The following is a 57,671-nucleotide window of genomic DNA, read 5'->3' as shown; positions in this document are numbered from 1 at the left end:
AGTCTGACGACAGGCGTAAACATCACTATGATCACCAAAAATGTTTAATGCATGTGATGATACTGTACGTGCAGATACATCGAATACACAAGGTAACTGCTCACCAGCGATTTTATACATATTAGGGATCATAAGAAGAAGACCCTGTGAAGCTGTAAATGTAGTTGTAAGTGCACCTGCTGCAAGTGAACCATGAACTGTACCTGCGGCACCTGCCTCAGACTCCATCTCTACAACTTTGACTGTGTTTCCAAAAATATTCTTCTGTCCTGCTGCTGACCACTGATCAACTGAATCAGCCATAGGGCTTGAAGGTGTGATAGGATAGATACCAGCTACTTCTGTGTAAGCATATGCTACATGAGCTGCGGCTGTATTACCATCCATTGACTGTTTAGCTCTAGCCATCTTTATAATTTCCTCCTTATTATTAAATTCTTCTCATTATCTTAACACTAATGATAAAAAAAGTAAAGAATCGAAGTCGAATTTTCGAGGTAAAAAGTCGAAATTTTGTCGGATGTATTGTACGATTTCTACATATTTGTAAGTTTGTCGTAACTAACTTTATGCATCTTTAACACTTTTTACCTAATATTTATAAAACACATACATTCTTTAACACTCCGCCTCTTATTGAGAATTTTATCCCACATTCCTTTTTCTACCTATAAATATATTGCTATTGTCTGCATGAACACTTGACTAATGCTTCATTATTGCCTAAAATAAAGACTTGTTGTGTATAAAATCTTATTTTGTTTATACTTTTATACAGCATTGAGAAAATTTGTAAAAAATTTAATTACGCCGAAAACGGCAGAATGGAGGAAAAACAATGGGCGTTACCTATGTTAGAGAAGTCATTTCACCTGAGGAGCTTTTTGAAAGATATCCTCTTCCTGAAGCTCACAAAAAATTAAAAGCAGAAAAAGATAAGGAGATTGCCAAAGTCTTTACAGGAGAGTCCGACAAATTTCTGGTTATCGTTGGCCCTTGTTCTGCCGACAACGAGGATGCAGTATGTGATTACACTACACGACTTGCAAAAGTCCAGGAAAAGGTTGCAGATAAACTAATCATTATCCCTCGTATATATACAAACAAACCAAGAACAACAGGCGAAGGCTACAAGGGAATCGTGCACCAGCCGGATCCGGAAAAAGCACCCGATCTTCACGAAGGTCTTATTGCAATGAGAAAAATGCATCTTCGCTCTATTGCTGAGACACATATGTTCTCAGCTGATGAAATGCTCTACCCTGAAAACTGGCCTTATCTCTCAGATATATTATCATATGTTGCCGTAGGCGCACGTTCTGTTGAGGATCAGCAGCACAGACTTACAATAAGCGGAATTGATATTCCTTGTGGTATGAAAAATCCTACAAGCGGTACTTTGAGCATCATGCTTAACTCATGTATAGCAGCCCAGGGAAGCCACACATTTATGTATCGCGGATGGGAAGTCAAATCTGATGGAAACCCTCTTGCACATACAATCTTAAGAGGTGCCGTAAATAAACATGACCAATCACTTCCTAACTATCATTATGAAGACCTTACATTATTAAATGAAATGTATCATAAGCTTGAACTTAAAAATCCTGCATGTATTGTTGATGCAAACCATGCTAACTCAAACAAGTGCTTTTACGAACAGCCTCGTATTGTATCTGAGGTTCTTCACAGCCGAAGCGTTTCAAAAGATATTGAAAAGCTTGTCAAAGGTGTTATGATTGAAAGCTATATCGAAGAAGGAAATCAAAAAATTGGTGAAGGCATTTATGGAAAATCTATCACCGACCCTTGTCTTGGATGGAATGATACAGAAAAACTTATTTATGAAATTGCAGATAGAATTTAATAATTTCGTTCACTAAAAAATTGGGATATACATTTGTTACTACAGCAAATGTATATCCCTTTTTTTATAAATATTCTTTTTTAGATATTTAGATATTCAGCTATCAATTTTGTACATATGAAATGTATTATTTTCGTTTATACTGATAAAAATAATATTCGAGGTCATAATATGTCCATTCGTCTGAATCATGAGTCATAATCCATTCATCCGATTTTTCAAGATTTTCAAGATAAGCATCTGCTTCATACTCATAATCGACTTTTGTTATATAGGCACGGCTGCAATATGGCATAAATTCCTTATAAACTTTTTCTCCGCCTATGACAAATATGTCTTCGTCATCATACTTTTTTAATTCTTCAAGTGCTTCATCAATACTGTGGACTATCACTGCATTTCCATAAGTATATTTTTTATCGGATGTGAGAATTATGTTTGTTCTTCCACCGAGTGTAGTTCCTCCCGGAATTGCCTCCATAGTTTTTCTGCCGCCTATGACAACTTTTCCGTCAGTAAGTTCCTTGAAAAGTTTTTTGTCAGAAGGAATTGATACAAGCAGTTCACCTTTATTTCCAATTGCCCAGTTTTTGTCAACACATGCTATCAGATTCATTCTTCCCACGCTTCTTTCTTCTTTTTTTCTTCAACGAAAAGATACATATACTCTCTCGGTATAAGTGCCTTTATATAAATCCCTTCATTCCTATACTCTTCTTCCATAACCTGTCCGTATTTTCTTACGTTTGACACAGCACCCGCTTCGTCATATCCGAACACCTTATCAAGCAGTTGTTTTCCCTCTGCTATGACTTCGCTTATGGCAGAGAGCATCTGTTCTATCCCCTGTCCTGTCTTTGCAGATATTCTGACTGTCCTGTCAGCTGCAAGGTCTTTCAATGTTTCTTCTCTGTCACATACATCAATCTTGTTAAACGCAGTTATAATCTTTTTATCTCCTACCTCAAGCTTTTTAAGTGTCTCATAAACTGTATACATTTGGGAATCCATGTCTTCATTTGAACAGTCTACAACATGAAGTATCAGATCTGCATATTTTGCTTCTTCAAGTGTACTTCTGAATGCCTGAATAAGATGGTGAGGCAGTTTTCTTATAAAGCCTACCGTATCGGTAAACAAAATTTCCTCACCGTTCTCCCTCACAAGTTTTCTTGTTGTCGGGTCAAGCGTCGCAAAAAGTTTGTCCTCAGATAAAACTCCCGCACCCGTCAGATGATTTAAAAGAGTTGACTTTCCTGCGTTTGTATAACCTACAATAGCAACTACCGGTATCGGATTTTCCTGTCTCTTTTTTCTTGTGAGTTCTCTCGTTCTCTTTACCTGTTCAAGTTCTTTTCTTACCTGAGTTATTCTTTCCTTGATAAGACGTCTGTCCATCTCAAGCTTCTGTTCTCCGGGACCTCTTGTTCCGATTCCTCCACCAAGTCTTGAAAGCTCACTTCGTCCACCGATAAGGTGTGACGCCCTGTATCTTAACTGTGCAAGTTCTACCTGCAGTTTTCCCTCACTTGTGGATGCTCTCTTGGTAAAGATATCAAGAATCATAACCGTTCTGTCAACAACTTTGACATCAAGCATCTGAGAAAGATTATTAAACTGTGCCGGTGTAAGTTCATCATCACATACAACTGTATCCGCCTTATGCTTTATGACAAGTTCTCTTACTTCCTCTATCTTTCCTTTTCCTATATATGTTCCGGGATGAACTTTTTCCCTGTTCTGAATAACCTTCGCAACAGTCTCTACACCCGCTGTCTGACCAAGTTCGATAAGCTCATCCAATGATTTGTCGGTATCATCATTTTCTGATGTAGCTACACCAACTACAATTATTCTTTCTTTCTGTTCTGATGTATCATACAACTTTTCTTCCACTACTTTACCTCCACTTATCTTTACTCAGCTTTTTGTTGTCTGCCGTTTTTATATCCTTGTCCTGATAAATGTTAACTCTCTTTTCATTTTCTTATCATCCGGATACAATTTTACATACTTTCCTGCAACACTGTACGCTTTTTTATACAGTCCCATTTTTTCATATATTATAACATTATTTTTCAACAACGACTTTTGAACCGACGTTTCTCCGAGGTCAAGACCTTTTTGAACATAAGTAAGTGCCTGCTCATAGTCCTCAACTTCAATAAGGCAATTTGAAATCTGGACATATGCATCTATATTTTTTGTCAAATCCTCTTTTGAGATATATTCCTTAAATAATTTTTTTGCAGAATTATAATCTGACTTTGCTACATATATCATTCCTTCAAAGTACAACGCATCTTGTTCGCCATTTTTAACCGCTTTCTTAAAAGCTGCCAGTGCATTGTCATACTCTCCAAGATAATAATATGCCTTTCCTGAAGCTATATCATGTTTCTTGTCATCGCTGTCCATGTCAATCAGCTTGTTTAGAATGCTCTTTGCAGACTCCTCATCTTTCTGAAGATTATATACATTATACAATCCAAAATATGCATCGTCACATTCTTCATCTGTGTCCATTGCTTTTGTATAATCTTTTGCAGCAGACTCATAATCTTTCACCTCTACAAATAAAGATGCTCTTGCAATGTAGGCTTTTGTATTTTTCTTGTCCGACTTTATAATCGAATCATATATTTTTTGTGCCTCAGTATAATTATCAACTGCCTGATACGACGCTGCAAGCAAGAGATTTATTTTTTCATCAAGACTGTCAACCTGTTTTATGTTTAATGCTTTTTTGCAATCCTCAATCGCCTCATCATATTTTGCAAGACCATACTTTGATATTGCATCTCCGTAATAAAGCTGTTTATTATTTGTATTTGAAATCGTATTCTCCGACTCCTGAAATGCATGTGAAAATTTCTCTACAGCCTCATCATATCTGCCCAGATAGTTATATGCCATGCCTGCACCGATATAATATTCTGCTTTGTCGGCATTCTCACTTATAGCCTCCTCAAAGCATTTTAATGCTTTCCCATAATCTTCACTTTCAATATACTCCATCCCTTTATCATATGATTTGTCAGCCTTTCCGCATCCTGTAAATAGAAACGCAGCCGTACATATAATTGCAATCTGTTTTAAAATATATTTTTTCTGTCTCATCAAAATCCTCATTTCATTTTTAAAGCAGACTACATACAAATATATAGTCTGCCTTTTATTTTAATTATTGCTGCTTCAGTGAATCTTTTAAGAAATCTTCATATTTTTTTACGATAAGCTTTCTTCCGCTTTTTCTTATAGGTATCATCTTGTCATTTATCATTATGAAATCCGAGTCGACAAGTCCTGCAACATACTGCATGTTGACAAGATAACTCTGATGGCATCTTAAAAATCTTTTATCTGCCAGTTCCTGTTCAAACACATCCAGCTTGTTATAAACTTTTACGGCTCCCTGTGTCGTAGTGTATATGTAAACAACCTTATTATCCGACTCCATGTTTATTATATCCTTATAAGGTATAATAAGTGATTTTCTTCTGGACTTAACTTCAATAAAATTCTGATTTTTCTGCGGGTGTTTCTGAACATAATAATCAATAACCGCACCTATCCTTCCCGGTTCGTATGGTTTAAGCAGGTATCCCATAGCATGTACATCATACGCTGCTATCGCAAAGTCACTGCTGGATGTACAATAAACGATTTCAACATTTCCATCCATCTGACGTATCATTTTTCCTGTCTCAATACCGTCTATCTCATTCATCATCACATCAAGAAAAATAAGATCATATGGATGATTTTTGTAACCTGCAACAAGTTCTTCACCGTTTAAATATGGTATTATCTCATACTCCAACCCTCTGTCAGTCATGAGGAAACCTACAATTTCCTCTAACATACTCCTGTCTATTTCACTGTCCTCACATACTGCAACTTTTATCATAGATATATTCTCCTCATAAACTTCACATCTGATTATAGAATACAGAAAATAACGTACTTGGTCAAGTATTTTTACATATTTCGCCATTAAAAAGACTAAAATCGGTCATTATCCGCCCTCAACAACAAAAAAATAATACTACCGATGTACTGCAGAGGTAAACAGCAGCAACACTATGTTTAAAGTTTTTGCAAGTTGCAACACCACTTATTCTGCATATACTGTAGTATTCTTAAATTTATGTGGGTGGTAGCATTGAATATTTTTAATGACAAGATATATATATTTGGAGATGATGACAGACAGCGTGCCCTTTTTTCCCTTTTTCTCGAAAAAGGGTTTAATACCGCTATTTCATCCAACTGTTTTTCCGGTGAAAACAAAAAAATAAAATACTCACATTGTTTTAATGAAAGCAAATCTTTTTCAGGAACGGATTTTCTTGTTTTTCCGATTCCTGTAAAAAAAGAAATGATAGACAATATATTTCCTTTTGCATACAAAAATAACTATCTTATCGGTGGACTTTTTGATAAAGAACTTATAGATTTTTGCAAATATTATGGCATAAATTATTATGATTTATACAAATCAAAAACTTTTGTGACAAACAATGCAAAAATAACCGCCGAAGGTGCTGTTTTTAATGCGATGCAGTCTTCCAAAATAACAATTTCAGGAAGTAAATGCTTAGTTATAGGATACGGCAACTGCGGTAAAAAAATATGCAGTCTTCTCAAATGCATGAAAGCCTGTATATATGTTGTCGAAAATGATATGAAAAGTAAAAGTTTTCACACTCAGGATTTATGTCTGCGCACCAAATGCCACAATGCATTATTCTACGAAAATATAAACGATATAAAATCCATTCATAAGTTTGACTTTATATTTAACACCGCACCATCTAAAGTGCTCACACATAACATTTTAGAAAAGCTTAGCAAAAATACCACCATTATTGATATTGCGTCCGCACCCGGAGGTACTGACTTTGATTATTGTAAAAAACATGGTATAACCGCAAAACTCTGTCCCGGTATCCCCGGAACTTATGCCCCGAAATCCGCCGCCCACATTATATTTAATGAAATTGTAAACCTAAAAAGGGAGGGTTAAACTTGAATAATAAATCTCAAAAAAACAAAATAGGTTTTGCCATAACCGGTTCTTTTTGCACACACAGCAAAATCAAAAAAATAATAAATTCACTTCACGAAAAAGAATACGAAATATTCCCGATTGTTTCATTTAACGCAGCAAACATGGACAGTCGTTTCGGAAACTGTGATGAATTTTTAAAATCCTTAGAAGAAATTACCGGCAAAGAAAACATTAAAACCATACAGAATGCCGAAACCATTGGTCCCGGAAATTTTCTTGATGCCCTTGTCATTGCTCCCTGTACCGGAAATACTCTTGCAAAACTTGCAAACGGAATAACAGACACTCCTGTTCTCATGGCTGCAAAAGCTCACCTTAGAAACGAAAAGCCACTTATCATAGCTGTCTCCACCAACGATGCAATGGGATTAAATTTCCAGAATATAGGTAAGCTTTACAATGTAAAGAATATTTATTTTGTACCGTTTTTCCAAGATAATCCTGAAAAAAAACCATGTTCACTGATTGCAAAATTTGACCTTATCGACAAAACAATAGAAGCTGCCTTAAAAGGAGGACAGCTTCAACCGGTTTTATATGAAAAATAAATCATAAAATTATAATACGGAAATTTATATCTGTATTTTTATCTTATATTTGTTCAACCAGTAATTTATCTGTATCAGATATGCAAGCATCTGCGGGCCTGCCATAAGCTGACCGTACCATGGTGCACCATAATCCTTTTCTCCTTCCATAAAGGCTGTGAGTTTTTTCTCATCTATTATCTGAAGAATTGGTGCACCATTTTTTAAGTCATTTTTCAGACGGTTTATGAGCAGTTTTTCATAATACGGATTGTATGTCTTTGGATAAGGGCTCTTTTTTCTAAACAGGACTTCATTAGGTACACGCCCTCTCGCTGCCTGTCTTAGCACATTTTTTACCATATCGTTTCTCGCTTTCATATCCCACGGAATATTAAATACATACTGAACAAGCTGTTTATCGGCAAACGGAACTCTTGCTTCCAACCCCGAATGCATACTTGTTCTATCCATTCTGTTTAAAAGGGTCTGCATAAAAAACCTTATATTTAGATAACTTATTCTTCTTCGGTCAGCTTCAATTTTATTTTCCCACGGAAGTATATCCACCTCTTTTACGGCACTCTCATAAGCTTTTTTCACATATTCATCCATATTAAGCACCTCTAATACATCCGGCTTCATTAGCTGTTTTCTCGGCGATAAATCAGGTGTCCACGGAAACGTATTACATTTCAAAAATTTTTCTCTGTGAAACCAAGGATACCCCCCGAATATCTCGTCAGCACATTCTCCCGTCAGCACTACCTTATGTTTTTTACTTACTTCACGGCAGAAAAATATCAATGATGAATCTATATCAGCCATGCATGGAAGATCATGAGAGTCAATTGATTCATATAAAAGATTTGCCTGTATCTCATAATCACAATTCAAAATTTTGTGCTCGGTTCCAAGATAATCGACCATTTTTTTTGCATACGGAGCATCCTGTGACGGCTGAAAACTGTTTGCCTTAAAATATTTTTCATTTCCCGTAAAGTCAAATGAATATGTTGAAAGTCTTTTGCCTTCTTCCTTAAGTTTTGCCGCACATATTGATGATACAAGGCTTGAATCAATTCCTCCCGACAAAAAAGTACATATAGGCACTTCATCATCAGATACCATCTGCCTTACAACTGCATCCTCCAGCAGATATTTTGTCTTTTCAATGGTTCTCTCATAACTGTCCTCATGATACCTGCTCTCTAACCGCCAGTATTCTTTACTAATCACACCGTATTTGCTGCATGTGAGATAATTCCCGGGTTTTAATTCATTTATGCCTTTAAACACGGCATTTCCAGGCTGTCTGGCAGGTCCTACTCCAAACACTTCATTCAATCCGTCACGGTCTACAACCGCATCAATTTTTCCGTACTCAAAAAGAGCTTTCACTTCCGATCCAAATACAATAGCATTGTCTTCCTTTACAAATGTATAAAATAACGGCTTTATGCCAAACTGGTCTCTGTACAGATATAATATAGCGTGACTTGAATCATATATTGCAAATGAAAATATTCCATCAATTTTTTTTACAAATTCCGGCCCGTATTGCAAAAATAAAAGCAGTATAACTTCTGTATCCGATTTCGATTCAAAATGCCATCCTGCTCTCTTCAACTCTTTTCTTAAAATATCCGTATTGTAAATTTCTCCGTTGTAAACAATAACATAATCATTATTATTTATTGTTCTTTTCATCGGCTGTCTGCCATACTTTACATCTCTTATCGCCAGACGTGTATGTGCAAATCCGCAATGCTCCTTCAAATAAATGCCCGAATCATCAGGTCCTCTGTGATAAAGACTTTTCTTCATCTGCACAAGTATCTTTCTGTATTTGTCATTTACTTCAAAATTTATATCATTTGAAAAAAAACCGGCTATTCCACACATAAAAACCTCCGTTCATATACTATAAGAAAAAAACTTATTACTGTTCACACCCTCAGGTATAAACAGCAGCAAAAACTTTTCCATAACAATATATGCATCCTGAAAAATTTTTATGTGTAAAAATAAGTCTGAACGGATTACTCGATTGCTATTTGCTTTTGACTCATGCATAATCAAATTCTAAATTCACAATCACTAAATAATTTTTCTACTGCATCCTCATACTCCGTGATTTTTTTCGATTTTCTTATCTTTTTTAAATGCTTATCCGCACTTTCAAAGTCGTTTGCAAAATATGCCCACAATTCCTTTAATTTAAATAGGATAAATGTATCACCGTCATAAACTTCACAATATTTTTCAAATATCGTCTGATAATATTTTTTAAATATTTCCTTGTCTATAGCTCCCTTTCCTTTTATCTCGCCAAACAATCCGGGATTTGATAATATTCCCCTTCCAATCATCACACTGTCAGTTTCCTGAAATCTTTCTGCTATCAGCTCATAGTCCTCTTTTTTCTTTATATCACCATTGTAACAGACCGGATTTTTACTCTCGCCAAGTGCATACTCAAACATCTCAAGATTAGGCTTGTTTTTGTACATATCCATCCTCGTTCTCGGATGAATAATAAGCTCATAGATAGGATACTTATTAAAAATCTCAATAAGCCTGTAAATCTCTTCCGTTTTTTCAAATCCAATTCTGGTTTTAACAGAAATCTTTATGTCGCATTCGCTGTAAATTCTGTCAAGAAATTTGTCAAGCTCATCGGGATATTTCAAAAATCCTGCTCCCCTTTTTTTGGAAACTACTGTACCAGATGGACAGCCAAGATTTAAATTTACCTCATCATAGCCAAGTTCCCGCATCTGTTTTGATGCATTTATAAAACCATCTGCATTGTTTGCAAGAATCTGAGGAACCAAAAAAAGTTTTTCATTATTTTCCGGAAGTATATCCCTGAGTTCCTTATTTTTCATTATTCCGGACGGTCTTGTGACTACAAACGGCGAAAAAAACTTATCCGCATCATCAAAAAAATCAGCATAAATATTTCTGAATATGTACCCCGCAACACCTTCCATAGGCGCAAAATAAAGTTTTTTAACTGCCATTATTCTACCGTCCTCTTTGATGAAACACTTGCAAGTGCTCTCCTGTCGCAGATTATCGGAAGTGACTCTTTAATATTCTGCATATACGCATCATTGCAGAAGCCGCCGTCCTCACCGTCAAGGGTCCATTGTACATCATCATCACTTATAATATGTAAAAAACTGCTGCTTAAATAACACATATTATCCGCATCAAGCTGTTTAGATAAAAGTGCATTCAATACCTGCTGCAATTCAATGGGATTTTTAAGGCTCTTGATAAGCAGAGCTTCAAAAAGTCCATCATCCATTTTTATATTTTTCTTTTCATAATATTTGTAACCTGCCACAGAAACAGAATTGCTTATAAGACCTAATATAAATTCTCCCTCGATAACACCGTCATCATACTCTATCTTCATATGATGAGGTTTTATATCCGCAATATGCTTCAGTGCTTCAATAAAATACGCTGCTTTTCCAAGTGCGTTCTTCCACTCCTGTGGCGTCTGATATGACACCTCCGTAAATGCACCAAAACCGGCAACATATGTGAAATATCTGTCATTGAATTTTCCCATGTCACATTTGAAAACATCACCGTCCGTAATCAGAGCTGCTGCATTCTTCATAACTCTTGGAATTTTGAGACTCGCTGCAAAATCATTTACCGTTCCTGCCGGAATATATCCGCATATAGGTCTTTTTTCAAGTTTCATAAGACCTGTTGCAACCTCATTCATCGTTCCGTCTCCGCCTGAGCATACTACATAATCATACTTTTCACCTTTTTTCTCGATAACTTTTGTAGCATCCTCTCTGCCTCTTGTCGCAAAAATAGTAACCTCAAATCCTTCCTTGCAAAAGATTTGAATTATCTCTGATAATTTATTTTTAATCTGTTCTTTTCCTGCCATCGGATTATAGATAAATAACATTTTTTTACTCATGCAGTTACCTCACTTATCATCTTAGTTAAAATAGATTATACCTTTATAATTTACTCTTTGCAAATGTTTTGTTCAGTGTTATCATATGTTATTAGATTAAAAAATAATAAACGGAGGTAACAAATGAAAACTGCTGATTTTGCTTATGATTTGCCAGAGGAACTTATTGCACAGGATCCTCTTTCAGACAGAGCAGCTTCAAAACTGCTTGTTATAGACAAAGTAACAGAAAAACGAACACATACGGATTTCCACCATATAGGCGATTATCTGAATCCCGGAGACTGTCTTGTCATAAATAACACAAAAGTTATTCCTGCAAGACTTATAGGTGAAAGAGAAAATACCGGCGGCAAGGTTGAAATACTTCTCCTAAAAAGAAAAGAAAACAACATCTGGGAAACACTTGTAAAACCCGGAAAAAAAGCACGCATCGGTTCAAGAATAGTATTCGGCGGTGGGATATTGAAAGCTGAAGTAGTAGACATAATTGAAGAAGGAAACCGTCTTGTGAAGTTTGAATTCGACGGAATATTTGAAGAAATCCTTGATAAACTCGGTCAGATGCCACTTCCGCCATATATAACACATGAATTAAAAGACAAAAACATGTACCAGACAGTATATGCCAAATATGAAGGCTCTGCTGCCGCACCTACGGCAGGCCTGCACTTCACTGAAAAACTTCTTGACGACATAGAAAAAAGTGGAGTAAACATAGCAAGAGTTACACTTCATGTGGGACTTGGAACATTCAGACCCGTAAAAGTTGATGATGTCTCAAAGCATCATATGCATACCGAATTTTATCAGGTTTCAAAAGAAGCAGCCGCTACCATAAACAATACAAAGAAAAACGGTGGGAGAATAATCTGCGTCGGCACTACAAGCTGTCGTACAATCGAATCTGCATCTGACAGAAACGGCATAGTACAAGCCGGCGAAGGAGATACAAGCATATTTATCTATCCCGGATACCGCTTCAGGGTTTTAGACGGACTTATAACAAATTTCCATCTTCCTGAGTCTACACTGCTCATGCTTGTTTCTGCACTTACCGGACGTGATAACATAATGTCTGCATATAAAGAAGCTGTTGAAATGAAATACAGATTTTTCTCTTTCGGAGATGCAATGTACACTGAAGCAAGAAGGCTTGTCTACAATCCTGACGGAACATATAATTCACTTTACTTTGACAATAATGGAAAATTAAACATCTCTGCTGATGAGTATGACAAAGCCGAAAAAGAATATCACAGCCTGTTATTATCAGATGGGATAGACAAGGCTTGGGATGCATTCCACTCTGACGAATGGAATATATCTGCCTGCGAAGAATGGTGTAAAGATAATTCAGCTAATCATAGATTTTAAAATTGATTCGGCAAAAATCATATCTTCTTTATAAGTAATTTTTATATTGGTTCTCTCACCGTTTACTATGGCAACTTTTTTGCCAGAGAGAACCAATATTTTTGATGCATCCGTAAGTATTTCACGCTCCTTATCAGTAAGTTTAAGATAAAGCTCTTTAAGCTGTTTTGCATGAAATGTCTGAGGTGTCTGGCACTGGTACATATTACTCCTGTCAGGTATATCATTTATAATACCGTCATCACACTTTAAAATAGTGTCAACGGCAGAAACGGCTGTTGTTACAGCACCGTACTTTACCGCCTTTTCAATATTTTCCGACAATATCCTTTTATTTATGAACGGTCTTGCGGCATCATGCGTCACTATTATTGTTTCATCATCAATTCCATAATTTTTTTCAATATATACTATACCATTCATTATAGTTTCATTGCGGCTGTCTCCACCTGCAATAATTTCTATGTCTGTCGCTTTGTTTTCACTGCATTTATCCCTGATAATATCTTTTGTATATCCAATCCACTCTTTTGGACAAAGAACTATTATCTTTTCAAAATTTTCATACTCCAAAAAATGCTCCAATGTATGTACAATTATGGGTTTGCCACCAATTTCAAGATACTGCTTTGGCATATCTGCACCCATTCTGCTTCCGATACCACCGGCTAAAATCAATCCAAATATCATATTATGTCTCTCCTTTTTAATCATACGCTATTTCTAATTCACCGCTTGTAACACGACAAATGTATATTACTTAACAATTATCAGCCCAAGATACCGATACATTAGAAATTTCCCGATACCTTGAGCCAGATACAATCAAACAGATATACTATTTCTATCTACTTTACTCATAAAAGTCAACCGCAAAAAGTTCCTCTCCGGCCTTTATATCTCCATCTTTCAAAAGACGAACTTCCTGGTTATCTTCAAGTTCAGTGCATAAAACAGGTGAAACAAGCGATGGTGCATTATTCTTTAAAAAGTCAATGTCTATCTTCATAAGCGGCTCTCCCTTTTTTACTTTCTGACCACTTTCGACAAACACTTCAAAACCTTTTCCATCAAGTTTTACTGTATCTATACCTATATGAATCAAAAGACTGAGTCCTGAATCTGTCATAAAGCCTATAGCGTGTTTTGTATCAAATACAAATACGACCTCTCCGTCCTCAGGTGCTTTTATAACTGCATCTTCCGGTGTGACAACAGCTCCATCTCCCATCATTTTGCCTGCAAATCCCTCATCAGGTGCGGTAGAAAGGTCAGCAGCTTTTCCGGTCATAGGACTTGACATTACGATTGTTTTTACAACTTTCTTTGTCCCATTTTCCTGTTTATCCTCGTCTTTCCTATCAGTTTCTTCTGATAAATCCTCACTGTTTTCAGTATATTCTATATCAGGTGCACTTTCAAGATAATCTTCAAGATTTGACTTTATAACAGTTACATGTGGCCCGTAAATAACTTGAACTCCGTTTCCTTTATGAATAACACCACTTGCTCCTGTTGCCTTTAATGCTGCATCATTTACAAGTTCAGGTTTTACAACCGTACAGCGAAGTCTTGTAGCACAACAGTCAACAGTATCAATATTCTTCTTTCCACCAAGACCCATTGTTATATCTTTGCTAAGTTCATCTTCTGATGCCGCACCTTCTGCATCAGTTTCCTTTGCTTTTCTTGTATTTACATCTGCTTTTGTATAAAGTTTAACTTCTCCTGCATCATCTTCTCTTCCCGGAGTTTTAAGGTTGAATTTTTTGATAAGGAATGAGAATATAACATAATACAATATAAAATAAACTATACCAACAGGAATTATCCTGAGCCAGCTTGTCTTGTCATTTCCCTGAAGTATACCAAAAAGGAAAAGGTCAAGAAGTCCACCTGAAAAAGTAAGACCTACTGCTATATTTAATATATGGGCTATCATGTAAGCTGCACCCGCAAGCACAACCTGTACACCAAACAATATAGGCGCTACAAAGAGGAATGAAAATTCAATAGGTTCTGTGATACCTGTAAGCATACATGTAAGTGCCGCGGAGAACAAAAGTCCTCCAGCCTGTTTTTTCTTTTCAGTCTTTGCAGTACGGTACATTGCAAGTGCTGCACCCGGCAGTCCAAATATCATAAATATAAATTCTCCTGAAAAATATCTTGTCGCATCGGCACTAAAATGTGTAATATTTGCTGAATCAACAAGCTGTGCAAAGAAAATATTCTGTCCACCTTGAACAAGATTTCCTGCAACATCCATAGTTCCACCGACAGCAGTCTGCCAGAATGGCATGTAAAATACATGATGAAGACCAAACGGGATAAGTGCTCTCTTTATTATACCAAATGCAAGCGTTCCAAGATAACCGCTTCCCGTAACAAGACCACCAAGTGCATAAATACCGTTCTGTACCACAGGCCATATAAAGTACATAAAAATACCTACGAACATATAAACTATTGTTGAAACTATAGGTACAAATCTTGAACCGGCAAAAAATGACAGTGAATTTGGAAGCTGTATCTTATGAAAACGGTTATGAAGTGCTGCAACTCCAAGACCGACTATAATCCCTCCAAAAACACCCATCTGCAAAGTATTTATACCACAGACAGAGGATATCGTTCCCTCAAGCACATCTTTTGATATGCTTCCATCTGCGAGAATCTTTCCATTTATCTCAAGCATACTGCTGATGGATATGTTCATAACAAAATATGCGATAACTGCGGATAAAGCTGAAACTTCTTTTTCCTTCTTTGCCATTCCTATAGCAACGCCTACTGCAAACAACAGAGGCAGGTTATCAAAAACAGCACTTCCGACTTTATTCATAATAACAAGCAGTGCATGTAACATTGTACCATCTCCGAGAATTTTTCCGAGATTGTACATCTCAATAGTTGTCTCATTCGTAAACGAACTACCAAGCCCGAGCAACAGACCTGCTACAGGCAAAATTGCGATTGGAAGCATAAAACTTCTTCCAATTCTCTGTAAGACTTCAAAAGCTTTGTCTTTCATAATAAATAAACCTCACTTTCCTGTGATATTTATATGGAAAGCGGTCTTTTTAGTATAAATATATCTTGCTGAGTATTCTCATCATTTTATAAATACACAAAAAGAGGCACTAACTCCACATAAATATACTATTTGCAATTTATGTACAGTTAATGCTTCGTTTTGATAAATTTTGCTTTCAATCTTTTCCCACAATCCTTATTGAATTAGTATGATTTATGTTATATACTATTATAAGACTAAAATAATATGAAATATGGAGGCAACCATGAAAATCTCTACAAAAGGAAGATATGCGCTAAGACTCATGCTTGATATTGCACAACATTGTGCTGAAAAACCCGTTAGTATAAAAGAAGCTGCCAGAAGACAGAATATTTCAGATAAATATCTTGAACAAATAATTTCTATTTTAAATAATGCGGGATATGTAAAAAGTGTCCGCGGTCCACAGGGTGGTTATCTGCTTAAAAAGGAACCTAAAGAGTATACGGTAGGTATGATATTACGTCTTACAGAAGGTTCTCTTGCTCCTGTTGCATGTGTTGAAGAGGATTCTGAACCGTGTGAGCGTGTACAAAGCTGTGCAACCTATGTTGTCTGGAAAAAACTTTATTCAGCAATATGTGACGTTGTTGACAATATCACTCTTGAAGACCTTGTCAAATGGCATGTTGATGGTTCAGGTGATTACTGCATCTAAATTTTCTAATTATATAATTTCAGTTTTTCAACAAAATAAAAAGATATTAAACCCGGAAAACTTCTATTTCCATGATTTAATATCTTTTTTTCTTTTAACTGTTTATCTTTTTTCCGGATAAAAAACTACTCTGTAAATAATGATGTTGAATAATATCTGTCACCGCTGTCCGGTAATAATACAACAATGTTTTTACCCTTATTCTCTACTCTTTTAGCATACTCAATAGCCGCTGCAAGTGCTGCACCTGATGATATTCCTACAAGAATACCTTCCTCTTTTGCAATTGCCTTACCGTATTTGAATGCATCATCATCCTTTACAAGAACAACTTCGTTATATACTTCTGTGTTAAGTGTCTTTGGCACAAATCCAGCACCAATTCCCTGAATTTTATGCGCTCCTGCGTATCCCTGTGACAATACAGGTGATGTCTCTGGCTCTACTGCAATTACTTCTACATCTGACTTCTTTGCTTTAAGGTACTGACCTACTCCTGTAAGAGTTCCGCCTGTTCCGACACCGGCTACAAATGCATCTACATTTCCGTCTGTATCATTCCAAATTTCAGGACCTGTTGTCTTTTTGTGTGCTGCAGGGTTTGCCGGATTTTCAAACTGACCGGGTATAAAGCTGTTCTCTATCTCTTTTGCGAGTTCTTCTGCCTTTGCGATAGCACCTTTCATTCCCTTTGTTCCGTCTGTAAGTACAAGCTCAGCACCGTATGCCTTAATAATATTTCTACGCTCAATACTCATAGTCTCCGGAAGTACGATAATGATTCTGTATCCTTTTGCTGCTGCAATTGCTGCAAGACCTATACCTGTATTTCCTGATGTTGGCTCGATAATTGTTGAGCCCTCTTTTAAAAGACCTTTTTCCTCTGCGTCTTCTATCATCTCCTTTGCAATTCTGTCTTTTACACTTCCTGCCGGATTGAAATACTCAAGTTTTGCAAGAATTTTTGCTTCAAGACCAAATGCCTTTTCAATATGTGTAAGTTCTACGAGTGGTGTGTTTCCGATAAGTCCAAGTGCACCCTTATATATATTTGCCATGATAATAATCCTCCTATTATATCTATATTATATTTAATTTATTTCTACTGAACTGCCTTAAATGCTTCATCAAGATCTTCAATTATATCGTCAATGTTTTCTGTTCCAATTGAAAGTCTGATAGTATTCGGCTTGATACCCTGATCTGCAAGTTCCTCTTCATTAAGCTCTGCATGAGTTGTAGATGCTGGATGAATAACAAGTGATTTAACATCTGCAACATTTGCAAGAAGTGAGAAAAGTTCAAGATTGTCAATAAATTCTTTTGCTTTCTCTGCACCACCCTTAATCTCAAATGTGAATATAGAACCACCGCCATTAGGGAAATATTTCTTATAAAGACGCTGCTGCTCAGGATCATCAGAGACTGATGGATGATGAATTGCCTCTACAAGCGGCTGTTTCTTTAAGTAATCTATAACCTTTAATGCATTCTCCACATGTCTCTCTACACGAAGTGATAATGTCTCAAGTCCCTGAAGGAAAATCCATGAATGGATTGGTGAAATAGTAGCACCTGTGTCACGAAGAAGAATAGCTCTTATTCTTGTAACAAAAGCTGCAGGACCTGCTGCATCGGCAAAGCTGATTCCATGATAACTTGGGTTTGGCTCTGTAAGCTGTGGGAATTTGCCTGATGCTTTCCAGTCAAATTTTCCTCCGTCTATGATAACACCGCCGATTGTAGTTCCGTGACCACCGATAAACTTAGTAGCTGAATGAACTACAATATCCGCACCGTATTCAAGCGGACGAAGAAGATATGGCGTTGCAAATGTACTGTCGATAACAAGTGGAATCTTGTGTGCATGTGCAATCTTTGCGATTGCTTCAATGTCTGTAACTTCTGAATTTGGATTTCCAAGAGCCTCAATGTAAAGTGCCTTTGTGTTGTCCTTGATAGCAGCTTCAAATGCTGAAGGGTCAAGCGGGTCAACAAATGTTGTCTCAATATTATAATCTACAAGAGTATGTGCAAGAAGATTATATGTTCCACCGTAAATGTTCTTTGCTGCTACAATGTGGTCACCTGCAAGTGCAAGGTTCTGAATAGTGTATGTAACTGCTGCTGCACCTGAACCAACTGCAAGTGCTGCCACACCACCCTCGAGTGCTGCGATTCTCTTTTCAAAAACATCCTCTGTAGGATTTGTAAGTCTTCCGTAAATGTTACCCGCATCTTTAAGACCAAATCTGTCTGCCGCATGCTGTGAATTGTGGAATACATAAGATGATGTCTGATAAATAGGAACTGCTCTTGCATCTGTAACTGCATCTGCTGTTTCCTGACCAACATGTAACTGTAATGTTTCAAATCTAAAATTTCTATCTGCCCTTGCTTTCTTACTCATATATATGTCCTCCAAAAATTAATTTCTATTTATCTTTTTCTCTATCCTGATTTTAATTTACAAATTTATTCTACTCCCAAAAATAATACACAATCAAAAACAACAATAATCATGCCACCACTTAAAACTGCACATTCGACTATCTTTCATCGTATAGTCGATAAACATTCGCCTATAAATCATATAGTCTCCTCCATATTCTACTTGTCATATATTTCATATTACCTCAGTATGATTTGCTGACAAAAATTATAATACACTTCTATTCCTACTTTGTCAATAGGAAATATATATTTTTTATGGCTGAACTGTTACATTTTTACTCATGTGCTGCTATCCAGCCTCCTGCCGCTATCACATCCCCATCATAAAAGACTATAGCCTGCCCCGGTGTCACCGCTCTCTGTTTTTCATCAAACACACATTTTATCTTTCCGTCCTTCTCAGGATAAACCGTACATAGCGAACCCTGATGTGCATATCTTATCTTTCCGATAAATCTTGTTGGCTCTGTTATATTTTCAATCGACATATAATTTATGTTTTCCGCATACACTGTATCTGAAAATACACTCTGACCGTCACCGAGTACAATCTCCTTTGTGTCCGGACAGATTTTGTTTATATAATAAGGTTCAGTTGAAGGAAGTCCCAGTCCCTTTCTCTGTCCTATCGTGTAATGCTCTATGCCCTTGTGCACTCCAAGAACATTACCCTTTTCATCGATAAAATTGCCCGGCACACTTTTTTTGCCCGTCTCTCTCTCTATAAAGCCTGCATAGTCATGATCCGGTACAAAGCAAATATCCTGACTGTCACTCTTATGTGCAACCTCAAGACCTATTTTTTCTGCTATCTCTCTTATCTGGTCTTTGTTGTATTCTCCGACAGGCATAAGCGTTCTGCTGAGCTGTTCCTGACTGAGATTAAACAATACATATGTCTGGTCTTTCTTTTTTGTTGCAGACATTTTTATTGTATATCTTCCGTTGTCAAGCTTGACTATTCTTGCATAATGTCCCGTTGCAATATAATCTGCTCCTATTTCCATAGACCTCTGTAAAAGCGACTGCCATTTAACATATTTATTACATGCTATGCATGGATTCGGCGTATGTCCCTTCTTATATTCATCAACAAAATAATCTATAACATACTTTTGAAAATCATCTCTGAAATTCATTACATAATATGGTATATCAAGCTGTGATGCCACGCGTCTCGCATCCTCCACAGCCGACATTCCGCAGCATCCGCCCTCATGTTCTACTGTACAGGCATCTTCCTGCTGCCATATCTGCATAGTTACTCCAATCACTTCATATCCCTGTTCTTTTAATAAATAGGCTGCCACCGATGAATCAACACCACCCGACATTCCGACAACGACTTTCTTTTTCATATATCTGATCCTTTCATTAAGTGTTTTAAGTATTGTATTTTTTCATAAATAAACAATAGCCGTATCACAAAAGATAACTGTATCTGTACTAAATGATAACACATTATCTTTCATAATACGACCATATATTTTTACAATTCCTACCCACAAACTATGATTTAGAAATATTCCTGCTGATTCTGCAATTTGCAATAAAAAATAATCAACGAATAACTTTTAGTATTCTTCTTCAGGAGCTTCTTCCTTTTCGCTGATGTCATTTACAGGCTTTTCAAGACCTTCTATCTTGATACCGTTCTTTTCTGCATAATCCCAGAGGGCTGCGTGTATAGCTTCCTCTGCTAAAAGAGAACAGTGGACTTTTACCGGTGGAAGTCCGTCAAGTGCTTCCATAACTGCCTTATTTGTAACCTGTAACGCCTCCTGAACTGTTTTTCCTTTTACAAGCTCAGTTGCCATACTGCTTGTCGCAACTGCTGCACCACATCCAAAAGTCTTGAATTTTACATCCTGAATGATTCCGTTATCATCAATGTCAAGGTACATTCTCATGATGTCACCGCATTTTGCGTTGCCAACTGTACCTACACCACTTGCATCCTCTATCTCTCCAACATTTCTTGGATTGTTGAAATGATCCATAACTTTTTCACTGTACATAGTAAGCCTCCATTTCTCTGCTCTTATCTATTTATTATTCTTTACAAAATCCTCGTAAAGAGGTGACATGCTTCTAAGTCTTTCAATAATTCCTTTAAGCTTGTCTACTGTAAAATCAACTTCTTCCATAGTATTCTTTTCTGATAAAGTAAGTCTTAAAGAACCATGTGCTATCTCATGTGGCAGTCCTATGGCAAGTAAAACATGCGAAGGGTCGAGTGAACCTGATGTGCAGGCTGAACCACTTGAACCGCATACACCATTCTGGTCAAGCAATATAAGCATTGACTCACCTTCAATAAATCTAAAACATACATTTACGTTATTTGGAAGTCTCTTAACTTTATCACCGTTTAATTTTGCATAAGGAATTTCTTCCATAACTCTGCTGATAAGATGGTCTCTGAGCTTTGTCTCGTACTCCATTCTCTCTTTCATATTGTCTCTCGCAAGTTCTACAGCTTTTCCGATTCCGACAATTCCCGGAACATTATGAGTACCTGCTCTTCTCTGTCTCTCCTGTGCTCCACCGTGAACAAATGAACCAATTTTTACACCTTTTCTGATGTACATAATACCGATTCCCTTTGGTCCGTTTATCTTGTGACCGCTGGCACTGAGCATGTCAATGTTCATCTCATCCACATTCATAGGAATATGGCCAAAAGCCTGAACAGCATCTGTATGGAATAATACACCATGTTCTTTGGCAATCTTTCCGATTTCTGCAATAGGCTCTATAGTTCCAATCTCATTGTTGGCTGTCATAATTGAAATAAGAATAGTATCCGGTCTGATTGCTTTCTCTACATCGGCAGGATTTACAAAACCATTTTCATCTACATCAAGGTAAGTAACCTCAAATCCCTTTTTCTCGAGATATTCACATGTATGCAGAATGGCATGATGCTCTATTTTTGATGTGATAATATGCTTTCCTTTATTTCCATAAGCATCAGCAGTAGCTTTCAATGCCCAGTTGTCAGACTCACTTCCGCCGCCTGTAAAATAAATTTCCTCTGTTTTTGCACCAAGAAAGTCTGCAATAGTCTTTCTTGAATCCTCAACAGCTTTTTTGCTGTTTCCTGCAAAACTATATATACTTGATGGATTTCCATAAAACTCAGTAAAATATGGTTTCATAGCCTCAAATACTTCTGGATATACCTGTGTAGTGGCTGCATTATCCATATAGATACACTTACTCATATTTGTCCACTCCTTTGTCTCATTATTGATTTATTTTATATATCACAGTGTTTTTTCTATTTAACGAAAACACTTATCAACAAGGATTATTATAACATTGCATTTTTCAATGTCAACACGATAGTTACAGTATATCGTCGTTCTTATTGAAAACATTTCTCAATACGCAAACTGTCATTATCACAAATCAAGTCGAAAAAAAACTTGAACATCAAAGCAGAAACTCTAATGTACAAGTTCTAATCTCTCAATATGTAAATGCACCAGGAGGGATTTGAACCCTCACGAGGTCACCCCCGACGGATTTTGAGTCCGTTGCGTCTGCCGTTCCGCCACTAGTGCATATTGTGTTGTCACAACATTTGATATAATACTACCAAATCACTCAATTGTCAATAGCTTTTTTCTTTTTTCAACTCATCCCCGAATGATGCTTTTTCCCGAAAAGAAACTGCCACATAATCAAAATGCGGCAGATTATTTTCAATAGGAATACTAATAATTATGTAGATATTTTTAACCAATAACCTTTTTAACAGCCTCTAAAACTCGATCTGCCTGGAAAGGTTTTACAATGAAGTCTTTCGCCCCATTCTGAATAGCTTCAATAACCATCGCCTGCTGTCCCATTGCTGAACACATAATAACATTTGCCCCAGCATCAGCTTCCTTAATTTTTTTCAAAGCCTGAATACCATCCATCTCAGGCATAGTAATATCAAGTGTAACTAAATCCGGTTTCAATTCTGTATATTTCTGAATAGCAACAACACCATTCTCTGCTTCCCCAACTACATTGTAACCACCTTTTGTTAAAATATCCTTTACCATCATGCGCATAAATGCCGCATCATCAACAACTAAAATATTATTTCCCATGGTCATTCTCCCTTGCATAAATTATTAACAAATCATATCAGCTTTTCAGTTATAAAGCAGCCTTTAATATGATTCACCAAAGAACTAACTTTTCTTTTGTCAGTCTTTTTGACTACAATTCCTGTCTTAAATTATATATCTTTTAAGAACGCGTGTCAAGTAAATGGTTAAATCAAAACTATTTATTTAAAAGTATATTTCCTGTTTTTACCTGCACTGCGAACACAAACAGATAAACAATTACTTAAAAATATTTATGACTTCCCCACAAATTACTTTTTTTCAAATCAAGATACTCGCTGTACGCTTTTTCAAGTATCTGCTTTTCGTTTGAAAATTTAAGTAAATGATATGCCTCATGATATTTGTAATATCCTGAATCCACAAAATATTCCTCTCTTTGAGGCTTGCTATGATAACTGTCCGCCATCATAAGATACCAATGTACATCTTTTACTACTGTGTCATTCGGTGTGTTAAAGGTATATTGGCTCTTGCCAACATATTTGATAATACTGGCAGCCACATTTGTTTCTTCTTTTACTTCCCTAAGAGCAGTCTGCTTGTACTCTTCACCTGCTTCAACTGTCCCTTTCGGAAGAACCCAGCCATCATATCGATGTTTATAATTCTTGTAGAGCAATAAAATCTTTCCTCTAAAAATCACCACACCGCCACAGCTCGTTGCTTCAATCATTGCAATTCCTCCTTGGTGTGCGTGAACATACTTATATAAGTATACTCTTTTTGATGACTCTTTGCAAGAACATTTAATCGCCGATATACTCTCTAAACATTTTTTCGGCTATCGGCACCGCATATCTGCTTCCTGTTCCGGCACTCTCAACAACTATACTGACAGCTATTTTGGGGTTGTCCGCCGGTGCAAATCCAACAAACCACGCGTGTGATGTCCCTTTTGAATCAAACTCAGCTGAGCCTGTTTTTCCTGCAACTCTGTATGAAAATCTGTTTAATGACGAAGCTGTTCCGTCTTTTACAACTGATTTCATAAGATTTTTAACGCTCACTGCCACACTTTTATCTATAATTTTTCCGGCTGATTTAGGCGAATATTTTTTTACCTGCTTTCCCGAATCACTCTCAGTGTGGTCAATTACATACGGCACCATCATTTTTCCCTTATTTGCAATAGTGCTGCTTATAAGAACATTTTCAAGCGGTGTTATTCCAGTCTTTCCCTGACCTATTGCAGTCTGCATAATCTCACCCTTGTCCGACTTTCCATTCAAAACAAAACTGCTTTTTTTTTATTTAAAATTAACAGATAATTTTCTGTTAAATCCAAATTTTTCGCACAAACTTTTGAAACTGTCTGTATTAAGTTTCAAACCTATATTTGCAAAAGCCCCGTTGCATGACTCTGAAAAAGCTCTGTTTAAATTTACCTTTCCGTGAACTTCACCGCCGTAACATCTTATCTTATTTCCATAAAACTCGTCTGTTCCCTTGCACACATATTTATAATTTTTATATTTACTTCCGTTTTCAATAATGTATTCCGCTGCTGTAAGTATTTTAAATGTCGAACCCGGCGGATATATTCCCTGTGTTGCCCTGTTTAATAATGCTGAATTTCCGTCACCACCCGATATAAGCTTATTCCAGTCTTTCCCAACGGTATTCGGATTGTAATCGGGTTTTGATACCATCGCAAGAATCTTTCCCGTAGACGGTTCCATTGCAACTACTGCTCCCCTGTAACTTCCAAGTGCGTCATATGCTGTTTTTTGAAGTTTATAATTGATGGTAGTAACAACATTATCTCCCGGCTTTTTCTTTCCTTTAAAATTGTCCATAAGCTGTTCTAACGGATTTGCATGAGATGTAAGTAACGGATAACACTGACTTAATTCCACACCTGTCATGCTGTTTGTAATTCTCCCGATAACATGACAAAACATATTGTTATAAGGATAATATCTCTTATCATTTCCCTTTTTATCAGTTATAGTTTTCGCCAGAACTTTGCCGTCTGCTGACAGTATTTTTCCTCTCTTTACTTTTTTGGCAAGAACCTCCTGTCTTTTGTTATACGAATTGTTTATTATATCCGCACTGTCCCTGAGCATAAATACAGTTATATATACCATCATCCCCAAAAACAATGCAACAAAAAAATATGTTATGATAAATATCTGGCGGTTTCCTCTTTTTTGTTCATCATATACCATATCATCAGCCTTTGACCGCCTTCTAATCCTCATTTCTTCTGCTGCGTCTCTGTCTCTTGCCGTCTGTCTCACCAATCTCCCCCCTTCCGCTATTTTTAACATACAAACCCTGTATTATCGCAAATAATATCATTGTACTTGTAACAGAACTTCCTCCATAACTAACAAGCGGAAGTGTAACACCTGTAGACGGAATAAATTTCGTCACACCGCCTATAGTCAGAAAAGTCTGAAACATATATTCAACACTAAGCCCCAAAGCAGTCAGTTTATAAAAACGGCTGTTTATTTTCAATGAGATATTGATAAACATAACAAAACAGCTTATCTCAACAAGTATAATACATAACCCGAAAAAAACACCCATTTCTTCGCATATGGCAGAAAATATAAAATCAGTCTTTGATACCGGTATCTTTTGCGGCGTTCCCTCGCAAAGTCCCATTCCAAACCATCCTCCGGTACCGATAGCAAACAGCGACTGCGTTACCTGATACCCCTTGTTCGCAACATCACTCCACGGGTCTTTCCAGGCTGCAACTCTCACCCTCACATGATAAAAAAGCTTATATGCTGCAGCCGCTCCCGCAGCCAGTGCTCCTGCTCCAAGCAGAATATAGCCTTCTTTTCTGGTTGCCGCATACAATATTACTATATAAGTTATATAAAATATCAATGCTCCGCCAAGGTCTTTTTCAGCTATCAGTATAAGCACATGTATTGCTGCTGGTATTGATACTTTTACAACATCCGCAAAACTTCTTACTCTCGCAAGCATTGCCGCCGCAAAAAAAACAAATATAATCTTTACGAATTCGGATGGCTGCAACGCAAAACTTCCGATTATTATCCAGTTTCTCGAACCGTTTTTCTCTTTTCCTATAATAAACACAAGCGAGAGCAATACTATGCCGATTATGGCATAAAAAACTCCAAACTTATCGAAATAAGGAAATTTTTCTATCAACAGTGGAATAAACAATGAGATGAAACCTGTTGCAGCAACGAATATCATCTGTCTTATTATGTCGTTACCGCCAAGTCGTTCTATCATTATAAATCCTATACACAAAAGCATCATCATATTGTTTAGGATAAGTTTTGACATTCCTTTATAAACATACGGATATGCTTTACACATAAATATCAAAAGGACAAGCTGACATACATAATATATCAATATTTTTATGTCAATACTGTTTAAAAATAAAACAAGCGCAGCTATAAAATGTATGCCAAACATTATTTTCTGCTGTCTTTTATATACTCTTTCCTCACGCTCTCTGTCTCCTCCTATAAATACCGTAAAACAATGCCACGCATAAATCGCAAACAATATAATAATTATATATTTTGAAGTTTCTACGAGTATTGAATGCAACACCCCGATAATGTTCATGTTTCCGAACATATTTATAAGTTTGTCAGCTGCTTCCTGCTTGTTCATAAATCAAAAACTCCTCCTGCTATTCCACGCCGTTTAGCATATGACCTTCATCATAGTCTCCCCTGTATCTGCCGCACAATATCTCTTTTATAGTCTCGCAGTCCTCAAATGTAAAATCATACCTGAATGAAGATATGCCTTTTTCCAGAAGAACTTCCTCGTATTTTTTCAGATAAAGCGGCTTTGCCTTATAGATAATATTATAGCAGTATTTACAATAATTTATTGCCATAAACTTTCTTTTCTTTCTATCTTCAAAACACAACATATCGTTCATTTTATTCTTATCTTTGCATAAAGCGGCACATTCATCAATATTATGTCTTATACACTGTGCCGAAACCATCATCGGAATATGCGTATACATAATAAACTCACAGCCTTCTGTATCTGCAAGTTCGTCCATCTCATACATTGTAAGTTCAAACGGCATTGTAAATCTTTCCACGCCGTTTTCTCTCCAAAAACGTACTGCATCGCTGTTCATAGTATACATTTGTGCATCTGTAACTATCTTTTCAGGTGTGACACCACACTTTTTTGTCAGATAAGTAAATTCTTCAAAGTTCTTTATCACATATCCTGCACATTCATTTTCAAAGTTCTGTTTTTCCCAGACATTTTTTCTGAATATATGAGGCATAACAATATATGCGTCAATTCCTTTTGAATTTATCATATTTACCGCATCTTTTAACTGACCGGCGTTTAACAGTTCTGTTCTAAGATATATCTTTTTTAAACCGGAAATGTTAAGTTCAAGGACACATTGAAGCTGCTCTAATTTCATAACAGAGACTATCATTTCAATCTGCTTCTGTTCCTTTTTGCTATTAGTTTCGTTGTGACTGTCGGCACTCTTAGCACAATTTCTTCTATACTTTGACAATATTTCATTTTCAAGTCCCGCAAGAACCTCTCGTCTCATTTTTTTCAACATTCCGACAGGAACAAAAAGATTGTCTTCTATAAGTATATCCAATTTTTGAAATTCAAATTTAGTTGTCCCTGTCTGTGATATACTCTTTGCCACACTCTCCTTTGTTGCCGGATTTTTAAACGCAGTATCGCATACATCACCGTATACCGTGTACTCATCTTCACCGCATTTTACTTTTAAATGCGCTTTTTGTCCATTTGAAGCATAAAATTCTCCGATAACAGGTATCTTCTTTTCCTTTTCAATAAAATCTGCTCCTATTTTTTCAAGCAGACATGCTTTCTTTGTCCTGTAAACCTTGTCTCCCCGGTGTATACGGCTTCCATATTTGAACTTGGCTTCTACAATGCTTCCTGCCTTTTTGTTTTCACCGATAGTATACTCATATTCCTGCTCCATATTATCATTGCGGAACTCAACTACATCATGCGGATATAATTCTTTAACTGTTTTGTATTTCAATCTGCCTTTTCCGACTGAAATCACCTCTCCAACCAGTACTCCACCATGTTTTGGTCTTTTTGCAGATAACATCTTACCATTTTTGCTCTTGTTTTTCTCATATGGAACACCTGACAATCCCTCCAAATATCCCTGCGTAAATCCACCTCTGTTGTATATTTCCTGAAGGTTTTCCATGTCGTTTGCAAATTCTTTATTGTGTTTCTTAAGGTATTCCTTATATGCATCTTTTCCCATAGCGGCATATAAATCTACATATTTTCTGAAAATTGATGTCACAAATGCCGTATATTCAGGTCTTTTCATACGCCCTTCTATTTTAAATGAATCGATTCCGGCCTCAATCATCTCACAAACATAAGGAAGATTACATAATTCTTTAGGACTTAATATATAATCACCTATATCACTCTTATTTCCTTCTACAAGATAAGGCTGTCTGCACGGCTGTGCACATCTTCCTCTGTTGCCGCTTCTTCCACCAAGCATACTGCTGAACAGACATTGCCCTGAATAGCAATAACATAATGCGCCGTGAACAAAGACTTCCATCTCCATCGAGGTATCTTTTCTCATCTGTTCTAATTCGCCGATGGTAAGCTCCCTTGCCGGAACAATTCTTGTAACTCCGTATTTTTTTAACAAATCGTCTGATACACCCATTGTTATAGTCATCTGCGTACTTGCATGTATCTCCATTTCTGGAAACCATGTGTGAATATTTCTCATTGCACCGACATCCTGAACTATTACCGCATCAAGCCCAGCTTCATAATATGGTTTTAAAAAAGAGTAAAGTTCAGCAATCTCACGCTCTTTAAGCAGTGTATTTACTGTCATATATATCTTTACTCCATATATATGACAATAATCAATTGCTCTAAGCATATCATCTCCTTCGGGATTGTCCGCATATGCTCTTGCGCCAAATCTGCTTCCTCCTATATAAACAGCATCACATCCTGCTGCAACCGCCGCTTTTAAACTCTCAAATGATCCTGCCGGTGCAAGTATCTCTGGTACTTTTATCTGGTTTGCCAAGTTGCTTTCCTCCTTCAAAATCATAAAAAAGGGCAAAGCCAGCGCTTTGCCCTAGCAAGAATTTCAAAGAAATTCTTGCTGGTACACCACTACATTACAGCAATTTCCTATTCCATAAAAAGAGGACTGTAAACAGTCCCCATTTTATTTATCTGCGTCTATTTCTTCCTAACTCCGTTTCAAGCCTTATTATTTCATTTTGTGCTTTCTGCTTTTCATCCGACAATTCTTTAATCTTTTCTTTCGCCTTATCTATCTCCGACTGCATTGTAAGCATTTCATGTTTTATGTCGAATATTTCCTTTTCCATATCTTCGTTTTCATTTTTTAAATCATTTGAATCTTTTATGGCTTTATAATATTCATCTGACAGATTTATAGCAAGAAGGATGTTACGCATCTCAGTATCAAGTCTGAGATAACTTTCCTGCTGTTTAAACTCAGCTATTTTGTCATTTATATGGTTAGCAATCTTTTGAAGATATTCACTGCTCTCATATCCGCTTAGTGTATATTGTTTTCCATTTATAATAACTTCAACATCATTTTTCGTATTCATCTGCCACTTTCTCCTTTGATTATATCATGAACACATGATTATATCATCTGCACATGATGTCTACTCAGCAGATAAATCATCCGCCATCTGTTCTTTATCTGCTTCACTGTTGTTTTGTGCAGCACTGCTTTGGTCTACAACAAGTTCCGCTTTGTTTTTCCTTACAGTTTCAAGATAATCACTAAGAGATTTCTCAAGAACTTTTGAATTGTTCAAAGTATTTGTATACGCTGCCTGTATTGTTTTTTCTGCCATTGTGAGAAGGTCGGATGTATAATAAATAGCTCCGTTTCCAATCTCCTCAGCCTGTTTTCTCGCATCATCAATAATAGCCTGAGCTCTTGCATTCGCCTCATTTACAGTTTTTTCAGCCTGCTGATAAGCCTGCTGCATAATATTGTGTTCCTCGACAAGAGCTTTGTACTGCTCTTTTGCATCGGCGAGCATAGCCTGTGCTTTTGTATTTGCATCGTCAAGTATCTGGTCTCTCTGATTTAATATTTTTCTGTATCTTTTTATTTCTGTTGGTATATCCCTCCGAAGATCATCAAGCAGATCATAAAGTTCATCTTTAGGTACTATAACTCTTGTAGCTGATAGTCTTTGCATCTTACAACTCTCTACAAACGCATAAATATCTTCAATTTTCTGTTCAATTCTACTGTCTCTGCTGTCCTGCATTTTAATTCCCCCGTTTATTTATCTCGATTTAAGTATTTAAGTGCTTCCATCGGAACATAACCACTTATATCTGCATTATATCTCATCAGTTCTTTTACGGCACTTGAACTCACATATGAATACTGCGGTGATGTAGCAAGAAATATCGTATCTGCCCTGCCGTTCAATTTATAATTTGCCTGTGCAAGCGGAAGTTCATATTCAAAATCTCCTGCACTTCTCAAACCTCTCACTATCGCATCCGCATCACATTTATTAACAAAATCCACCAATAATCCCTCAAATGCTTCAACCCTTACATTTGGCATTTTGTTTGTCACTTCACCAAGAAGCTTTACTCTTTCTTCTAAAGTAAGAAGCGGCTGTTTTGAACTGTTTATAAGAACTCCAAGCACCAATGCATCAAACATTTTTGAAGCCCTGTATATCAAATCCATATGCCCTTTCGTAACCGGGTCAAAACTTCCCGGAAAAACTGCTGTACTCATCTTTTTTCCTCAATCATCTATCCTTATAAATACATGACGGTTTGTCTTGTATTCTTTTACTTTTTCAACATTGTATATATCATACATATAAGAAATATCTGTATCCAATGAAGTCTCTGCAATTATAAGAGTATCTTTATGCACAATATCCGAACCTGACAAAAAACTTAATATCTTTGCTTCAATATCATGATTGTACGGAGGATCCATAAAAATAATATCGAATTTATTTCCTGTCAATTCCAATTTTTTTAATGCCGACACGGCATCCATCTTTAAAACTCTTGCAACATCTTCAAAATGTGTTCTTTTTATATTCTCCTTGATGCATCTCACGGCTTCGGAATCGTTGTCTATCATAACAGCTTCTTTTGCACCTCTGCTCAAAGCTTCAAGCGCTATTCCGCCGCTTCCGCTGAATATGTCCAAAAAACTTACATCATATAGCTCCTGTTGAAGCATATTAAACAATGTTTCCTTTATTCTGTCTGATGTCGGTCTGGTATGGCTGCCTTCCGGAGTAATCAGATTTGTCCTTCTTGCTTTTCCTGCAATAATTCTCATAATTAAGTCTCTCCATCAAAACGGATATATTTTATTTTACTTATAGACGTTTTCTAAGGTCAAATACATCTATTGTTATATATTAACACACTCTTTGCTAACGGTCAAACACATCCGCTTCTTTTATGATCATCAAATCGTCCCTTGTCGGATTTTCAATTTTTACAAGACGATTGGCCTGATTCATCACAAATTTTTCAAATAAATTTCTTATTCCTCGCGCATTTCCAAAATTTTTCCACTGTGATGCTTTCATTTTATTTAATAGTTCAAGAACTTTTACTTTTGCTCCTTCTTCTATCTCTAGTCCTGCTTTTCCTGCCATAACCGACAATATACTTACAAGTTCTTCCTTCGTGTAATCAGGGAAGTTTATAAATTTGTTGAATCTTGATACAAGTCCCGTGTTGCTTTTAAGAAATGTTTTCATCTCTTCTGTATATCCCGCAACTATTATGACAAGATTGTCCCTGTTGTCCTCCATAAGCTTGACAAGTGCATCTACCGCCTCTGTTCCAAAGTCGTTTGGCATATCCGGATTTACAAGCGAATATGCCTCATCAATAAACAAAATGCCACCCATCGCTTCTTTCACAACATCATGAACTTTCATTGCAGTCTGTCCGACATATCCTGCAACAAGACCTGACCTGTCGGTTTCTATCATCTTTCCGTCGGATAGTATCCCAAGTTCCTTATAAATTTTTCCCACAAGCCTTGCAACTGTTGTTTTCCCTGTTCCAGGACTTCCGGTGAATACCATATGATATGACATATCCATAACGGGCATGTTCATCTCTTCCCTTAACTTTCTTATCTTGATAAGATTTATAAGAGATTGTATCTCCTCCTTAACTTCGGATAATCCTACCATACCGTTTAACTCGTCCACAAGTGCCTTTATCCGCTTTTCTTTCTCTTCTTTCTGAAGACGTTCTCTCTCAAGAATACGTTGTTTAACTTTCATAAATTCTTCTCTTGCGAGACGTTCTTCTTCCTGCTGTTTTACAATCTTTTGTTTCTCTATTTCTTCATCGGATAATATATCACCATCATTTGTGAGAACAAATTTCTTTGTATCATCATCATTTGTGATAATCTCTTTTAATTTGGTTTTAGTTATCTTTTTTACATTTTTGTTTCTTTTCTTATTCGCTTCAGCTCTCTTTTTTTCTATTTCTTTTTGTCTTCGGTCCCTCTCCTTATCAATCACGGACTGTTTCTGTCTTACCCACTCAACATCACATCTTATGACATTTGATGTAAGTTTTCTGATAATATACTCAGAATGTACTTTAGCATCTCTGTCTATAACAAAATTGCTTATCTTATCATAATATTTCTGTATAAACTCATTTACCTTGCCGTCCTTTCCGTCATTCAAGTACGCCATGCACAAAAGAATATTCAGGAAGGCATCTAAAAAATACTCCGTCATAATCTCTTTGCGCTCCTTGTCATACAAACCGCAAAGCTGCAAAAGAACAGGCGGCAATTCATAATACTGCCTGCTCTGTACATATGATTTTTCTTCAATATCTCCGTTTGAAGGTATTGAAAGCGGATTGGTTTTTGTTACCAATCTTATAAAATCTTTTTGATTTTCCAATATATCACCACAATGAATTGCAAGATTCATAAGCACCGACTGCACATACAAGTCAAGCACCTGAGTGCTTGTCTTTTTCATAACCTGCCTTGCCTGATCCCAAAAACCATTTACCTCAAGTATTTCACAATATGACACGAGTTTTTTATAGTTGTCCTTGCCAAGCTCAAGCAGTTTATCCTGTGTATACTGTTCTGCTGCCATCAAACCAAAATCCTCCAAACTTTCCAAACACACCGTTCCTGTAACACCTTTATTGCTTATATTACTATCTTTTTTCCATAATTGCAATCATTTACGGATATTTCAAACTCATTTGCGGCATCGTTCGCCATTTTCATTATATCGGCATCCTGATAAATATCAGCCAGATTAAAATCCATTTCCCCGCTCTGCCTTATCCCAAAAAAGTCTCCCGGTCCACGAAGTTTTAAATCCTGCTTTGCAACAAAAAATCCATCGTTTGACTCCTCTAATACACGAAGCCTTTTCATTGTCTCCTTTGATGGATTTCCTGCCATAAAAATACAGTACGACTGGCTGTCACCTCTTCCGACACGCCCTCTTAACTGATGAAGCTGCGCAAGACCAAATCTCTCGGCATTCTCTATCATCATGACAGTTGCATTCGGAACATTTATTCCTACTTCTATAACAGTAGTTGATACAAGAATGTCTATCTCATGTTTTGCAAACTGTTCCATTATCTCATTTTTTAATGAAGCTTTCATCTTGCCGTGCAACGCCTTTATCCTTATAGATGGAGCCATAGTTGTCTCCAGCATATTTGTATAATCGGTTACATTTTCTACCTCCATATTTTCACTTTCCTCAACCATAGGACATATAATGTATACCTGATGACCTGCCGCTATTTCCTTTTGCATAAATTTGTATGCCTGATTTCTGTAATTTGTTCCGACAACACAGTTTTTTATCGGTAAACGTCCCACCGGCATAACATCTATAACTGATATATCAAGATCACCGTACAATATTATCGCAAGAGTTCTCGGTATCGGAGTTGCACTCATAACAAGCATATGAGGCTCTTTTCCTTTTGAAAATAATGTCTCTCTTTGTTTTACTCCAAATCTATGCTGTTCGTCCGTCACGACAAGTGCAAGATTTTTGAATTTGACTTTTTCCTGTATAAGCGCATGTGTCCCCACTACTATATCAACTTCGCCGTTTTCTATTTTTTCGTATTCTTTTTTCTTCTGAGATGCCGTCATGGAACCTATAAGCATTCCCACTCTTATTCCAAATTCGTCAAGAATCTCACAAAATGACTGATAATGCTGCTTTGCAAGAACTTCCGTCGGAACCATAATCGCACCCTGACATCCATTTTCCACTGCCAAAGCAAGAGCTATAATGGCAACTATTGTTTTTCCGGAACCCACATCCCCCTGTATAAGCCTGTTCATAACATAGCCCGAACCTACATCGCCTATTATGTCACTAAGTGCATTCTCCTGTCCCCCGGTCAGTTCATATGGCAGTTTGTCTTTTATCTTTTTTTCAATACTCATATCACGGAAATCAAAAACAGACTTTTCTTTTGTGTTGTCTTTTTTCAGCTTTTTCATCGCAGTAAAGAAATGAAAAAATTCATCAAATACAAGACGTTTTCTCGCATCTATACACTCATCCTTGTCTTTCGGAAAATGAATGCCTTTTATAGCTTTTTTCCACAAAATAAGATTGTATTTTTTTCTCAGTGCCGCTGGCAGGAAATCTTTATCAATTTCCACATTGTCTATACAGTTTTTTACAGCCTTTGTTACCATATTATTTGTAAGTCCTGCTGTTAGTGAATATATCGGAAACAACTTGTCTATACTGTTCGCATATTCCTGCATACTTATCACCTTAGGCTGCTGAATCCTCAATATACCATTTTTGTTTACAACTGTTCCCCTTAAAATATATTTAGTTCCCATATGAAGTGTTTTCATCAAAAACGGCATATTAAACCACACAACCCTCAATATTCCTGTTGCATCTTTTATGTCACACTCAATTATTTTCAAATTTCCGTGTCTTGCATTTTTGGGTTTTGAGACAAGACTTCCCTCAATTATAACCGTCCTGCCTTCCACTACTCCTGAAATATTTTCTATCTGTCTGAATATCTCGTATTCTCTCGGATAATAGCAAAGAAGCTCTCCAACTGTTGATATTCCCAATTTGTTGAAAAGCTTCTCACTCTTTTCTCCGATTCCCTTAATTTTTATAATACTGTCATTAAGTTCCATCGAATTTCTCCTATATTTTCTTTAAAAAAGGGCAAAACCAGCGTTTTGCCCTCCAAGAATTGCTTCGCAATTCTCGTTGGCTTTCCACTATGTTACGAGCATTTTCCTATTCCATTAAAAAGCGGTTTTATTCCACTGATATGAAATAAGAATATACCGGTTGTCCTCCAAACTGCACTTCAAATTCTACATCCTCGTATTTGTCAGCAAGTTTGTCGGCAAGTTTATTGGCACCATCCTCATCAACATCTGCACCGTAATAAAGACTTACAAGTTCTGCATCATCATCTATCATGCTGTCAATAAGAGCTGTGGCCGCATCATCAACATTTTTCTCAACAGCTACTATAGTCTTATCAGTAAGTCCCATAAAATCACCCTGTTTTATATCTTTGCCGTCCATATTTGTATCTCTGACAGCATATGTTACCTGACCTGATTTTATATTCAGCATTTCTGTTGACATGTTCTTCTCATTCTCATCAACAGACTTGTTTGCCACATAATTTATCATTGCCGAAATTCCCTGAGGAATATTCTTTGACGGAATAACGATAAGTTTTTTGTTTTCTGTAAGCTGCTTTGCCTGCTCAGCCGCAAGAATGATATTTCCGTTGTTTGGAAGTACAAAAATATTTTTAGCATTAACTTTGTCAACTGCTTCTAAAATATCCTCAGTACTTGGATTCATAGTCTGACCGCCTTCGATAATAAAGTCAACACCGAGATCCTTAAATATATCAGATAAGCCTTCTCCTGCTGAAACTGCTATAAATCCTACTTCCTTTTCAGGCTCACTCTTTGCTTCTGTTTCAGCTTTTGCAGCCTTCTCAGCATCTTTTATAACTTTTTCATGATGTTCCTCACGCATATTGTCAATCTTCATACTTGTAAGCGAACCGTATGTGAGTGCTTTCTGAATAGCAAGTCCAGGGTCATTTGTATGAACATGTACTTTTACTATATCATCATCTGCTACAACTACGACACAGTCACCTATTTTTTGGAGATATTCCTTAAGCTGACGTTCCACAACATCCTGCTCTCTCTCAAGCATAATAATAAATTCTGTACAATATCCGAATTTTATGTCTGCTTCTTCTGTTGCTGTAGTGCTTGCCTTCACAACTTTTGATGTTCCGGAAACCTTTACGGTAAAGTCTGATACCTTGCCTTTAAGCGCATCAATAGCTCCCCTCAAAAAAGTCATAAGACCCTCGCCGCCGGAATCTACAACTCCTGCCTGTTTTAATACTGGAAGCATATCAGGAGTCTTTAAAAGTGTATCCTCCATATTTGCAACGATTGCATCACAAAATTCTATAATATCATCCGTATCTGAGTTTATAAGCATATCCTCTGCTTTTTCAGCACCGGCCTTTGCTACAGTGAGGATTGTACCCTCTTTGGGTTTCATAACCGCCTTATATGCTGTTTCTGCAGCATGCTGTACGGCATTTCCGATAATTGTCACATCAAGTGTATCATTTCCCTTTATCTCTTTCACAAAGCCCCTGAATATCTGTGACATTATAACGCCTGAGTTTCCTCTTGCTCCTCTTAATGAGCCGCTGGATATAGCTTTTCCGAGTTCATCCATACTCGGCTTTTCAAGGTTGGTAACCTCTTTTGCCGCAGACATGATAGTCATTGTCATATTTGTTCCTGTATCTCCATCCGGTACCGGAAATACGTTAAGTTCATTAATATACTCTTTTTTTGCCTCCAATGCTTTTGCTCCTGACAAAAACATCTTCTGTATCATAACTGCATCTATCGATTTTAAAGCCACTTTCTTGTTCCTCCTTGTACCTGCTTAATCCTCGTCAATAATACGAACACCTTCAACAATGACATTTATGGATTCGACTTCCATACCTGTAAACTCTTCAATCTTATACTGTACATTCTCAAGTACATTCTGTGACACGGCACGAATACTTACTCCATATGCTACAATAATATGAAGTTCTATTCGTATCTTGTTGTCAACAATACTTATGTTTACTCCTCTTCCGGCATTCTCTCTTTTTAAAAGTCTTGTCACTCCGTCTTTTACATTTACCGAAGCCATTCCGACGATTCCGATACATTCTGTTGTCGCAGCACCGGCATACTTCGCAAGTACATCTTTATCTATAATAATATCTCCCATTTCGGTACTCATCTTACCCTTCATATACATTCCTCCTGCTATCTGTTTTTATATTAGTATGATATTAAAGTCAAAAAATATTTGACCTCAACTGATACCACAAATTTCTTTTTATTATACTACATTTTATTCCAACAACATATAATATTACTATACAATAATAGGAATTTATTTGCAACCACATGAAAAGAATGATAGGTTTTATATTTTTTTGGATTGCCATAGGCATGACAATCATGTTTTTTGTCACAAATGGGATTCTTGCAATAATAATCATTATACTTTTGCTTATCCTAGGATATAATCTGTTTTGCTGTTAAAAAATTTATATAAAATATTATATATGAGCATTAACTTGTCCATCTAAAAATTTTTTCCATAGATAAAATAAAAAAAGAAAAGGGACCGGTTTGTCCGATCCCCATTTATATCCGAGATGCACTTACGCACGCTCAACAGCTCCAGAACGTAAACATCCTGTACATACCGGCATCTTCTTTGTGCCGCCATTAACCTTAACTCTGACAGACTTAATGTTTGGCTTCCACATTTTATTACTTCTTCTGTGTGAATGGCTCACTTTAATACCGAAATGAACACCCTTTCCACAAACTGCACATTTTGCCATCGTAAGCACCTCCTTATATTTAATCCATTGAATCCTGATTTATATTTATTGCGAATCAGTATTTATTAGCACAACACGACCATTCTAACAAACTTTATCACAAAATGCAAGTACTTTTTTCTTTTTATTCCTCCTCAACATAATCCGTTACCACATCTTCTACAGCCTGTGCCTGTTTTTCCTCTCCTGAAACAGCCTTATCTGCCTTATTTTTCTTTGCTTTGCCTTTTTTTGACGGTGCGTATTTATCTATAAATCCAGGAATCATATCGAGAATTTTTGTCATTCCGTCCTGATTTTTAACATTGACAAGTTTTGTCTGTCCGTCTTTTATGACAAGAATCGCACTCGGCTGTATTTTTCCTCCCATACCGCCGCCTGCGTTATTCTTTGTGCCGTTTTTACCCTTTTCAGACGAATTTCCCGAAAACGCTCCTGCTCCCGCTCCAAATGTCACATCCACAAGCGGAAGAATAATCGTTCCGTCATCAAATTTCACAGCGTCCCCAACTACTGTTTTTGTTGTCAAAAAACCCTCAAGTCCTTTAAACAGTGACTGTACTGTTGAATTAAAACCATTATCTGCCATTATAATACCTCCCTTATATTGTTATACTCTTTTCTAAATGACTTTACTTCTTCACTAAGCCATACTCTGATTGCAATTTTTAACAGAACAACAAACGTTATCCTGCCTTTTACTTCTATTTTGCCTTCCAATATACTTTGCTCAAAATCCGGCGTAAGTCCCGGTTTAAACCCCGCCATAGCACACAATGCAGCCGCAGCACCGAGCACTTTTCCCGTAAGTTCCGGATTGTCAAATCCAAATGTTATGTCTGTATACAGATATTTAGGTTTGACATGTTTCCATAAATGTAACATATTATCACGCACAAAGCAAACCATATTCCTGCTTTCATCACACAAAACAAACTCTTTTACAAGTTTTGCTTTTTCACTTCCAGCTTTTATTGCCAGTAACATTTTCTTTGCCGTATTTATCAGACTTTTAATGTTATTTATCAGATTTTTGAAAAAGCCTGACACCTTTTTTATTATTGTTAAAATTTTATCAAATATTTTTTTTGATTTTCCTGTTTCTTCTTTTTGATTTTTTGAGAATTTATTCTCTTTATCTGTTTTATTATCCTGCTCAGATTTAATCTCTTTTTTTTGATTATCTTTAATTTGAGCACTGTCAACTCTTTGTTCTTCAATCTGCAGTGTTTCAGATTTTTCTTTATTTTCCTCTTCTGCCTGCGATGTTTCAAATTTTTCACTATTTTTTTCTTCAACAGGCTTCTGTTTTGATTTCTCTTTCTTTTTAACCTTGCTTTTCTTTTTTCTGACAGAATTTTTCTTTTCCCTTTTTTGTTTTCCCGGAAATACCTTCACTCCGAATATTCTTAAAATATATGAAACTTCTCTGCCGTCACTTTCCACCCTGAAAGATACTATATGAAGCATCCAGGATAAACACAATTTGAACGTTTTTTCATTTTCATAATATCTTCCTGCCGCTTTATATCTTACCGGCACAAAAAGGATAAGACCGATAACAAATACCAGAAAAACAAAAAGAAAGAGTAATGTTTTTAATATTGTTAATAACACTTTTGCTATTATTGCCAATATCGTAAAAAACATTACTCTCCCCCCTTATCTGAAATACTCTGATACAGTTTCTGAATTAAACTCCCCTTTTTCACTTATTATATCTGAAACCATCTTTTTTAACAGTTCAAGCACTCCTGCATAATCAGAAGCAAGACCTACAATCTCTATTCCGGTCTCTGCCTGATATTTAAACCAAAATTCTCTTGACGAATAAATATCAAGCGTGTTTTCTCTGTTCGCTGCAAGTGCTATACAGTAGCATGCCGGTAAAACTTTTCCACGTTCTATCATTCTTCTGTATTTTACCGGCTTTTTTAAAACTTTATCGTCCATATAAATTTTACGGTTCCATACAACTGTGGAATTTTTACCTTTTCGCTTTTTTATCATAAATCCCCTGTTCCATGCATTCCATTAAAACATCATTTCCATAACAAGCTGCTTTGATGCATATTTCTCTGCCTCATCATCGCACTGTTCAAGTGACATAGTTACATAATCAGCCACTTCCTGTGGACTATTGAAAAATACCGGTAATTTATCAATAGTGTTTGCCATAATTGCACGTCTTACCATACGGCTGTTTTTCTTCAGATATTCCTTTATCTCCACTGTAAGCTCATCTGAAACTCTCATTATATCATCCGCTGTCACTTTTCTATCAGTGATTTTGGCATCAATTTCAGCAAAAATACTGTTTGAATTAAGCTGTGACATCTGCTTTAAATATGTAAATTCCTGTGTGAGAGAAATTTCTTCTATTATATCTTTCTGAGCCTCTATTGTCTCTTCAAGAACAGCACCTGCCATATTCATTGCCTCGGATAACTGTTCCTGCTTTCCCTCTATCTCATGGAAATACTCTCCAAGCCAGTAAAGCTTTGCTTCCTCGTCCTCAAATTCTTCCTCTGAAAGATTCCAGACATCACTTTCACTATTTGTAAACAATGAATTTATTCCACGAATAACAATCTGCTGTGCTGCCTCTTTGTCAGGTTCTTCATTATATTTTGAAGATACCGCTATTATATAAAGCTCGTTTATAATCTGGCCAAGCTGCATATAGAGGTCTGACACATCATTTAGTTTAGCTGCGTTGTTTCTAATCTTTTCTGCATAAATATCATAAAGCTCTTTTGTAATATTTTCATAGTCCACTTTTGAAAGCTCGTCAAGTACCGGAATAAACTCTGTAAAATATTTATCCATGTCATCATTTTTGTAGAGCATGGCATTTGTTCTAAACATATAAACAAAACTTTCAAGTGAGCTCATATCACTTCCGTCATAAACAGATATACTGTTTCTGATAATGTCAATATATCTTGACCTGGTCATTCTCATCGGAAGCTGACCTATAATACCGTGAATACAGTCATTTATTGCAACATTATCTTTTGAACCGAAGATAAATTTTACAACATCCTGTGCAAATTCCGTATCATCAGGAAGTTTTTTCATCTCCTCAAATCTGTACTGAACTCTGTTTAACACATATTCATATACAACAAAACAGTCAACATATGCAGTAAGTACCTGCATTTTGTCCATTACATTTTTTCTGAGCTTCAAAAGTTTGTCTGCTGCCTCTGACATCTCTTCTTTTGTGAGGCCTCTTTCGTAAATATCAGCTATAATCTCATTTACAGCATCAGTAGTATCTCTCGCAGACTCTATATACGGGTTTATTCCTTCCGTAACCATTTCATAATATACATAATAATGCATCATAAGTTTTAACTTTGCATCCTCATAATTCATATGCATACATTTGTCTACATAATCAGGAAGCATCTGACGCACATCTTTATTTTTATCCAATGCTTTTACACATTGTCTTATTGAATTACTCATTTTTATATAACTCCTTAATTTTTACCAGGTCTGAACAAGAACCCATGAATCAAACCACTTTAATATATTCGCATATGATATAGTAATCGGATATCCTGACAATACCGGATAGAACATCGCAAAAAGCACTATTGCAGCCACAGTATACACAAATACCCATTTCTTTCTCTGCGGATTTTTCTGAACAATTTTATAAAAACTATATCCAAGCATTACAGTAACAAAAGGTACGCTAGGAAAATAATGATATATAAATACTGTTCTTGTGACCATAAGCCAAGGTGCATACTGTGATAAATATCCAAGTGTAAGGAATATTGCTTTTTTGTCCCTATCTTTGTAGATAAGATATAACATATAGACAAATGCAGGTATTCCCGCCCACCATACAAGCGGATTTCCAAATGCACTTATTCCTTCACGAAGATTGTCTGCCGTGATTCCGGAATAATACCACATTGGTTTGTACATTATCGGCCACTGATACCACTTTGATGAATATGGATGTGTATCTGACAATGCACTGTGATAGTTAAACATTGTTTTCTGTGCTTCTATAACCTTAGTAATAAATGTCCTGTCTGTTCCGTCGCTGAACGGAATATATGACAATGTATATATTATTACCGGTATCACTACAAAGAATATACAACAGAAACCAATAGTCTTCATAAACATTTTAACAAAATTATCTGATATATATTTATGTGATATTCCGTCTGTACTTCCGTCTATATTCTTGTTTGCATACTGATATTCCCTGAATCTCTTGTACATCTGTATAAAGAATATCACACACAATCCTGCTGACGAATATATTCCCGTCCATTTGCTTGCCCAGCTAAGTCCCATAGCTATACCACAAAGTCCAAGCGGTATAAATGTCTTTTTGAGCGGCGTATCGTAAAAGTTTAACTTTGTATAACAATACATAAAATAGTACGACAGCATTATAAACAGTGTGACAAATACATCTATCGTTGCAATTCGTGTCTGAACAAAATGCATAAAATCAAACGTAAATAACAATGTAGTTACAATGCATATCCATGTCTCGCCAAAAAACTTTTTAGCAAAGTTGTAGATTATCGGAATCATGAGCACGCCGAACAATGTTCCCATAAATCTCCAGCCAAACGGACACATTCCAAAAATAAGTATTCCCACTGCCATAATTGCTTTTCCGAGTGGCGGATGTGTATTTTCATAACAATACAGATGATGTATCATTTCATATGCTGTTCTGGCATGATATATCTCATCAAAATATGTTCCGTTTAAGTTGGTTGAACGTCCTGTAAACAGTTTCTGCTCGTCGAAAAGATTTTTGTACTCTTTTGCATTTACCGGTTCAAGCAAGTTTCCGTCTGCATCCGTAAATACAAGTTCCAAAATACTGTCCTCACCGTTTTCTGTTGACGGACTGATTCTGAAATATCTTGCCGAAACATTTATATCTTTTTGATTCCATGTAAATACGGAACCTGCATCCCATTCTGAGCCCTGACCGCAAAGAGTCGTCCATTCACCGTTTACATCGTTTGTGTATTCGATATAATATGTCGGATTGTTTTTGTAACCAAGGAAATCCCACAATTTCGCAACATTTACCTCAGCACCCATATCAAATGTTACTGCACCCTGTTTGACTAAAGAATACTCTGACTTTGGTGCATTCATATCACCGAGTCTTGCAAATGCTATAACTGCATAAACCAATGTGATAATACCAAGTGCAATAAAATCTTTTTTTGTCATTTTTGCAAGAACTGCTGACTTTTTAATAGGATTATTATTTGTCATCTTACCCTGCATTTTTTGATTCTTTTTCTCTATCTGTGCCATAATATCAGATATTTCTTCACTGTCATCAACCGGCTTAAAATACAGCTTTGCTGCAGCATAAAACATAAATACGACTGTGAGCAGCAAACCTATTGAAATCGCAATAGGTATCGGTGCTTTGGAATTAAAATTAGTATTGTCGTATACAAAAAGCACATGCGCCGCATTGTAAAATGCAATAGTAGATACCAATACATACAGCATATAAATTTCTTTTCTGAGTCTCACCGCAAAAGCAAGTAAGAACATAACCATTGCCGGGAAGAGATAACGTTCATGCATACGAACGGCAAACATAAATACTGTCGTCACAACAAATCCACCGATAAAATAATATTTGCCTGCATTTTTCTTGCAACGTAAACTTATTATAATTGAAATTATTACCGTTAAAACAATTGCTATAGTTCCCCATGTCTTATACTGTACTCCAAGCAGCTTGTCATACTGGCTCGCCCAGTTGAGTCCAAGCATATTCCAGAAGTTGTATGCATTTATCGACGCATATTCATATGATTTCAAAGTTCCCGTATACTGATTTAATGCCTGAGAAAAGCCAAACGGCAGCATCAGAACCCCTATCATAAGAATTGCAGCCACACCAAGTACAAGATTTTTAAAGAACTTCTTCCAATTGAAATCTTCGAGAAAAACCTGGTCAATTATACCGCATATAAGTACAGGCGTGAAAAACAACGACTGTGGTTTTATCAATATTCCGATTGCAAACACAAAGTACGAAAGTATAAGTTTCTTTTCAGTGATAAGATAGCACATAAGAACCATAAATACGGTAAACACCGAATCTGTCTGTCCCCAGACCGCACTGTCAAGAATAACCATCGGGCAGAAAAGATAAACAGCAGACAAAAATGCTGCACCGCTCTTTTTCAATCTCTTTGATGCTATTTTAAAGATAAGATATGCTGTAAACATATCTGCAATTATCGCCGGAAGTTTTGTGAGAACTATACTCGCCTTACTGTCCCAAGTCCATGAGAACAGGGCTCTTATAGCACCTACTACATAAAGTATATACATATATCCCGGCGGATAATCATGGAATGAATCAGACAAATAAAACTTTGAGATCCCCTCATCAAATACATTCTGTGACCATATAAGGAAACAATTCATATCTGTATCATTTCCCTTGTAAACTGCTGCCGCAATAATTCTTGCAACAAATGCCGCTCCGAATATAATCCAAAGCAAGACTAAATATGATTTGTCCTGACTGTTTTCTTCCTTTCCTTTTTCTCTAATAAGGCTGCTTATTGGGTTGCAGCACAAAAGCGTTATTACAAAACCCAATATCGCAACAATATTAATAGCTGCCATTTTTTCTTCTCCTTACATAAATTTTTTAACATGCTGATGTGTGAACAGATGGTCTGAACAATATTCATAATTTCCATCACACTTTGAGCAAAATCTGAAATCAAGATTTTCATCATCCAGTTCCGTTCTTCCACAAACCGCACATCTGTGTCTCGGCCCTGAATTTGAAGTCTGTGTCTGCTTTTTGAAAGCCCTTCGTCTGTGTATATCCTTCGGAGAAACTCTCCTGTAATTTCTCGTTGAGAAAAAGAATATAAGGAAATTCGCCATAGCCACAATAATGGCAATTCCCATTGATATATATGCTGCACCGCTGCCTGACGCACCCTGGCTGTAAAGCAATATTCCATAGTAAAAACTCTGTACCACCTGATAAAGCATATAGGCTGCATCAAGAATAGCAAGCCATTTTACCTTTATCGGTATAATGAAATACAACAGGAACTGCATGTCCGGATTTAACGCCGCAAACGCAAAAAACATTGACCAGTAAATATACTGGAAACCTGAATAATAAATTTGACTGTGAATCGGTGATAAATATAATATCAATGCCGCAATAATATTAAACAGATATCCGCTCAAGAAATACATATTGAATCTGAATGTACCCCATGCCTGTTCAAGTGAACGTCCAAACAAAAAGAACAATTGAACCTGAATTACAAAAAACAAAATACTGAGTAACATTCCCATACCGCTTGAAAAACCATACGGCTCAATAAGAAATGTAACCAGTCTCCATATCTGACCTCTGAATACTGCCGACATATCAAGACAAAGGTACTCATAATAAATATTTTCATTTATCATGCCTATGACTGCACCCGCACAGTATAAAATAATAACGTACCTTATCAAATCAGGTATAGCATACCTGCCAAACTTTCTCTCAAGTTTATTAAGAAAATTGTCCATAAAACTAATAAATCCTTTCAAACTATAAATTTTTACGGTCTTTTTACCCATGATAATAACATCATGATTTGATTATAGTTATCGTTTACATCTTTGTCAAACTATTCCGCAAAACATTGACAACATTCAAATACCCCGCAGCAAGCTACAGGGCATGACATTACTATATAAAATAAATATATTTGTGTGTGTGTATGTTTATTTATTCATTATTTTTCTTTAACAAAATAAACCAGACCCGGCAAAATGTAAATGCCTTTTAAACCGTTTTTGTTTAAAAATTCCTCAATATCACAATCTGATTTTTCAAATACATCAAATAACGTATCACCCGGCTGTGCGACATATTTTACCCATTTATCGTCATCCGCATTTACACTTCTTTGCATATTTTCGTCAGATGCCTCCACGTACACGTCCTGTACCTTATCGGGAAGATTCATATTATCTGCCATATCTTCCATAAATGACATTTCTGAATTTTCACCTGTATTTTCAGATACACGGACATTTTGATTTTCCCTGAAGTTTTCCATTCTGTCAGCTTTATCATTCATTGAACTGCTATTCTTATCATTGCAACATTTCTTTTTATTTTTAACAGGAATACAAATAGTATCTCCGATATTAAGTCTGTAAACATCTGCATATGGGTTTGCATGAAGTATCATTGCAAGGGGTACATCATACTTTCTGCTTATTCCATATAAGGTATCCCCCTGTTTTATTGTATATGTCATTCCATCACAATTATCATAATTCATTTAAAACCTCTTTTATACGATTTCCCTAAAATGCGTAATAAATCGACCGCTTCTAACATATTTAATAGGAATATCATATTTTATTTTCAAACTTTCTTTATATTATATTCACCGTAATTTAATATTGACACAAAAATTTTAAGAAGGCTTCAAAGCAAAGCTACTTGAAATAAGAAAGTAATTGTCATATAATAGCAGAATGTGGCGATTTTTTAGCTATGATATAGAAAGAGGTACACGATGAAATTAGATTTTAATACACTTGGTATTGATATTGGTTCAACTACTGTTAAGATTGCTATATTGAACAAAAACGGTGAGATAATCTTTTCAGATTATCAGAGACATTATGCCAATATTCAGGAAACTTTGGCTAAAATTGTAGATAAAGCATACGAGGAATTTGGGGATATGCCTGTCGCACCTATGATAACGGGTTCCGGCGGACTTACACTCTCAAAACATATGGGGATTCCTTTTGTGCAGGAGGTCGTTGCTGTCGCAACATCACTTAAAGATTATGCACCAAGAACCGATGTTGCTATTGAACTTGGTGGTGAGGATGCAAAAATCATCTATTTTACAGGCGGTATAGACCAGCGAATGAACGGTATATGTGCTGGTGGTACAGGTTCGTTTATCGACCAGATGGCTACACTTTTAAAAACTGATGCCGCAGGTCTTAATGAATATGCCAAAAATTACAAAGCTATATATCCTATTGCTGCAAGATGCGGTGTATTTGCAAAAACCGATATACAACCTCTTATAAATGAAGGTGCAACAAAAGAAGACCTCTCGGCTTCTATCTTTCAGGCTGTCGTAAATCAGACTATAAGCGGACTTGCCTGTGGTAAACCTATAAAAGGAAATGTTGCATTCTTAGGAGGTCCGCTTCACTTCCTTACAGAACTTAAACAAGCATTTATAAGAACTCTGGGACTTGAGGGAGATGCCATAATAGCACCTGACCATTCACATCTTTTTGCCGCATCAGGTGCCGCAATGAATGCCCAGGCCGATGTGCAGTCCTCTCTCGGTGAATTAAAAGATAAACTTTCAAATAAAATAGAACTCGATTTTGAAGTAACGAGAATGGAGCCGTTATTTGCTTCTGAAAAAGATTACGAGGAATTTACTGAAAGACATAATAAACACAATGTCAAAAAAGGTGATTTTGCTTCTTATAAAGGAGACCTTTTCTTAGGTATTGATGCCGGTTCGACTACTACAAAAGTTGCCGTTATCGGTGATGACGGTTCTCTACTATATTCATTTTACAGCAGTAACAACGGAAGTCCGTTAAAAACTGCCCTTAAAGCCATGAAAGACATCTACACAAAGATGCCTGAAGGTGCAAGAATCGTGCGTTCATGCTCTACAGGTTACGGTGAGGCTCTGCTTAAATCAGCACTTCTCCTTGACGAAGGCGAGGTTGAGACAGTTGCCCATTATACTGCCGCCGCTTTCTTTGACCCAAATGTAGACTGTATTCTTGATATTGGCGGTCAGGATATGAAATGCATCAAGATAAAAAACAATTCCGTTGATAAGGTACAGTTAAACGAAGCATGTTCTTCAGGCTGTGGTTCGTTTATTGAGACTTTTGCAAAATCGCTTAATTATGAGGTAGCGGACTTTGCAAAAATCGCTTTGTTTGCCGAAAACCCTATCGACCTCGGTTCAAGATGTACTGTATTTATGAACTCCAAAGTTAAGCAGGCTCAGAAAGAGGGTGCAAGTGTTGCTGACATTTCAGCAGGTCTTGCATACTCTGTTATCAAAAACGCCTTGCTTAAAGTTATCAAACTTACAGACCCTAAAGACCTTGGCAAACAGGTCGTGGTTCAGGGCGGTACATTTTACAATGATGCAGTTCTCAGAAGTTTTGAGCGCATATCGGGCTGTGAAGCAATAAGACCTGATATTGCAGGTATCATGGGTGCTTTTGGTGCTGCTCTTATCGCAAAGGACAGATACACCGGTCAAAAGAGCACAATGCTCTCATTTGATGAGATAAACGAACTTCGTTTCAAAACATCAATGACAAGATGTCAGGGATGTATAAATCACTGTCTGCTCACTGTAAACGAATTTACTGGTAATCGTAAATTTATATCGGGAAACCGCTGTGAAAAAGGTCTGGGGCTTGAAAAGAACAAAGACCATATTCCAAATCTCTTTGAATATAAAAATGAACGCGTATTCAAAAATTATAAACCACTTAAAAAGGCTGATGCACCTAGAGGTGTTGTCGGTATACCACGTGTTCTCAACATGTATGAGAATTATCCGTTTTGGTTTACATTCTTTACAAAGCTTGGTTACAGCGTAAAACTTTCACCTGTTTCAAGCAGAAAAATTTATGAACTTGGTATTGAATCAATTCCAAGTGAATCAGAATGTTATCCGGCAAAACTTGCACACGGTCATGTAACATGGCTTATAAGACAGGGACTTGAATACATATTCTATCCTTGTATTCCTTACGAGCGTGTTGAAGTACCCGATGCAGGCAACCACTACAACTGCCCTATCGTCACATCATACGGTGAAAATATTAAAAACAACATCGAGGAACTTCGTGACGATAAAATAAAATACCAGAATCCGTTTATATCGCTTGAAAGCGAAGAGATACTTACAAAACGTCTTGTAGATTTCTTCCGGAAAGAAAACGGTATTCCTGCTGCTGAGATAAAAGCTGCAGCACATGAGGGATGGCTTGAAATGCAGGCTGTACGTGACGATATGAGCAAAAAGGGTAAAGAAGTCCTTCAATACCTCAAAGAAACAGGTCGCCACGGTATCGTACTTGCAGGCCGCCCATATCACAGCGACCCTGAGATAAACCACGGTATTCCTGACCTTATCACCTCATACGGTGTAGCTGTTCTTACCGAGGATAGTATATCTGAACTTTCTGAGGTTGACCGTCCTACTATCGTTATGGATCAGTGGATGTATCACTCAAGACTTTATAAGGCAGCTTCATTTGTCGCAAAGAATGACAATCTCGACCTTATACAGCTCAACTCATTCGGCTGTGGTCTTGATGCTGTCACAACAGATCAGGTTAGTGATATTCTCACAAAACAGAATAAAATATATACCGTATTGAAAATAGATGAAGTAAATAACTTAGGTGCAGCCAGAATCCGTATCCGTTCGCTTCTCGCCGCCGTAAAAGACAGAGAACGCAAAAAGATTGAGGCTAAACGTATCGATACGGCGCATCACAGAGTCATATTCACCGAACAGATGAGAAAGGATTACACAATTCTCGTTCCTGATATGTCTCCTATCCATTTTGAGATATTGGAGCCTGCTCTTGCTTCATGCGGTTACAATGTCGAAGTGCTAAAAGCAGACAGCAAATGTATAGATTATGGACTTAAATATGTAAACAATGACGCATGTTACCCTTCACTTATCGTTGTAGGCCAGTTTATGCAGGCACTTCTGTCTGGTAAATATGACCTCCATAAGGTTGCACTGATTATCACTCAGACAGGCGGCGGATGCCGTGCGACAAATTATATAGGATTTATCAGACGTGCTCTTGAAAAAGCGGGCATGGGGTATATTCCTGTTATCTCAATGAGTGCCGGTATTGAAAAAAATCCGGGATTAAAGATAAATCTTGAAATGGCAAATAAGGCATTGCAGGCACTTATATACGGTGACGTATTTATGCGTGTTCTCTACAAAACAAGACCTTATGAAAAAGTAAAAGGCTCTGCAAATTTACTCCATGAGAAATGGAAAAAAATTGCGATAGAGTCGGTAAAAACAGCCAACAAAAAACAGTTCAAGAAAAACATCCAAAATATTGTTAAAGAATTTGATGAACTTGAACTTGTCGATATAAAGAAACCAAAAGTAGGTATTGTAGGTGAAATTCTTGTTAAGTTCATGCCACTTGCAAACAACTTTATAGTTGAGCTTTTGGAAGAAGAAGGTGCAGAAGCCGTATGCCCTGACCTTATCGATTTCTTTATGTACAGTTTATACAATGCGAACTTTAAGGCTGAATATCTCGGCAAGAAAAAATCAAGTGCAAAGATAAACAATTTCCTTATCTGGTTTATCGAGAAATATCGCAAATGTGCAAATGATGCACTTGCGGCAAGCAAACGCTTCCACCCTACTGTTCCTATTCAGAAGCTTGCAGAATATGCTTCACCTATCGTATCCTGCGGCAATCAGACAGGTGAGGGCTGGTTCCTCACAGGTGAAATGATAGAACTTATCAAATCAGGTGTTCCTAATATCGTCTGCACACAGCCATTTGGCTGTCTGCCTAACCATGTGGTAGGTAAAGGAGTAATAAAGGAACTCCGTCATCAGTATCCCGATTCAAATATCGTTGCTGTTGACTATGACCCGGGTGCAAGTGAAGTAAATCAGCTTAACAGAATTAAACTTATGCTCTCAACAGCAGGAAAAAATCTGCAAACAGAAAATCTGTATGCAGAGTCAAAAGACAATGAAGAAACAGCTTAAAAATGGAGTTTTCTAATGAATATACTTGTATGCAGATGGGATATATTCGTATATCCTGATATATTAGATACTTTAAAAAATCAGGGACATCTTTTTGATGTCCTTGATTTTTCTGCAATAAAAATGAGTGATGATGAAATAAAAATATTTTCAAAACAGCTTGAATGTAAAATCACTTCAAAATATGATGCAGTTTTTTCTGTTAATTACTTCTCTTATATAGCCAAGGTATGCCATAGACTTAACATTCAGTATATATGTTATAACGTTGATTCCCCGCTTTTAAATATGCAGCATCCGTCAATAAATTATAAAACTAATCATATATACACATTTGACAGCAAAGAAGCCAAAGATTTTAACAATAATGGTATAAATACCGTTTATTACCTGCCACTTTGCACAAATGTTGAACGTGTGCAGACGCTTTTAAACAGCTCTGAAAAAACGGCACATGAAGCGGATAATAATATAAACAATCAAACAACTGATTTTTTTAAAAATTCACCATTGCTATATAATTATGATATTTCCTTTGTCGGAAATCTATACGATAAAAACAGATATGATGATACCATGCATATTCTACCCGACTATCTGTGCGGATATATGGATGCGGCAATCGAAGCACAGTTAAATGTAAACGGCGGAAATCTTTTAAAAAACATGCTCACACCCGAAGTTATTGATATGCTGTCACAATATACCGATGTTAAAGCCAGTACACAGTCACACGCCGATTTAAAATTTCATTTTGCGACAAGTGTACTTGCACACAAAACAGCGGCTAAAATGCGTATTATGACACTTAACAGCCTTGCAATGAAATATCCTGGAAAAGTCCACCTCTTCACAACGAGTGATACCTCTCCACTGTTTCCTGCACTTGTGACACACAAAGGCGCAGACTACTTTTCAGAGGCTCCATTTGTATTTGCACATTCCAAGATAAACATAAATATGACAGCACCAAATATCGAAACAGGTATACCTCTTAGAGTATTTGATATTCTTGGTGCAGGCGGTTTTCTCATAACTGACTGGCGGGAAGATTTAAAAGATTGTTTTACCATCGGAAAAGATTTAGAAATTTATGACGGACTCGATGATCTTCTTGAAAAAACGGATTACTATTTAAAACATGACGAAAAAAGAATTGCAATTGCAAGGCACGGATTTGATACGGTGAGAAAAAAACATACCTACAATACAAGGCTTAAAGAAATATTTAGGCTTTGAAACTTTCCTCAGTTAAAATTCTTTTTTACAGCTTTAAACTCAAATGTCAAATAAAATTTCCGTAAACTCCGCTTCACTTCCGTTGTCTTGAATCAATCTTATCAAATCGTTTGCCTGCAGCCAAACAATCGCAGTATTATCATTCGGATGTACGCCTATTTTATCATTCATAAATTCTCTATCTAAATAAAAATATACACGGTGCTCACTATCGTTTAAAATTCCAAATGGTGTTACAGCCCCCGGCGTTAACTGCATGATATTCAATAACTCTTCCAGAGACGCAAATGATAAAGCACGCAGTCCGTGTTGTCGGGGTGAGGCAATTCAATGGTTTCCAGCTCCTTCATATTAAAAACAGCCTTATGTTCAGCAGCTTCATACTCTATATTTTGCTCCTTTAAATAACTATATATCTCTATTTTATTCATATTCTCTCATCATCTTTTCACCAATTTTCTGACTACTTATGACAGGAATAAATTCAAAATCAATAATATATTTCCAGCTAGATGCCCTATGACCCAAAATAATTGCTGTCAAATCCTGTTTTTTCAGATTTCTTCTCTTTTTGTTCCTCCTTAACATTTGCCTTCTGATACTGATTTGAATTTTCCTGTTTTGTAAATGCTGCGTTACTGCCTGCATTCCCGCTATTTGGATTACTGCTAAATATATCCTTTACATCTCTATTCTTATCGTATCCATTTGGATTTCCGAAAATATCATCATCAGACATTCCCATCTGGCTCTCCATTTCTTTTTTAAGTTCCTCAAACTCAATTTCATTCTGGCTTGGCTGTTCACTCTTTTCTATAAGTTTTCCTTTGCTTTCAAGATGTTTTCCTACCACCACAATAGCAATAATAAGCACTATTGTAACAGCAAAACCGCCCTCCATGCCAAATGTTCCACCGTTTATTACTGTAGCTCCTCCATCAGCTGCTGTTGATGTAAATATTGAACTTGTAATCTTATTGCCACTGACACTTATTCCGTAAAGGTTTCCCTGAACAAAATTCCATATGCTGTGGAACGCTCCAACTATCCATATATTTTCACAATCAGCAAACAGCAATGCGGCAAAAAGACCATATAAAAACAGATTAAATATTGCAAATCCGTCTACTCCCACATTCATTCCATGAAGCATTGCAAAAAATACTGCACTAAATATTGCAGAATTTATTACATGGTATCTTCTGGTAAGTGAAACGAAAAGATAACCCCTGCAAAGAACCTCTTCTGCCATTCCCTGAATCATATATCCGATAAAATAACCTGCGATATAAACTACCGGAATATTCTGTGTAATACCGTCAAAAGTGATGCTCTTTGTCACAATACATATAAGATATGCAACTGAAAAAATCACAAGTGCAAAAAACATTCCCTTTAAATAATTTAAAACAGCGCCTTTTTTCTTGAAGCCAAGTGTGTTTAATTTTCTCTTTTCCACAAACCGGCAATACAGACATACAATTACAATAATCAACAACTCTGAGATAAGTGTGACTATCGTCATCCACTCAGGCATATCCGATATAAGCTGCATCATTTTATTTATGTCCGGCTGACCGGAAGTTATCATCTTTATATACTCATTATTTCCAAGCATATTAAACATCATAGCCGGAACCTGAATAATTCCACCAGCCATAGAACCTACTATGAATAACACTATAGCAATACAAATCTCTCCAAATATTCCATGCCCTCTCTTTACTGCTGCTGCCTGCATAAATTTAGGTTTTCTTATCTCTTTCATAATTAAAAAACTCTTGTTCCTCTCTTTTTAAATTTAAATCTTTCTCTATTCTCTCATACACTTTCTGTTATTCTTAATCTTAAACATTTCCTTCCATATTGCCGGATGGAAAAGAATAAGCAGTGGGAATAATTCCAATCTGCCCGCAAGCATATCAAATATAAGTACAAGTTTTGATATTACCGTAAAGTGCCCAAAACTGCATGTAGGTCCCACAAGTGCAAGTCCCGGTCCTATGTTGTTCATCGTTGCCGCTACTGCCGTAAAATTAGTGATAAAGTCTTTACCCTCAAATGACAATATAAAAATCGAAGCTGCAAATATAATGAAAAATGTTATAAAAAATACATTTACTGAGCGGACAACCTCATGCTCTACAGGCTTTTTGTCAATCTGAATCTTTCTTATACATTTTGGATGTATATACGATTCAAGGTCTTTTATAATTGTTTTTACAAGTATGATAAATCTCGATACCTTAATTCCACCGCCTGTACTTCCTGCACATGCACCGCAGAACATCAAAAATATAAGTACCGTCTTACATGTCTGCGACCACTTATCAAAATCGACACTTGAAAATCCTGTTGTCGTTATAATTGATGCGACCTGAAATGATGCTTGTGTTAATGCTTCAAAAAACGATTTTGTCGTGTCTATTATATGAAAACATATAATGCCTACAGCCGCTATAATAATGAGAAAATAATATCTTACTTCCTCCATCTTAAATGCTTTCTTAAACTGTTTATACAGAATAAAATAATAGGCATTAAAATTAACTCCAAACAGTATCATAAATATAGTAAGCACCCACTGTATATATGGCGAATAACTTGCCGCACTGTCATTTTTTATGCCAAATCCACCTGTTCCGGCTGTTCCAAATGCCATTGCAAGCGAATCAAACAGTGGCATTCTTCCTATAAGTAAGAATATTATCTGTACTACAGTTAATGTAATATATATAATATACAATATCTGTGCCGTATGTTTCACTTTTGGCACAAGCTTTCCAACTGAAGGTCCAGGGCTTTCTGCCCTCATAAGATTTATTCTTGAACCTCCACCAAGAGGAATTATTGCAAGCAGAAATACAAGAACTCCCATTCCACCAAGCCAGTGAGTAAAGCTTCTCCACATAAGTGAACAATGCGACAATGCCTCAACATCACTTAATATACTTGCTCCCGTAGTTGTAAATCCTGATACAGTTTCAAAAAGTGCATCTATAAGTGATGGTATCTCTCCTGTTAAAATAAATGGAATGCCACCAAAAAAACTCATAAATATCCAGCTTAAGGAAGTTGCCACGCATCCCTCTTTCAGATAAAAAACTGAACTGCCTGCTTTTTTATGTGTCATGAGCATACCGAGTAAAAAAGTAACAATTCCAACACCGAGATAAACAAAGCCCTGTTTTTCTCCATAACAAACCGCAACAATGCACGGAAGCAGCATAAATGCTGCTTCAATCTTTAAAACACTGCCTAATATATATCTTATAATCGACCTGTTCATTTTTTAATATCTCCCTGAATTTTTACTACAATTTTTCTTCTTGACTTTCATTCATGAATCATCCCTCGCGTTAAGCCCGATCTACTCTAAAATATCGAGAATAGTATTAAATCCTGTCTGTGTCGTCACTATCATGACTGTATCATTTACCTGTATGAAATCCTGTCCTGTCGGAATGATAATTCTGCCGTTTCTGTTTATAAATGAAATAAGAACTCCTTTTTTAATATTAAGCTCCATAATTGCTTTGTTTGTAACTGCCGACGCTTCTTCAACAGAAAATTCAATTGCTTCAACTCTCGAATCGCAAAGCTGGTAAAGTGTCTGGATATGGTTATTCTTTGATGCATTCTTTGCTCTTACATATGCTATTATGGCTTCTGATGTAATATATTGCGGATACATAATACTTCCAAGATCAAGATTATTTATTACATTTTTAAAGTTTGTCCTCGTTATCTTTGTAATAACTTTAGCATTTGAAACCTGTTTCGCATGAAGTGTGAGCATTATATTTTCCTCATCTATACCTGTAAGAGGTATAAATGACTCAACATTTTCTATGCCCTCCTCAAAAAGCACTTCCTCGTCCGAACCGTCTGCATTTATAATAATAGCTTTTGGCAAAAGTATGCTAAGTTCCTCACATCTTGCCTTATTCTGCTCAATTATCTGAACTGATATTCCCATCGCAATAAGCTGATTTGCAAGATAATATGCTGCTTTTCCTCCGCCTACTATCATTGTATTTTTTACCTGCTTCGTTTTTAACCCAAACTTCTGCATAAAACTTTTTACTGTTTTTCTATGCGCAACAAATGACAAAACATCACCATGATGCATCACAAAATCGCCCCACGGAATATAAACTTCTCCATCTCTTTCTATCATGCAGATAAGAACATTGGCAATTCCTCTCCTGCCAAATTCCTGGATTGACATTCCGTCAAGCATATTTCCTTCTGAAATCTTAAATTTGATAAGTTCTGCCTGTCCGTGGGCAAATGAGTTCACCTCAAGTGCCGTCGGAAGACAAAGAATTCTTGTAGCCTCAATAGCAGCTTCAAGTTCAGGATTTATTATCATGGTCAGACCAAGTTTTTCCCTTAAATAACTTGCCTCGGTACTGTAATCAGGTGTTCTTACTCTTGCGATAGTGTCACACCGGCTGACATGTTTTGCAACAGTACAACATAAAAGGTTTAATTCATCTGAATCTGTTACTGCGATAAGAAGGTCGGCAGCTTCTATACCAGCCTCCATCTGTACGCTGTAGCTTGCTCCGTTTCCGGCAAGCCCCATAATATCGTACTGATTTGCTATCTCCATAACTTTTTCACGATTTCTGTCTATAATGGTAATATCATGTCCCTCTTTACTCAACTGTCTTACCAATGCATTTCCAACTTTTCCGCATCCTACAATGATAATGTTGAGTCCTGATTTTACCGCACTTTTAAATTTCATTATTTTAATACTCCTTTTTACTATCAGTAAATAATGTCATACAACTCACGATGTCAATACTGTTAAATTATTACGATAGACTTATCCTAGTACATTATGTCTGTTTTGTCAAAGAATTTTATTTATTTAGGACACCCTCTGCCCTTTCTTGACATAAAAACATCATAAGAGTATGCTTTATATTGAACAGACCTTTCCAAAAGAAGGGAGAATAATAATGAAAAATAATTGTATTGACTTTTCATTTGCTCTGGATACACTAAAAAATAAAATAAAAAATTGATACATCGTGCGGTATATTTGTAAAACTTACAAACCGCTCAATGTATCAATTATCCCCATTTATTTTTTATATTTTTTCTCCAATGTTGCTATTTCATCATAAATGTTTTTCCGTATTTTTTCTTTATCGATTTCCATATTTTTTCCCATAATAAAAATCTTAAAGAACAATCCAAGACTTATAGAAGCAAATATATTTATCAGTGCGATTAGCTCATCATCATTTTCCACATTCAATTGATTTTTATCAATATATTTAAACATTATTCCCTTTGGCGTATTGGCTTCTTCCTGCTTTCCCTTCATTGTATCACTGACAATAGGCGTTTGCGAAACGCCACACGCCGCATAAATACGACATTTTTTTGTTACTAAATATAAAAATCTCCTCACGGTTTGTGGTATAATGGAGTTGTTCA

General features: G+C 36.5%; 45 protein-coding genes, 1 tRNA gene and 3 pseudogenes (1 of these 49 running past the window's edge). 7 read left to right on the top strand and 42 right to left on the bottom strand.

All coding sequences use genetic code 11. The features are described from left to right. Window positions 1-408 carry the 5' end (the start) of a pyruvate:ferredoxin (flavodoxin) oxidoreductase gene (gene nifJ / locus ACZLXV_RS09225; RefSeq protein WP_482383212.1) on the bottom strand. Its footprint begins 3,156 nt before the window's first position, so only the first 408 of its 3,564 coding nucleotides appear in the window; the start codon lies at window positions 406-408; its stop codon lies beyond the left edge, outside the window. A 430-nt stretch (window positions 409-838) separates the two neighbouring features. Here nifJ and ACZLXV_RS09220 point away from each other — a divergent pair, with 430 nt between their 5' ends. Further along, the gene (locus ACZLXV_RS09220) at window positions 839-1,867 is read left to right on the top strand and encodes a 3-deoxy-7-phosphoheptulonate synthase (protein ID WP_482383211.1); all 1,029 of its coding nucleotides are present in this window, start codon (window positions 839-841) and stop codon (window positions 1,865-1,867) included. Between the two features lie 127 nt (window positions 1,868-1,994). On the opposite strand, the gene ACZLXV_RS09215 is transcribed toward ACZLXV_RS09220, so the two are convergent. The 4 genes from ACZLXV_RS09215 to ACZLXV_RS09200 all read right to left on the bottom strand — a co-directional run bounded on the left by ACZLXV_RS09215 (window position 1,995) and on the right by ACZLXV_RS09200 (window position 5,777). Then, the gene (locus tag ACZLXV_RS09215) at window positions 1,995-2,483 is read right to left on the bottom strand and encodes a dihydrofolate reductase (RefSeq protein ID WP_022224899.1); all 489 of its coding nucleotides are present in this window, start codon (window positions 2,481-2,483) and stop codon (window positions 1,995-1,997) included. After that, on the bottom strand, window positions 2,480-3,763 hold the full coding sequence (hflX, locus tag ACZLXV_RS09210) for a GTPase HflX (RefSeq protein WP_482383210.1): 1,284 nt from the start codon (window positions 3,761-3,763) through the stop codon (window positions 2,480-2,482). Before hflX ends, ACZLXV_RS09215 begins: the two co-directional genes overlap by 4 nt. 48 nt (window positions 3,764-3,811) lie before the next feature. Continuing rightward, window positions 3,812-4,987 carry a tetratricopeptide repeat protein gene (locus tag ACZLXV_RS09205; protein ID WP_482383209.1) on the bottom strand — a complete coding sequence of 392 codons (1,176 nt, stop codon included), beginning with the start codon at window positions 4,985-4,987 and terminating at the stop codon, window positions 3,812-3,814. A 64-nt stretch (window positions 4,988-5,051) separates the two neighbouring features. After that, the gene (locus ACZLXV_RS09200) at window positions 5,052-5,777 is read right to left on the bottom strand and encodes a LytR/AlgR family response regulator transcription factor (RefSeq protein ID WP_022224902.1); all 726 of its coding nucleotides are present in this window, start codon (window positions 5,775-5,777) and stop codon (window positions 5,052-5,054) included. A 255-nt stretch (window positions 5,778-6,032) separates the two neighbouring features. On the opposite strand from ACZLXV_RS09200, the gene ACZLXV_RS09195 reads away from it, so the two are divergent. Together ACZLXV_RS09195 and ACZLXV_RS09190 are read left to right on the top strand one after the other, a co-directional pair. Further along, window positions 6,033-6,896, top strand: coding sequence for a hypothetical protein (locus ACZLXV_RS09195; protein ID WP_482383208.1), 864 nt, complete (start codon window positions 6,033-6,035; stop codon window positions 6,894-6,896). Between the two features lie 2 nt (window positions 6,897-6,898). Continuing rightward, the gene (locus ACZLXV_RS09190) at window positions 6,899-7,489 is read left to right on the top strand and encodes a dipicolinate synthase subunit B (RefSeq protein ID WP_482383207.1); all 591 of its coding nucleotides are present in this window, start codon (window positions 6,899-6,901) and stop codon (window positions 7,487-7,489) included. A 24-nt stretch (window positions 7,490-7,513) separates the two neighbouring features. On the opposite strand, the gene asnB is transcribed toward ACZLXV_RS09190, so the two are convergent. The 3 genes from asnB to ACZLXV_RS09175 form a co-directional block, all read right to left on the bottom strand. After that, window positions 7,514-9,373: an asparagine synthase (glutamine-hydrolyzing) gene (gene asnB, locus ACZLXV_RS09185; RefSeq protein WP_482383206.1), complete on the bottom strand. Its 1,860-nt coding sequence runs from the start codon at window positions 9,371-9,373 to the stop codon at window positions 7,514-7,516. A gap of 173 nt (window positions 9,374-9,546) precedes the next feature. Then, window positions 9,547-10,494: a tRNA dihydrouridine synthase gene (locus tag ACZLXV_RS09180; protein ID WP_482383205.1), complete on the bottom strand. Its 948-nt coding sequence runs from the start codon at window positions 10,492-10,494 to the stop codon at window positions 9,547-9,549. Next, on the bottom strand, window positions 10,494-11,423 hold the full coding sequence (locus ACZLXV_RS09175) for a diacylglycerol/lipid kinase family protein (protein WP_482383204.1): 930 nt from the start codon (window positions 11,421-11,423) through the stop codon (window positions 10,494-10,496). Before ACZLXV_RS09175 ends, ACZLXV_RS09180 begins: the two co-directional genes overlap by 1 nt. 123 nt (window positions 11,424-11,546) lie before the next feature. Between ACZLXV_RS09175 and queA the strand changes: the two are divergent. Further along, window positions 11,547-12,563 (top strand): annotated as a pseudogene (gene queA, locus ACZLXV_RS09170) (tRNA preQ1(34) S-adenosylmethionine ribosyltransferase-isomerase QueA); the annotation flags it as partial. Between the two features lie 216 nt (window positions 12,564-12,779). On the opposite strand, the gene ispD reads toward queA, so the two are convergent. Together ispD and ACZLXV_RS09160 are read right to left on the bottom strand one after the other, a co-directional pair. Beyond that, a complete protein-coding gene (gene ispD, locus ACZLXV_RS09165; RefSeq protein ID WP_482383203.1) occupies window positions 12,780-13,490 on the bottom strand; it encodes a 2-C-methyl-D-erythritol 4-phosphate cytidylyltransferase in 711 nt (236 codons plus the stop codon). Between the two features lie 163 nt (window positions 13,491-13,653). Next, window positions 13,654-15,834, bottom strand: a complete 2,181-nt coding sequence (locus ACZLXV_RS09160; protein ID WP_482383202.1) for a PTS sugar transporter subunit IIABC — start codon at window positions 15,832-15,834, stop codon at window positions 13,654-13,656. A 268-nt stretch (window positions 15,835-16,102) separates the two neighbouring features. Here ACZLXV_RS09160 and ACZLXV_RS09155 point away from each other — a divergent pair, with 268 nt between their 5' ends. After that, on the top strand, window positions 16,103-16,537 hold the full coding sequence (locus ACZLXV_RS09155) for an RrF2 family transcriptional regulator (RefSeq protein WP_482383201.1): 435 nt from the start codon (window positions 16,103-16,105) through the stop codon (window positions 16,535-16,537). A gap of 125 nt (window positions 16,538-16,662) precedes the next feature. Here ACZLXV_RS09155 and cysK read toward each other — a convergent pair whose 3' ends face one another. The 27 genes and pseudogenes from cysK to ACZLXV_RS09020 form a co-directional block, all read right to left on the bottom strand. Continuing rightward, window positions 16,663-17,595, bottom strand: coding sequence for a cysteine synthase A (gene cysK / locus ACZLXV_RS09150; RefSeq protein ID WP_482383200.1), 933 nt, complete (start codon window positions 17,593-17,595; stop codon window positions 16,663-16,665). Between the two features lie 44 nt (window positions 17,596-17,639). Continuing rightward, window positions 17,640-18,947: an O-acetylhomoserine aminocarboxypropyltransferase/cysteine synthase family protein gene (locus tag ACZLXV_RS09145; RefSeq protein WP_482383199.1), complete on the bottom strand. Its 1,308-nt coding sequence runs from the start codon at window positions 18,945-18,947 to the stop codon at window positions 17,640-17,642. Window positions 18,948-19,266: 319 nt separating this feature from the next. Beyond that, on the bottom strand, window positions 19,267-20,349 hold the full coding sequence (gene mnmA / locus ACZLXV_RS09140; RefSeq protein ID WP_367335994.1) for a tRNA 2-thiouridine(34) synthase MnmA: 1,083 nt from the start codon (window positions 20,347-20,349) through the stop codon (window positions 19,267-19,269). Between the two features lie 216 nt (window positions 20,350-20,565). Then, window positions 20,566-21,009 (bottom strand): Fe-S cluster assembly scaffold protein NifU, encoded by a 444-nt coding sequence (gene nifU / locus ACZLXV_RS09135; protein ID WP_022013524.1) that lies wholly within the window; start codon window positions 21,007-21,009, stop codon window positions 20,566-20,568. 27 nt (window positions 21,010-21,036) lie between these two features. Next, on the bottom strand, window positions 21,037-22,218 hold the full coding sequence (nifS, locus tag ACZLXV_RS09130) for a cysteine desulfurase NifS (RefSeq protein ID WP_482383198.1): 1,182 nt from the start codon (window positions 22,216-22,218) through the stop codon (window positions 21,037-21,039). A 259-nt stretch (window positions 22,219-22,477) separates the two neighbouring features. Next, a tRNA-Leu gene (locus tag ACZLXV_RS09125) sits at window positions 22,478-22,560 on the bottom strand. A 174-nt stretch (window positions 22,561-22,734) separates the two neighbouring features. Further along, on the bottom strand, window positions 22,735-23,097 hold the full coding sequence (locus tag ACZLXV_RS09120) for a response regulator (RefSeq protein WP_022013522.1): 363 nt from the start codon (window positions 23,095-23,097) through the stop codon (window positions 22,735-22,737). A gap of 244 nt (window positions 23,098-23,341) precedes the next feature. Then, entirely contained in the window at window positions 23,342-23,794 is a 453-nt protein-coding gene (locus tag ACZLXV_RS09115; protein ID WP_022224916.1) for an NUDIX hydrolase, read from the bottom strand. A gap of 73 nt (window positions 23,795-23,867) precedes the next feature. Then, window positions 23,868-25,190 (bottom strand): annotated as a pseudogene (locus tag ACZLXV_RS09110) (peptidoglycan D,D-transpeptidase FtsI family protein). A 124-nt stretch (window positions 25,191-25,314) separates the two neighbouring features. Further along, window positions 25,315-26,739, bottom strand: coding sequence for an FtsW/RodA/SpoVE family cell cycle protein (locus tag ACZLXV_RS09105; protein WP_482383197.1), 1,425 nt, complete (start codon window positions 26,737-26,739; stop codon window positions 25,315-25,317). A gap of 19 nt (window positions 26,740-26,758) precedes the next feature. Beyond that, window positions 26,759-29,182: a U32 family peptidase gene (locus ACZLXV_RS09100; RefSeq protein WP_482383196.1), complete on the bottom strand. Its 2,424-nt coding sequence runs from the start codon at window positions 29,180-29,182 to the stop codon at window positions 26,759-26,761. Between the two features lie 148 nt (window positions 29,183-29,330). Continuing rightward, complete coding sequence (locus tag ACZLXV_RS09095) at window positions 29,331-29,741, bottom strand: cell division protein ZapA (RefSeq protein ID WP_482383195.1); 411 nt, start codon at window positions 29,739-29,741, stop codon at window positions 29,331-29,333. 60 nt (window positions 29,742-29,801) lie between these two features. Next, window positions 29,802-30,422: a F0F1 ATP synthase subunit B family protein gene (locus tag ACZLXV_RS09090; RefSeq protein ID WP_022224921.1), complete on the bottom strand. Its 621-nt coding sequence runs from the start codon at window positions 30,420-30,422 to the stop codon at window positions 29,802-29,804. 14 nt (window positions 30,423-30,436) lie between these two features. After that, window positions 30,437-30,910, bottom strand: a complete 474-nt coding sequence (gene coaD, locus ACZLXV_RS09085) for a pantetheine-phosphate adenylyltransferase (RefSeq protein WP_482383194.1) — start codon at window positions 30,908-30,910, stop codon at window positions 30,437-30,439. 9 nt (window positions 30,911-30,919) lie between these two features. Further along, window positions 30,920-31,474, bottom strand: a complete 555-nt coding sequence (rsmD, locus tag ACZLXV_RS09080; protein WP_482383193.1) for a 16S rRNA (guanine(966)-N(2))-methyltransferase RsmD — start codon at window positions 31,472-31,474, stop codon at window positions 30,920-30,922. Between the two features lie 97 nt (window positions 31,475-31,571). Then, a complete protein-coding gene (locus tag ACZLXV_RS09075; protein ID WP_482383192.1) occupies window positions 31,572-33,287 on the bottom strand; it encodes an AAA family ATPase in 1,716 nt (571 codons plus the stop codon). A 56-nt stretch (window positions 33,288-33,343) separates the two neighbouring features. Next, the gene (gene recG / locus ACZLXV_RS09070; RefSeq protein ID WP_482383191.1) at window positions 33,344-35,344 is read right to left on the bottom strand and encodes an ATP-dependent DNA helicase RecG; all 2,001 of its coding nucleotides are present in this window, start codon (window positions 35,342-35,344) and stop codon (window positions 33,344-33,346) included. Window positions 35,345-35,471: 127 nt separating this feature from the next. After that, window positions 35,472-37,136 (bottom strand): DAK2 domain-containing protein, encoded by a 1,665-nt coding sequence (locus tag ACZLXV_RS09065; RefSeq protein WP_482383190.1) that lies wholly within the window; start codon window positions 37,134-37,136, stop codon window positions 35,472-35,474. A gap of 24 nt (window positions 37,137-37,160) precedes the next feature. Beyond that, window positions 37,161-37,523 carry an Asp23/Gls24 family envelope stress response protein gene (locus ACZLXV_RS09060; RefSeq protein WP_022224722.1) on the bottom strand — a complete coding sequence of 121 codons (363 nt, stop codon included), beginning with the start codon at window positions 37,521-37,523 and terminating at the stop codon, window positions 37,161-37,163. Between the two features lie 418 nt (window positions 37,524-37,941). Beyond that, a complete protein-coding gene (rpmB, locus tag ACZLXV_RS09055) occupies window positions 37,942-38,127 on the bottom strand; it encodes a 50S ribosomal protein L28 (protein WP_022015606.1) in 186 nt (61 codons plus the stop codon). A gap of 124 nt (window positions 38,128-38,251) precedes the next feature. Continuing rightward, the gene (locus tag ACZLXV_RS09050) at window positions 38,252-38,716 is read right to left on the bottom strand and encodes a GerW family sporulation protein (RefSeq protein ID WP_022224724.1); all 465 of its coding nucleotides are present in this window, start codon (window positions 38,714-38,716) and stop codon (window positions 38,252-38,254) included. Further along, window positions 38,716-39,777: a hypothetical protein gene (locus ACZLXV_RS09045; protein WP_482383189.1), complete on the bottom strand. Its 1,062-nt coding sequence runs from the start codon at window positions 39,775-39,777 to the stop codon at window positions 38,716-38,718. Before ACZLXV_RS09045 ends, ACZLXV_RS09050 begins: the two co-directional genes overlap by 1 nt. Before the next feature lie 12 nt (window positions 39,778-39,789). Next, window positions 39,790-40,137 carry a hypothetical protein gene (locus ACZLXV_RS09040; RefSeq protein ID WP_022224726.1) on the bottom strand — a complete coding sequence of 116 codons (348 nt, stop codon included), beginning with the start codon at window positions 40,135-40,137 and terminating at the stop codon, window positions 39,790-39,792. Window positions 40,138-40,161: 24 nt separating this feature from the next. Then, complete coding sequence (locus ACZLXV_RS09035; protein WP_482383188.1) at window positions 40,162-41,601, bottom strand: hypothetical protein; 1,440 nt, start codon at window positions 41,599-41,601, stop codon at window positions 40,162-40,164. 21 nt (window positions 41,602-41,622) lie between these two features. Beyond that, complete coding sequence (locus ACZLXV_RS09030) at window positions 41,623-44,787, bottom strand: glycosyltransferase family 39 protein (RefSeq protein ID WP_482383187.1); 3,165 nt, start codon at window positions 44,785-44,787, stop codon at window positions 41,623-41,625. Between the two features lie 12 nt (window positions 44,788-44,799). Next, window positions 44,800-45,756, bottom strand: a complete 957-nt coding sequence (locus tag ACZLXV_RS09025; RefSeq protein ID WP_482383186.1) for a hypothetical protein — start codon at window positions 45,754-45,756, stop codon at window positions 44,800-44,802. Between the two features lie 158 nt (window positions 45,757-45,914). Beyond that, window positions 45,915-46,469, bottom strand: a complete 555-nt coding sequence (locus ACZLXV_RS09020) for a LysM peptidoglycan-binding domain-containing protein (protein WP_022224730.1) — start codon at window positions 46,467-46,469, stop codon at window positions 45,915-45,917. 240 nt (window positions 46,470-46,709) lie between these two features. Here ACZLXV_RS09020 and ACZLXV_RS09015 point away from each other — a divergent pair, with 240 nt between their 5' ends. Together ACZLXV_RS09015 and ACZLXV_RS09010 are read left to right on the top strand one after the other, a co-directional pair. Next, on the top strand, window positions 46,710-50,975 hold the full coding sequence (locus tag ACZLXV_RS09015; protein ID WP_482383185.1) for an acyl-CoA dehydratase activase-related protein: 4,266 nt from the start codon (window positions 46,710-46,712) through the stop codon (window positions 50,973-50,975). 15 nt (window positions 50,976-50,990) lie between these two features. Next, a complete protein-coding gene (locus ACZLXV_RS09010; RefSeq protein ID WP_482383184.1) occupies window positions 50,991-52,214 on the top strand; it encodes a CgeB family protein in 1,224 nt (407 codons plus the stop codon). Between the two features lie 39 nt (window positions 52,215-52,253). Here ACZLXV_RS09010 and ACZLXV_RS09005 read toward each other — a convergent pair whose 3' ends face one another. From ACZLXV_RS09005 to ACZLXV_RS08985, 5 genes and pseudogenes are all read right to left on the bottom strand, one after another. Next, the gene (locus ACZLXV_RS09005) at window positions 52,254-52,472 is read right to left on the bottom strand and encodes a YbaK/EbsC family protein (protein ID WP_482383183.1); all 219 of its coding nucleotides are present in this window, start codon (window positions 52,470-52,472) and stop codon (window positions 52,254-52,256) included. A gap of 259 nt (window positions 52,473-52,731) precedes the next feature. Continuing rightward, window positions 52,732-53,982: a CPBP family intramembrane glutamic endopeptidase gene (locus ACZLXV_RS09000; protein WP_482383182.1), complete on the bottom strand. Its 1,251-nt coding sequence runs from the start codon at window positions 53,980-53,982 to the stop codon at window positions 52,732-52,734. A gap of 45 nt (window positions 53,983-54,027) precedes the next feature. Beyond that, on the bottom strand, window positions 54,028-55,503 hold the full coding sequence (locus ACZLXV_RS08995) for a TrkH family potassium uptake protein (protein ID WP_022224736.1): 1,476 nt from the start codon (window positions 55,501-55,503) through the stop codon (window positions 54,028-54,030). 81 nt (window positions 55,504-55,584) lie between these two features. Continuing rightward, window positions 55,585-56,970, bottom strand: coding sequence for a Trk system potassium transporter TrkA (trkA, locus tag ACZLXV_RS08990; RefSeq protein ID WP_482383181.1), 1,386 nt, complete (start codon window positions 56,968-56,970; stop codon window positions 55,585-55,587). A gap of 342 nt (window positions 56,971-57,312) precedes the next feature. Further along, a pseudogene (locus ACZLXV_RS08985) lies at window positions 57,313-57,671 on the bottom strand (hypothetical protein); the annotation flags it as partial.

This window comes from Butyribacter sp. (genome assembly GCF_056818865.1).
Note: the sequence above shows the minus strand (reverse complement) of the source record. Positions and strands in the feature narration are given on the sequence as shown.

Coding starts and splice junctions, on each gene's coding strand:
- ACZLXV_RS09220 (WP_482383211.1), top strand. CDS start 839: ATGGGCGTTACCTATGTTAGAGAAGTCATTTCACCTGAGGAGCTTTTT.
- ACZLXV_RS09215 (WP_022224899.1), bottom strand. CDS start 2,483: ATGAATCTGATAGCATGTGTTGACAAAAACTGGGCAATTGGAAATAAA.
- ACZLXV_RS09205 (WP_482383209.1), bottom strand. CDS start 4,987: ATGAGACAGAAAAAATATATTTTAAAACAGATTGCAATTATATGTACG.
- ACZLXV_RS09200 (WP_022224902.1), bottom strand. CDS start 5,777: ATGATAAAAGTTGCAGTATGTGAGGACAGTGAAATAGACAGGAGTATG.
- asnB (WP_482383206.1), bottom strand. CDS start 9,373: ATGTGTGGAATAGCCGGTTTTTTTTCAAATGATATAAATTTTGAAGTA.
- ACZLXV_RS09180 (WP_482383205.1), bottom strand. CDS start 10,494: ATGGCAGTTAAAAAACTTTATTTTGCGCCTATGGAAGGTGTTGCGGGG.
- ACZLXV_RS09175 (WP_482383204.1), bottom strand. CDS start 11,423: ATGAGTAAAAAAATGTTATTTATCTATAATCCGATGGCAGGAAAAGAA.
- ispD (WP_482383203.1), bottom strand. CDS start 13,490: ATGATATTTGGATTGATTTTAGCCGGTGGTATCGGAAGCAGAATGGGT.
- ACZLXV_RS09160 (WP_482383202.1), bottom strand. CDS start 15,834: ATGAAAGACAAAGCTTTTGAAGTCTTACAGAGAATTGGAAGAAGTTTT.
- ACZLXV_RS09155 (WP_482383201.1), top strand. CDS start 16,103: ATGAAAATCTCTACAAAAGGAAGATATGCGCTAAGACTCATGCTTGAT.
- cysK (WP_482383200.1), bottom strand. CDS start 17,595: ATGGCAAATATATATAAGGGTGCACTTGGACTTATCGGAAACACACCA.
- ACZLXV_RS09145 (WP_482383199.1), bottom strand. CDS start 18,947: ATGAGTAAGAAAGCAAGGGCAGATAGAAATTTTAGATTTGAAACATTA.
- mnmA (WP_367335994.1), bottom strand. CDS start 20,349: ATGAAAAAGAAAGTCGTTGTCGGAATGTCGGGTGGTGTTGATTCATCG.
- nifU (WP_022013524.1), bottom strand. CDS start 21,009: ATGTACAGTGAAAAAGTTATGGATCATTTCAACAATCCAAGAAATGTT.
- nifS (WP_482383198.1), bottom strand. CDS start 22,218: ATGAGTAAGTGTATCTATATGGATAATGCAGCCACTACACAGGTATAT.
- ACZLXV_RS09120 (WP_022013522.1), bottom strand. CDS start 23,097: ATGGGAAATAATATTTTAGTTGTTGATGATGCGGCATTTATGCGCATG.
- ACZLXV_RS09115 (WP_022224916.1), bottom strand. CDS start 23,794: ATGATTGAAGCAACGAGCTGTGGCGGTGTGGTGATTTTTAGAGGAAAG.
- ACZLXV_RS09105 (WP_482383197.1), bottom strand. CDS start 26,739: ATGAACAAGCAGGAAGCAGCTGACAAACTTATAAATATGTTCGGAAAC.
- ACZLXV_RS09095 (WP_482383195.1), bottom strand. CDS start 29,741: ATGAATACGAAAAATGATGTTGAAGTTATTATAAATGGAAAACAATAT.
- ACZLXV_RS09090 (WP_022224921.1), bottom strand. CDS start 30,422: ATGCAGGACAGCAGAGACAGTAGAATTGAACAGAAAATTGAAGATATT.
- coaD (WP_482383194.1), bottom strand. CDS start 30,910: ATGAGTACAGCAGTTTTTCCGGGAAGTTTTGACCCGGTTACGAAAGGG.
- rsmD (WP_482383193.1), bottom strand. CDS start 31,474: ATGAGAATTATTGCAGGAAAAGCAAGAAGGACAAATCTGATTACTCCG.
- ACZLXV_RS09075 (WP_482383192.1), bottom strand. CDS start 33,287: ATGGCAGCAGAACAGTATACACAGGATAAACTGCTTGAGCTTGGCAAG.
- recG (WP_482383191.1), bottom strand. CDS start 35,344: ATGGAACTTAATGACAGTATTATAAAAATTAAGGGAATCGGAGAAAAG.
- ACZLXV_RS09060 (WP_022224722.1), bottom strand. CDS start 37,523: ATGAAGGGTAAGATGAGTACCGAAATGGGAGATATTATTATAGATAAA.
- rpmB (WP_022015606.1), bottom strand. CDS start 38,127: ATGGCAAAATGTGCAGTTTGTGGAAAGGGTGTTCATTTCGGTATTAAA.
- ACZLXV_RS09050 (WP_022224724.1), bottom strand. CDS start 38,716: ATGGCAGATAATGGTTTTAATTCAACAGTACAGTCACTGTTTAAAGGA.
- ACZLXV_RS09045 (WP_482383189.1), bottom strand. CDS start 39,777: ATGTTTTTTACGATATTGGCAATAATAGCAAAAGTGTTATTAACAATA.
- ACZLXV_RS09040 (WP_022224726.1), bottom strand. CDS start 40,137: ATGATAAAAAAGCGAAAAGGTAAAAATTCCACAGTTGTATGGAACCGT.
- ACZLXV_RS09035 (WP_482383188.1), bottom strand. CDS start 41,601: ATGAGTAATTCAATAAGACAATGTGTAAAAGCATTGGATAAAAATAAA.
- ACZLXV_RS09030 (WP_482383187.1), bottom strand. CDS start 44,787: ATGGCAGCTATTAATATTGTTGCGATATTGGGTTTTGTAATAACGCTT.
- ACZLXV_RS09025 (WP_482383186.1), bottom strand. CDS start 45,756: ATGGGTAAAAAGACCGTAAAAATTTATAGTTTGAAAGGATTTATTAGT.
- ACZLXV_RS09020 (WP_022224730.1), bottom strand. CDS start 46,469: ATGAATTATGATAATTGTGATGGAATGACATATACAATAAAACAGGGG.
- ACZLXV_RS09015 (WP_482383185.1), top strand. CDS start 46,710: ATGAAATTAGATTTTAATACACTTGGTATTGATATTGGTTCAACTACT.
- ACZLXV_RS09010 (WP_482383184.1), top strand. CDS start 50,991: ATGAATATACTTGTATGCAGATGGGATATATTCGTATATCCTGATATA.
- ACZLXV_RS09005 (WP_482383183.1), bottom strand. CDS start 52,472: ATGCAGTTAACGCCGGGGGCTGTAACACCATTTGGAATTTTAAACGAT.
- ACZLXV_RS09000 (WP_482383182.1), bottom strand. CDS start 53,982: ATGAAAGAGATAAGAAAACCTAAATTTATGCAGGCAGCAGCAGTAAAG.
- ACZLXV_RS08995 (WP_022224736.1), bottom strand. CDS start 55,503: ATGAACAGGTCGATTATAAGATATATATTAGGCAGTGTTTTAAAGATT.
- trkA (WP_482383181.1), bottom strand. CDS start 56,970: ATGAAATTTAAAAGTGCGGTAAAATCAGGACTCAACATTATCATTGTA.